This window comes from Undibacterium sp. Ji49W (assembly GCF_049340205.1).
In the GTDB taxonomy this organism is placed as follows: Bacteria; Pseudomonadota; Gammaproteobacteria; order Burkholderiales; family Burkholderiaceae_D; genus Undibacterium.
Map to the genome: position 1 here is coordinate 171,817 of NZ_JBMPOW010000006.1, position 57,671 is coordinate 229,487.

Annotated in this window: 40 protein-coding genes and 2 tRNA genes (1 of these 42 running past the window's edge); 27 read left to right on the plus strand and 15 right to left on the minus strand. The window is 50.6% G+C overall.

Going from position 1 to position 57,671, the window contains the following annotated elements; translation table 11 throughout:
• The first annotated feature begins 183 nt into the window (after nt 1-183).
• From ACO0LK_RS09490 to ACO0LK_RS09520, 7 genes are all read left to right on the plus strand, one after another.
• Nucleotides 184-471: a hypothetical protein gene (locus ACO0LK_RS09490; protein ID WP_422974395.1), complete on the plus strand. Its 288-nt coding sequence runs from the start codon at nt 184-186 to the stop codon at nt 469-471.
• A gap of 320 nt (nt 472-791) precedes the next feature.
• A tRNA-Tyr gene (locus ACO0LK_RS09495) sits at nt 792-875 on the plus strand.
• 82 nt (nt 876-957) lie between these two features.
• Nucleotides 958-1,194, plus strand: a complete 237-nt coding sequence (locus ACO0LK_RS09500; protein WP_422974397.1) for a hypothetical protein — start codon at nt 958-960, stop codon at nt 1,192-1,194.
• Nucleotides 1,195-1,261: 67 nt separating this feature from the next.
• Nucleotides 1,262-1,335: transfer RNA gene (locus ACO0LK_RS09505), tRNA-Cys, on the plus strand.
• A gap of 286 nt (nt 1,336-1,621) precedes the next feature.
• Entirely contained in the window at nt 1,622-2,185 is a 564-nt protein-coding gene (locus ACO0LK_RS09510) for an HNH endonuclease (RefSeq protein ID WP_422974399.1), read from the plus strand.
• A 193-nt stretch (nt 2,186-2,378) separates the two neighbouring features.
• Nucleotides 2,379-3,596: an NO-inducible flavohemoprotein gene (gene hmpA / locus ACO0LK_RS09515; RefSeq protein WP_422974401.1), complete on the plus strand. Its 1,218-nt coding sequence runs from the start codon at nt 2,379-2,381 to the stop codon at nt 3,594-3,596.
• A 142-nt stretch (nt 3,597-3,738) separates the two neighbouring features.
• Entirely contained in the window at nt 3,739-4,218 is a 480-nt protein-coding gene (locus tag ACO0LK_RS09520) for an Rrf2 family transcriptional regulator (protein ID WP_422974403.1), read from the plus strand.
• A 54-nt stretch (nt 4,219-4,272) separates the two neighbouring features.
• On the opposite strand, the gene ACO0LK_RS09525 is transcribed toward ACO0LK_RS09520, so the two are convergent.
• The 7 genes from ACO0LK_RS09525 to ACO0LK_RS09555 all read right to left on the minus strand — a co-directional run bounded on the left by ACO0LK_RS09525 (nt 4,273) and on the right by ACO0LK_RS09555 (nt 18,793).
• A complete protein-coding gene (locus tag ACO0LK_RS09525) occupies nt 4,273-4,980 on the minus strand; it encodes a GDSL-type esterase/lipase family protein (RefSeq protein ID WP_422974405.1) in 708 nt (235 codons plus the stop codon).
• A 39-nt stretch (nt 4,981-5,019) separates the two neighbouring features.
• Nucleotides 5,020-5,889 carry a rhamnogalacturonan acetylesterase gene (locus tag ACO0LK_RS09530; protein ID WP_422974407.1) on the minus strand — a complete coding sequence of 290 codons (870 nt, stop codon included), beginning with the start codon at nt 5,887-5,889 and terminating at the stop codon, nt 5,020-5,022.
• A 57-nt stretch (nt 5,890-5,946) separates the two neighbouring features.
• Nucleotides 5,947-7,269 (minus strand): rhamnogalacturonan acetylesterase, encoded by a 1,323-nt coding sequence (locus ACO0LK_RS09535; RefSeq protein WP_422974408.1) that lies wholly within the window; start codon nt 7,267-7,269, stop codon nt 5,947-5,949.
• Nucleotides 7,270-7,416: 147 nt separating this feature from the next.
• Nucleotides 7,417-9,855 (minus strand): TonB-dependent receptor domain-containing protein, encoded by a 2,439-nt coding sequence (locus ACO0LK_RS09540; RefSeq protein ID WP_422974410.1) that lies wholly within the window; start codon nt 9,853-9,855, stop codon nt 7,417-7,419.
• Between the two features lie 120 nt (nt 9,856-9,975).
• Entirely contained in the window at nt 9,976-12,741 is a 2,766-nt protein-coding gene (locus ACO0LK_RS09545) for a Tat pathway signal sequence domain protein (RefSeq protein WP_422974412.1), read from the minus strand.
• Nucleotides 12,742-12,842: 101 nt separating this feature from the next.
• Nucleotides 12,843-14,744 (minus strand): rhamnogalacturonan lyase, encoded by a 1,902-nt coding sequence (locus ACO0LK_RS09550; RefSeq protein ID WP_422974414.1) that lies wholly within the window; start codon nt 14,742-14,744, stop codon nt 12,843-12,845.
• Between the two features lie 23 nt (nt 14,745-14,767).
• Nucleotides 14,768-18,793, minus strand: a complete 4,026-nt coding sequence (locus ACO0LK_RS09555) for a beta-galactosidase (RefSeq protein ID WP_422974416.1) — start codon at nt 18,791-18,793, stop codon at nt 14,768-14,770.
• A gap of 508 nt (nt 18,794-19,301) precedes the next feature.
• Between ACO0LK_RS09555 and ACO0LK_RS09560 the strand changes: the two genes are divergently transcribed.
• The 13 genes from ACO0LK_RS09560 to ACO0LK_RS09620 all read left to right on the plus strand — a co-directional run bounded on the left by ACO0LK_RS09560 (nt 19,302) and on the right by ACO0LK_RS09620 (nt 38,108).
• Nucleotides 19,302-20,996, plus strand: coding sequence for a rhamnogalacturonidase (locus tag ACO0LK_RS09560; RefSeq protein ID WP_422974418.1), 1,695 nt, complete (start codon nt 19,302-19,304; stop codon nt 20,994-20,996).
• 125 nt (nt 20,997-21,121) lie between these two features.
• The gene (locus ACO0LK_RS09565; RefSeq protein WP_422974420.1) at nt 21,122-22,762 is read left to right on the plus strand and encodes an alpha-L-fucosidase; all 1,641 of its coding nucleotides are present in this window, start codon (nt 21,122-21,124) and stop codon (nt 22,760-22,762) included.
• Between the two features lie 157 nt (nt 22,763-22,919).
• Entirely contained in the window at nt 22,920-24,068 is a 1,149-nt protein-coding gene (gene dgoD / locus ACO0LK_RS09570) for a galactonate dehydratase (RefSeq protein ID WP_186946460.1), read from the plus strand.
• Nucleotides 24,069-24,076: 8 nt separating this feature from the next.
• Nucleotides 24,077-25,090 carry a 2-dehydro-3-deoxygalactonokinase gene (locus tag ACO0LK_RS09575; protein WP_422974422.1) on the plus strand — a complete coding sequence of 338 codons (1,014 nt, stop codon included), beginning with the start codon at nt 24,077-24,079 and terminating at the stop codon, nt 25,088-25,090.
• Between the two features lie 42 nt (nt 25,091-25,132).
• Nucleotides 25,133-25,789 (plus strand): 2-dehydro-3-deoxy-6-phosphogalactonate aldolase, encoded by a 657-nt coding sequence (locus tag ACO0LK_RS09580; RefSeq protein WP_422974424.1) that lies wholly within the window; start codon nt 25,133-25,135, stop codon nt 25,787-25,789.
• 224 nt (nt 25,790-26,013) lie between these two features.
• Nucleotides 26,014-27,051, plus strand: a complete 1,038-nt coding sequence (locus tag ACO0LK_RS09585) for an SMP-30/gluconolactonase/LRE family protein (protein ID WP_422974426.1) — start codon at nt 26,014-26,016, stop codon at nt 27,049-27,051.
• 2 nt (nt 27,052-27,053) lie between these two features.
• Nucleotides 27,054-28,064, plus strand: coding sequence for an arabinose ABC transporter substrate-binding protein (locus ACO0LK_RS09590; RefSeq protein ID WP_422974428.1), 1,011 nt, complete (start codon nt 27,054-27,056; stop codon nt 28,062-28,064).
• A 13-nt stretch (nt 28,065-28,077) separates the two neighbouring features.
• Entirely contained in the window at nt 28,078-29,595 is a 1,518-nt protein-coding gene (gene araG, locus ACO0LK_RS09595; RefSeq protein WP_422974430.1) for an L-arabinose ABC transporter ATP-binding protein AraG, read from the plus strand.
• 19 nt (nt 29,596-29,614) lie between these two features.
• The gene (gene araH / locus ACO0LK_RS09600) at nt 29,615-30,634 is read left to right on the plus strand and encodes an L-arabinose ABC transporter permease AraH (protein WP_422974432.1); all 1,020 of its coding nucleotides are present in this window, start codon (nt 29,615-29,617) and stop codon (nt 30,632-30,634) included.
• On the plus strand, nt 30,631-31,437 hold the full coding sequence (locus ACO0LK_RS09605) for an SDR family oxidoreductase (RefSeq protein ID WP_422974434.1): 807 nt from the start codon (nt 30,631-30,633) through the stop codon (nt 31,435-31,437). The genes araH and ACO0LK_RS09605 overlap by 4 nt, the downstream gene beginning before the upstream one ends.
• Before the next feature lie 31 nt (nt 31,438-31,468).
• Nucleotides 31,469-32,416, plus strand: a complete 948-nt coding sequence (locus ACO0LK_RS09610) for a LysR substrate-binding domain-containing protein (RefSeq protein WP_422974436.1) — start codon at nt 31,469-31,471, stop codon at nt 32,414-32,416.
• A gap of 406 nt (nt 32,417-32,822) precedes the next feature.
• A complete protein-coding gene (locus ACO0LK_RS09615; RefSeq protein ID WP_422974438.1) occupies nt 32,823-35,993 on the plus strand; it encodes a TonB-dependent receptor in 3,171 nt (1,056 codons plus the stop codon).
• Nucleotides 35,994-36,185: 192 nt separating this feature from the next.
• Nucleotides 36,186-38,108: a family 43 glycosylhydrolase gene (locus ACO0LK_RS09620; RefSeq protein WP_422974589.1), complete on the plus strand. Its 1,923-nt coding sequence runs from the start codon at nt 36,186-36,188 to the stop codon at nt 38,106-38,108.
• 87 nt (nt 38,109-38,195) lie between these two features.
• Here ACO0LK_RS09620 and ACO0LK_RS09625 read toward each other — a convergent pair whose 3' ends face one another.
• From ACO0LK_RS09625 to ACO0LK_RS09650, 6 genes are all read right to left on the minus strand, one after another.
• Nucleotides 38,196-39,584 (minus strand): FGGY-family carbohydrate kinase, encoded by a 1,389-nt coding sequence (locus ACO0LK_RS09625; protein ID WP_422974440.1) that lies wholly within the window; start codon nt 39,582-39,584, stop codon nt 38,196-38,198.
• Between the two features lie 25 nt (nt 39,585-39,609).
• Nucleotides 39,610-40,626: an ABC transporter permease gene (locus ACO0LK_RS09630; RefSeq protein WP_422974442.1), complete on the minus strand. Its 1,017-nt coding sequence runs from the start codon at nt 40,624-40,626 to the stop codon at nt 39,610-39,612.
• Complete coding sequence (locus ACO0LK_RS09635; RefSeq protein ID WP_422974444.1) at nt 40,623-41,642, minus strand: ABC transporter permease; 1,020 nt, start codon at nt 41,640-41,642, stop codon at nt 40,623-40,625. The genes ACO0LK_RS09630 and ACO0LK_RS09635 overlap by 4 nt, the downstream gene beginning before the upstream one ends.
• Nucleotides 41,639-43,216, minus strand: coding sequence for a sugar ABC transporter ATP-binding protein (locus ACO0LK_RS09640; RefSeq protein ID WP_422974446.1), 1,578 nt, complete (start codon nt 43,214-43,216; stop codon nt 41,639-41,641). The genes ACO0LK_RS09635 and ACO0LK_RS09640 overlap by 4 nt, the downstream gene beginning before the upstream one ends.
• A gap of 139 nt (nt 43,217-43,355) precedes the next feature.
• A complete protein-coding gene (rhaS, locus tag ACO0LK_RS09645) occupies nt 43,356-44,360 on the minus strand; it encodes a rhamnose ABC transporter substrate-binding protein (RefSeq protein WP_422974448.1) in 1,005 nt (334 codons plus the stop codon).
• Nucleotides 44,357-45,223, minus strand: coding sequence for a DeoR/GlpR family DNA-binding transcription regulator (locus ACO0LK_RS09650; protein WP_422974450.1), 867 nt, complete (start codon nt 45,221-45,223; stop codon nt 44,357-44,359). Before ACO0LK_RS09650 ends, rhaS begins: the two co-directional genes overlap by 4 nt.
• A 388-nt stretch (nt 45,224-45,611) precedes the next feature.
• On the opposite strand from ACO0LK_RS09650, the gene ACO0LK_RS09655 reads away from it, so the two are divergent.
• The 6 genes from ACO0LK_RS09655 to rhaM all read left to right on the plus strand — a co-directional run bounded on the left by ACO0LK_RS09655 (nt 45,612) and on the right by rhaM (nt 55,043).
• On the plus strand, nt 45,612-47,720 hold the full coding sequence (locus tag ACO0LK_RS09655; protein ID WP_422974452.1) for a bifunctional rhamnulose-1-phosphate aldolase/short-chain dehydrogenase: 2,109 nt from the start codon (nt 45,612-45,614) through the stop codon (nt 47,718-47,720).
• 67 nt (nt 47,721-47,787) lie between these two features.
• Nucleotides 47,788-49,083 (plus strand): L-rhamnose catabolism isomerase, encoded by a 1,296-nt coding sequence (gene rhaI, locus ACO0LK_RS09660; RefSeq protein ID WP_422974454.1) that lies wholly within the window; start codon nt 47,788-47,790, stop codon nt 49,081-49,083.
• A 168-nt stretch (nt 49,084-49,251) separates the two neighbouring features.
• A complete protein-coding gene (locus tag ACO0LK_RS09665) occupies nt 49,252-52,017 on the plus strand; it encodes a glycosyl hydrolase (protein ID WP_422974456.1) in 2,766 nt (921 codons plus the stop codon).
• Nucleotides 52,014-53,462: a glycoside hydrolase family 28 protein gene (locus tag ACO0LK_RS09670; RefSeq protein ID WP_422974458.1), complete on the plus strand. Its 1,449-nt coding sequence runs from the start codon at nt 52,014-52,016 to the stop codon at nt 53,460-53,462. The genes ACO0LK_RS09665 and ACO0LK_RS09670 overlap by 4 nt, the downstream gene beginning before the upstream one ends.
• Before the next feature lie 37 nt (nt 53,463-53,499).
• Nucleotides 53,500-54,711: a glycoside hydrolase family 88/105 protein gene (locus ACO0LK_RS09675; protein ID WP_422974460.1), complete on the plus strand. Its 1,212-nt coding sequence runs from the start codon at nt 53,500-53,502 to the stop codon at nt 54,709-54,711.
• A gap of 17 nt (nt 54,712-54,728) precedes the next feature.
• Nucleotides 54,729-55,043: an L-rhamnose mutarotase gene (rhaM, locus tag ACO0LK_RS09680; RefSeq protein ID WP_422974462.1), complete on the plus strand. Its 315-nt coding sequence runs from the start codon at nt 54,729-54,731 to the stop codon at nt 55,041-55,043.
• A gap of 73 nt (nt 55,044-55,116) precedes the next feature.
• Here rhaM and ACO0LK_RS09685 read toward each other — a convergent pair whose 3' ends face one another.
• The gene (locus ACO0LK_RS09685; RefSeq protein WP_422974464.1) at nt 55,117-56,037 is read right to left on the minus strand and encodes an alpha/beta hydrolase; all 921 of its coding nucleotides are present in this window, start codon (nt 56,035-56,037) and stop codon (nt 55,117-55,119) included.
• Between the two features lie 99 nt (nt 56,038-56,136).
• On the opposite strand from ACO0LK_RS09685, the gene ACO0LK_RS09690 reads away from it, so the two are divergent.
• Nucleotides 56,137-56,802: a 3-keto-disaccharide hydrolase gene (locus ACO0LK_RS09690; RefSeq protein WP_422974466.1), complete on the plus strand. Its 666-nt coding sequence runs from the start codon at nt 56,137-56,139 to the stop codon at nt 56,800-56,802.
• A 90-nt stretch (nt 56,803-56,892) separates the two neighbouring features.
• On the opposite strand, the gene ACO0LK_RS09695 is transcribed toward ACO0LK_RS09690, so the two are convergent.
• Nucleotides 56,893-57,671: the 3' portion of a hypothetical protein gene (locus ACO0LK_RS09695; RefSeq protein ID WP_422974468.1), read on the minus strand. It continues 637 nt past the right edge of the window; only the last 779 of its 1,416 coding nucleotides appear in the window; its start codon lies beyond the right edge, outside the window; its stop codon occupies nt 56,893-56,895.

Consider the following 57,671-nt stretch of genomic DNA (forward strand, 5'->3'; position numbering starts at 1 on the left):
GTATAAGGCCTGCATATTTGTGGTTGTAAATGCAACACATATGCGTAAAAATCGCCTTTTTTAAATATAAATCGTCATATAAAGAAGAAAATATTCATTAAAAGGCTTGCCTGTTGAAAAAACCTGTGGCAAGATTTAATCACTGAAACAAAAGGCATTTTTTAAAACTGAACGGAAATGATCGTGAAAACCACTTCTCAACCAACATCTTTATCAAACTTGCGCCTCGCAGCGCGGGCAGGGCTGTTGTTGAATGGGCTGGCCAGTTTGCTTCCTGCCAGTATGCGCAATGCCGCCAGTGTAGCCGGTGCGGTAAAAGCAGTTGCACAGATTACAGCGATAACTGATATCCAGGCTGCTACAGATGCTGGCTGCGCACTCCCAGTTTTTACGTGCTCTGGCGAACATGGCTATCAAGATTATGGCTACTACTGGACACGTATGATTGACATCCGAGGGGGTAACCCTTGACATTATGGAGGCAGGCAAAAGCCCGCTTCATGATACACAAGCTGAAAAGCCCGGATGCCTGAAAAGCACCGGGCTTTTTTCTTGATTTTTAAATGGTCTCAATTCACAGAGACCCAGCAATAGAACCCGCCGCATGGCGGTCGTGCCGGAAAACACCGGATAACACGGGATTCTTTAACAATTTGGGAAGATGTAATGATGAAATCTCTGTTCGTGATCCATGTAACAGGATCATGAACGGAGACGACATCTCAACGTGCGCATGGCATATCGCCGTGTTGCACAACTCAAGGATGACGCTATGTCATCCAGCAAAAAATGGATTGATATTCCGCTATGGACGCGGGGCTGTCTGTAAAACAGTTGCTTAGGCTGGCCAGGTTCGATTCCTGGGCGATCCACCATCAGTATTTCTTGTGCTTGCACCAAGGCGGAAAGATACTGAATTTGAAGAAAAAATAAAATAATAATAAAAGAAGAAAAAGTATGTTTACGATTTATTGGACCATCGTTTTTGATGGACAACGCATGGCCTGCTGCAAAGAATTTGGCCGAAATGAAATGACGCAGGCGCTGCACTTTGCAGAAGCCTTGCGCACAAAAAAGCGCAATGGCCTGGCGATATGTCATATCACCATGTCATCTGAAAACCCGGATTCTGTCGGCTTGGCTGGCGTGGCAGAAACAGATTCCAGCTATGCGTGGAAAAAGCGCAGGCTGTGATTCTGTCGATTCAATATGTGCATGATCAAATGCACCTCAAACGTGCGTTTGGTTAATGAAAATTTCTGCCTGGTTGCCTGAGAGGTCAAAAGGCGCAGTCTGCAAAACTGTTGTTCGCCGGTTCGAATCCGGCACCAGGCTCTTTATCAACACGCATTCCTGTAAAGGAAGCGATTTAAAACAAGCTCGACACATTCGTCGACGATCATTTATGCAGCGTATGGCAAATGAAAATACCTCACGATTTTTGTTTGTTGTCACCTTGGCTGGTGAGCGCTGCGCCATTTTGTATTTCACTACATTGCTAGCGAGGTGTGAGCAACGCTTGCCCGAAAAGCTTTATACGATGATTGCAATTAGTCGCTACAATGTAAGAGTCAGTCCCCGTCTTCCCAAATTGAAAACATCCCAAAGAAACAGGTGATGTATGCAACAAATACTGGTTTTAGACATAGCAGGAATACCATACGACTGGATCAGTCAGAATGATGCCGCGACCCATTATGCTGCCCAAAAGGTAGCGTGGGACATCGGCGATCAGGTGCTGATGCTGCGTGGGGGCTATAACAAGGATGGCGAACAGTCAAAAATCGTCGTTCGTCCCATCATTTCCATACGTAATAGTGAACGTATGTCGAAGAATAGCCGACATCAAATCCCGCTGAGCGATGGTAACCGTCTGTTATATGCGCGTGACAAGTATATCTGCGCCTATTGTGGTGAGAAATTTCTTTACCACGAACTGTCTCGTGATCACGTGCTGGCACGTTCGCGTGACGGTAAGGACGTGTGGGAAAACTGCGTTACCGCGTGCCGTATCTGCAACCAGAACAAGGGCAGTAAGCTGGTACATGACTTCAGGCCATTGATTTATGTACCGTATGCTCCCTGTCGTTTTGAACACTTCATTTTGAGTGGCAGGAACGTGATTGCTGATCAGCTGGATTATCTGACCGCCAAATTGCCACGCCATAGTCGTTTATTGCAGTGACGGGCGCGCCATAGCTGTAGTTGGCGTAGTTTTGCATAAGTCCTGATAGGAAAAATCCACTTAACATGTATTGTAAATACATGTTAAGTGGATTATGATGTTGACAGGGAATCTTGAAAGATGATTTCTTTGCGGTTTCGCATCATTTTTTTAACTTTAAATATGTATTTTAAATACATTTAATGAGGATTTTATGTTGGATACTTCCACTCGTGAGCTGGTTAAAGCCACCGTCCCGGTTCTGAAAGAACACGGTGTGACGCTGACGCGTCACTTTTACGCACGCATGTTTAAACACAATCCCGAGTTAAAACCGGTATTTAACCAGGGTAACCAGCAATCTGGCAGCCAGCAGCAGGCGCTGGCAATGGCTGTGCTGGCTTATGCAGAGCATATCGATAACCCCATGGTATTGATGCCAGTACTGACGCTGGTCGCAAACAAGCATGTCAGCGTTGGTATCCGGGCAGAGCACTATCCTATCGTAGGCAAGCATTTGCTGGCATCAATCAGGGAAGTGCTGGGCGATGCGGCCTCGGATGAGCTGATCGCAGCCTGGGCTGCCGCCTATGGGCAACTGGCTGATATATTGATTGCCCAGGAAGCTGCCATCTATACACAGGCCGCAGCTCTCCAAGGTGGCTGGACAGGCTGGCGCAGCTTTGTCATCAGCCAGAAAATTGCAGAAAGTGAAGAAATCACCTCTTTCTATTTGCGTCCGGCTGACGGTGGCAAAGTGCCGGCATATCGCCCGGGGCAATATGTGTCAGTCAAGGTGTTCGTGCCGGAACTGGGCATCATGCAACTGCGCCAGTACAGTCTGTCCGCGGCACCGGGCGGTGAATGCCTGCGTATTTCCGTCAAACTGGAAGCCGGAATGGAGAATAAGCCGGCCGGACTGGTCTCGAATGTATTGCATCGTGACCTGCATGAGGGAGCGATACTGGATTTGACACCACCCATGGGTGATTATGTTTTGCATGAAGACCGTGAGACGCCTGTGGTACTGATCAGCGCCGGTGTAGGGGTAACGCCCAAGATGGCCATGCTGGAGCATTTGATGCATAACAAGACGTCGCGACAAGTCCGCTTTTTGCATGCTTGCCGGCACGGTGGCGTACATGCATTCAAACATCATGTACGTGAACTGACCGAGTCGCATGCGCATGTAAAATCCATGATTTACTATGAGTCACCAAGGGCAAATGATCAGCCGTCAGTGGACTTTGATTACAGTGGCCGCCTGAACCTGCAAGCCGTTGCAACTGAGGTTATCTTGCCTGAAGCTGATTACTATGTCTGTGGGCCAATACCCTTCATGCAGGCGCAGATTACCAGCCTGCGCGCACTGGGTGTGACCGCCGACCGCATTCACAAGGAAGCGTTTGGCAGTGGGGGATTTGCGCAATAAGTACAATAACCGGAATTGACGCCATATCGCCATCCTGATTGCGTGGCGTCAGTTTTCATGGCGACATTACTTGAAGCTTAATTTTCAAGTACTTTGGCAACTGTATTATCATGCTTCACCTGACCTTGATTCCAGAATTTTTATGCAACTAACCCACTTTACCGACCTTGGCTTGCGCGTGTTGATGTACCTGAGCCATAAGGAAAGAGAAGAGCCCGTGACGATCACTGAAATTGCGACAAAATTTGCGATTTCACGTAATCATCTGGTCAAGGTGGTGCATTTCATGGCACAAAAAAACTGGATTATAACAACCAGAGGTAAAGGTGGTGGCATGGCGCTGGCAGGTCCGGCAAAAACTTACAGGCTTGGTACAACGATCAGGGAACTGGAAGGGGAGAGTGCGTTGATTGACTGTGCTACGCCGCCATGTGAGTTGCGTGGCAATTGCCAGCTAAAAACTATACTGGATCAGGCTTTGTCGGTCTTTTATGCGCATCTGGATACCCATACCCTGGAAGATGCGCTGGCTGGCAATACCCATGAGGCAATTGTCATGCTGCACAAATTGGGTTTTGTGGACCGCGCGCAAATCAGCCGGGGCGTACAAATCAAGGCATGATGGAGAATGCCAGGTGATGTCGTGCTTTATATGACATCACCTGAGTCATGCGTTTTATTTGGATAGTACGACAGGTAAAATTGCTTCCAGTTCGCTTGCCCATACTTCATAACCTTCTGCCGACAGATGCAGTTTGTCTTTGCTTAAACCTTTCCAGTTATCGCCCACAGCCGGAAATTTTTCTGCCAGGTTCAGGTAGAAAATGTTTTTCTGATCTGACAATGGTGCCAGCAGACCATTTACTGTCGCCATTTTTTCGGTGGCGCGGGCGTTCGGCAAAATACTCAGCAAGACGACTTTGATGCCAGAGAATTTTTTCTGGGTAGCGGTAATCACTGCCTTGACGCCATCGGCGATGTCTTCCGGCGTATCGTTCACATTATTGGTGCCTATCAGTATTACTGCCGCTTTCGGGCTGAAGGCGGATAAATCGATGTTTTCCAGCCGCCAGATGGTATGTTGTGTCTTGTCAGAGCCTAGTCCAAAGTCGATGGCGCGCTCTTCAAAATGTTGCTTCCATACTGGTGAACCTGCACCCCAGCGCCATTGCTCGGTAATGGAGTCACCGATGAAGATCAGGTCGGCAGGCCGGTTTTTTCTGAGCGTTATATAGTCATTGAAATAGGTCTGGTAATTGATTCTTGGGCTGTAATTCTGGTCACTGGCAAGCGTGGTTGCCTGTCTGGGTGGTACTGGCGCGGAACTGACCTGCGCATTACAGAAAGACGTGACCAGAAGGGCAGATAAAAGTAAACGTTTCATGATGTGTTTTCTAGTGAGTGAATTGCGTCAGAAAATGCTTTAGTCTGCCTGCGGCGAAATGACGCCAGCTTTGAGCGACAGATAATTGTTCAGCCCATTTTGGGATAAACCCTTGATGCCGGCCACGACAGATTCCGCATTGATCCTGGCACCGGCAATATTGGTGTGGGTACGTTGATCGCTGAACAGTGTGTCCACTTTTTCCTTGCCCAGGACATCATAAGTCTTGCCGGTGATGGCGGTGACATCAATCAGCGGGACTTGGGTTTCCCTGGCAACAGCATTTGCCAGCTTACGGTGTTCGGCAAAATCGTTGGCCCATTCTTTATGTGGCACTGGCGTGGCAAGAATGACAGAAATGCCTTTGGCTCTGGCATCCTGTATGTACTTCTTCAAATACCAGCCATAGCTGTGCACGACTTCAATACTGCCATCGGGCTTGGTGATGTTTTCAGTTTCTTCACCGGCGCTGCGTATGCTGCCACGAAACTTGCCTTTGATATCCAGCGGCCCTACATCATTATGCCCAAATTGCACCAGCACAAAATCGCCGGCTTTCATTTCGCCGAGTACTTTATCCCAGCGACCTTCCTGTATATAAGTACGACTGCTGCGGCCACCTATGGCACGGTTGATGACATTGATCTTGCTCAGATCAAAATAGGGCGCTATTTCATCGGCCCAGCCACGCATGGGGGCATCACTGCGGGCAGTGGAATCGCCGACGATGAAGAAAGAGGGCAGTTTCGGATCAATCGCTTGCTTGGCCGTTGCCTGCTTGCTTTCGTCTACCACCGGCCTGTCATCTTCCTTGGTAGCTTGCGCTGAAGCCAGACCCGCCACAGTAAAGAAGAGCAAAAACTGTACAGCCTTGCGCCAGGATAAGAAAAATGATTTGGTAATGATCATGAAAACCTCTGTGCAGACAATGTAGTAGCAAACATATCGATATGGTTCAACGTAGAATTAGCTGCCGTCAGGCTTTTTGATGCTGACCATGGCGGGGCTGGCCGGGATGGAGAATGACTCCAGCGCATCAGGTTTGGCCGGATCAAAACTGCCGACATCGGCGAGGATGGATTTTGCAAGTGGTAATTTGGCTTGCCGTACACCTTCCACAATGCACTTCGCCAGTTCATAAGCGCCATAGGCATTATGATGGGTGCCGTCGCCCGGTTTAAATGCCAGCAAGGATTTTTCTGGTCCCAACGCTTCATAAAAAACCTTGCTCATGGCATGCAGGTCAATCAGTGGCAAACCTTCTTCTCTGGCCACTTCACGTACCGCATCCGGATAGCCCTTGTGTGAATTGCTGATGGTCCCACCTTCAAACGTACGGCGTTGCACCTGGGTGACCAGTATCACTTGTGCTCGTTTTTCAGCCAGGGCAGCCGTGTATATTTTCAGATTATTCTTGTAGGTAGCTACATCCACTGCCTTCATGTCATTGTGCCCAAATTGTATGAACACATAATCGTAAGGCTTGACCAGGCTCAGTACTTTATCCAGCCGGCGTGCTGATTTGGACGAAGCCAGGGATTCGCCGGATTGCGCATAATTGGCGACACTGACATCCGATGAAAAGAAGCGTGGCAGCATCTGCCCCCAACTGGCGTAAGGTTCGCCAGGTTGATCGGTGACAGTAGAGTCGCCCAGTAAATACAGGGTAGGCAGATTGTCTATGCGCTCGATATCGATGGCATCCAGGCTAGGGCGTGGGCCATTGAATTCCAGCGTCAGTTTGTCGTCCCAGGTAAATTGCTCCTCGCCAGTTTCGCGTGGCTTCAGTTTGACTTCGCCACCACCAGCAATACCAGGGCGACGTACGTTGACGACGAAACTTCTTTCTATACGCTCACCTTTTTTTGTCTGAACTTTTTCCAGCATCAGGCGACGGGTTTCAGCCTTGACCGTGGTTTCAGACGCCTCATCGGCGTCACCCAGCGTGAGTTTGACGCGATAATTGCCTTCTGGCACAGCAACGGAAAACAGGAAGGGTTTGGTGCTGCTGACACCATTGCTTGTTGTCGTGACCTGGGCACTGTTTTCAAAACCATATCCAGCTTCTGCCGAATACACGGCATTCGCTTTCACGGCAGTGGACTTTGCCCCTGGTTTGGCACTGAAATCAAACGAATATGTCTGTGCATGGAGCGTATTGCTGAAGGCAATGCTAGCAAGGAAAACAAACAGGCTGAAAGTCGGCAATTTTTTCATGGAGATCAGATCAGGAAATGGATGTGGCAATAAAAATACCTGTAAATTATTCACGCATTTTAGGACAGCCATGTAGCAAAATGTGTCACTCAGGAAAACAATCAAAGCGGTGATTGACATCAAATCGACGTCAAATCGACATTAAATCGGTATCAAATGAAAACGACCTGGCGACAGGCATCGGCAGGCCGTAGATTGCTGTGTTGCCGCAAAGTTGTATCAGGATTGTCCGGGTGGAGGGCGGCGCATTTCCTGGCGGTTGTTCCCAGCGCCACTCGGCGTAACGCCACCAAAGCGATACGACAGACCTATATAGATCAGGCGGCCATCATAGCGCCGTGTATTGCGTTCTTTAAGTGTATCGGTATCGACGATGGTTTCCGTTTTGTTTGAATTAAATACGTCAGTGACGTTCAACACCAGATTCAGGCTAGGTGTAATCGTGTGGCGCAGGCTGAAATTGGCGGTGGAATTGGGTTGACGATAGCCTTCGCCTGACAGGGTTTTACCCTGGGCATTCAGGCTGACTTGTAACTGATCCTGTTCGGTCAACTGGTAATTGAAGCGCCCGCGCAAGCTTAAGGATGATGCCTTGCGCGTGATTTCCTGGCCACTTGTAGTCAGGATTTCCTGACCGACTGCATTCAAGATTCTTGGGCCGCTTGAAGTCAGGATTTTTTGTTCGATAAACAAGAGGTTGCCGCTGGTATTGATCGAAAGCTTGGGCGTTAGCTTGCCGCTGAGTGTGAACTCGATGCCGCTGGAATGATTGCCACCACCGTTTTCCAGCGTTGTTCGTACTACGGTGGGGCTAATGGGTATTTGGCGCTGCAAAATACTGTCGCTTTCTGTGCGATAGTAGCCACGGATATTCATATCCAGCCCGATGACCCTGGTTTCATAGGCCAGTTCAAAAGAATCTGTCTGTGCCGGTTTCAATTTGGGGTTGCCACTGGATTCATTGAAATCATCGCGATAGACGACGAAAGGATTGAGTTCATTGGCATTCGCGCGACGGATGCGGTGGGCATAGCTGAAACGTATGGTGGTATCGTCACTGGCCTTGTAACTGGCAAAGAAGCTGGGAATATAGTTAATGTAATGATTGGTCGCTTCTATGCCTTGCGTCAATTGCTGGATGTCGATATGCGTATACTCTGTTCTCAAACCTGCCAGTACGCCCCATTTTTCATTCAGGCGCAATTGGTACGAGCCGTACAGGGCAATATTGGCTTCATCAAGATTGTAGCTATTGGTTCGTAACGGATTCAGGGTGGCGACGTTACTGAATGGGTCAATATTAAAAAAACTGGTATCAAATTCGCTTTTATTGTTGGCTATTTTGTAGCCCATTTTCAACAGACCCTGATCGTCGGGACGTTCGTAGTCACCGGTAAAATCAACGATCTTGATGTTGTTAGCATTGTTTTGCTTGCTGTGTACATCGGGAAAAGAGGCGGGATTGATCGCATACACGTTGGAATAGGCATTGGAGCTGGCATTGTCCGACCCTGAAACGCGCAAGTCCACGCGCATGATTTCGCCGTTGATATCACCCTTGTGGTCATAGCGCCCACCCCAACTGTAGTTGGTGCTTTCGCCACCGCGCTGTGTAGAGCGCACATAGTCATTATTGATCTGGCCAAAGTTCAAGTAATGATCTGTCGATTTGTTGTCATTGTTGCGTCTGGCATAGGAAAAATTGGCAGCCAGCGTGTCCTTGGTGCCGACGTTGTACGTGATCGCAGCATTGATGCCAGAAGAATTATTCAGACCGGCTGAACTGGATGTCTGAGTGCTGTGCTGATCAGGATTAGTCAGGGCGCGGACCGCATCACCTACCGAATTTCTACCATCGTGGCGGAAGTTGACACCCCCCTGTATGCCAAACGGGCCTTCATGGTAACTGCCGGATACGGCGCTGTTGTAGCGACCTGCTGATCCGGCATTGGCATTGACTACACCGTAACCACCGGGCTGGCGATTACGTCGCATGACCAGGTTGAGAATAGGCCCGCCACCGCCTTCGTTGCCAAACTGCGCGCCGGGATTATTGATCACCTCTATCGACTCAATGTCGTGCGATGGCATGGCATTTAATGATGCGCCACGGTTGTCGCCCTGCATCATGGCGGACGGTTTGCCATCGATCAGGATTTGTACTTTGGTGCTGCCGCGCAGACTGACGGTGCCATCAGGGTCAACTGACACAGAAGGGATATTGTTGAGTGCATCGGCGGCGGTACCGTTGGTGCTGGCGACATCAGCTTTAACATCGTACACCTGACGGTCAATACGATTACTTGGGCGCTCACCCTGCACGGTCACAGAAGGTGGCTCGCCACTGCCGTTGGTCGGCGCATCAGATGCAGCAGGTTTTGTCTCGGCTTTGCCGACCGCACCTGTTTTGCTGTCGGTCTCTTCCGGCTTGGCTGGTACCGTGGGGTTAGTTACTTTGGCTGGCGTCGCTGCTGTGGTCGGCGTAATCGGTGTAACCGGAGCGACTGGCTTGTCCGGGGTTTGGGCGTAAGCAGTTTGCCCCATACAAAAAATATCCGTGATCAATGCACCCAATACCAGGTTGCGCGTGGTCTTGCCGCCATGCCGGACAAATTGCGTTACAGTTTTGCTGTGTATTTTTTTGCGGTGTGTTGTCATGATTTAGGTTTAGTTATACACCAATAGATGGAATTGCCAACACTATGACGCAAAAATGTCCGGGTGGTTCAACTTGCTTTGTATCAGTTTGTTGTCAAAAGATGGATGCGTCCCGTTTGTTTAATCATTGTCGGTGGCATCCATTTTCTTCAGGTCCGCCATCGAGGGAATATACTCACCGATGAGTGCCAGATTCTGTATTGCAGCCAGGCCCCACTGCGCTGTGTCATTGGTGCTGATCCATGGCACTTCATCGACGGGATTGAGGCTGTTCACCCCCTGAACGCGTGTGGTTTTCAGCAATGGGCCGGGTACGCCACGGTTACCAAAAAACTCGCGCCAGGCACGCTGTGCCAATGCGGGATTTTTGTTTTTCCAGGCGACGTAGGCAGTGAGTCTGGAATGGCCGTTACGCAAGGCATTGCCCGCACCATGTGGCATGCCCAGTGCATTGATCTGCTCCTGTTTGCCAGCATTGAAGAGTTCACAATACTGTAGCCATGCCTGTACAAACCTGGGTTCGTCGGTCAAGGTCACCAGTTCGGCAAAAATTTCTACCGCACCAAAGACAGCATTCAAATGGCTGGCTGATGCGCGGTTACCAAAGACATTGATCAGGTGGCTGGTATCGGCATCATAGGCAAAGCTATTGCCATTGAAGAAGCCGTGCGGCATGCCGGCAATGTCACGCATGCCGGTCAATATCTTGTCACGGTATCTGATGTCACCGCTGCGTTCCCATTCGGTCAGCCAGTTACCGGCGAGTGAACCCCAGTCGGTGCCGAAACCGGCATGTGCCTTGATATTGCTGACGTCTTCTCTAGGTTTTAGTTTGCGCGCCGGATCTGTGCTTTCCAGTTTTTTGTCGGCATCTATCAGTGAATGCATGATGTCGCCTATGCGTTCATCTGCTGTCAGGTAATAATAAAAGCGACGATAGACGGCGGCGCTGATGCGCAACTGCTTTGCACTGCAACCCCAGTGCTGAACATTGTGGCGTGAACCCAGACCGGCAAATTGACCCAGGTGATGCGTATCGACTTCGCTGGTGTGTCTGACCATGGCTTCGGCAAAACGGAAGATGTCTGCCCGTCCGGTGCGCAGGAAGGAATACCAGAGCCATAGGTCGGGCGATAGTTCAGAGTTATCCCAGGCAAAACCGCCGACGTCATAACGCCATTCATGCCGGTCCAGATCATAGGTATGACGGATGTCACCATAATCCCAGAAACCATACCAGTGGCGCTGTTCAAGCTGCTCCTTGTAAAAATTGAAGCGGAAATCGAGCTGCTCTTCAAGCGCTGCTTTTACCGGATGCGAGCGATCAGGCAAGCTCCACAGTCCGCCAAACACGCCAGTCGCCAGGAAATGACTGGGCTTTGCCACCAGTTGTGGCGGTGTCTGTACGGCATCAGCAAACTGCACCAACTTTTCCCTCGAAGGGGTGGCGGCGCATATCCATAAGGTGATCTCGCTGCTGCGGGCCACACCCATGGGGCTGCCAAATCCTTTTTCATAATCTTCGTAGGTGATCTCCAGGCCTTCGCGTTCCTGATCATGGGTTTCCATGCCCATGCCATCATGATAAAAACGCAGGTCCATGGCCGGGGCATCCGGGGACCACATCCAGACGGTGACCTGGGCGGTGTCGGTATGCGCCTGACGGATATCCAGTTGGGTAGGGTGGCGCTGCCAGAAATCGCGCAAGCCAAAAGCAACGCCGCCATTGATGCCACCTATATAGCCGGTGCCAGGTGACCTGTGTCCCCAGGCGGCTTCTATCCAGCCATAACCGGATTTGGTACGTTTGCGTATCTTGAAACCATCTGCCGATTGTTGTGACAGGGTGTAGTCACCCCATGCCGGTACCAGATGGATCAGGCGCTGTATCACATCAGGGAACTGTGACAGTGGTGGGCAGGCAAGTCCTGCCAGTTGGGCATTGCGTACGGCGGGGCCAGGGTCACGGCGCAGGCCGGTCATATTGCGCACACCTTCTGCCCACAAGCCGGCATTTTCACCGGCAAAGCGCACATGCCTGTCATGTAGCGCATCACGCATGGCGACATCGAAACGCAAACCTATGCCACGCAAGAAATCGCGTTGTTCGTCTCCATCATAAACAAAACTGTGCATGACGCGTATGGTATCCGCGCCTGCATAGAAATACAGCCTGACAACGAAAGGCAGCCAGGCCCGTTTGGCATCCTTGTGCATGCCTTCCACCTTCAGCACCACACGTACGGGGCCATGTTGTTCAAGGCTGACCTGGCTGATATTGCTGATGTAATTTTGCTGACGTGTAGCTCCACTTTCACCATCCGGCTGATCGTCGGTGATGACGACCAGGTGGCCATTGCGCATGATGTCTTTGCCATCACGTTGCACGCTGCGGATAAACTGTGCCCCATGAGTAGCGACATCACACAGCATCACGCCGGTATCTATCAGATACCCGTCTTTGCTTTGTTTGACGCTGACAATGTTTTCAAATGGCGGGGCAGTTTTTGCTACAGGTTTGACCTGCAATTCTGAACCCAGACTGACGCCGGCGGCTACCGCATGTGCAGTCCACTTCAAGGTACCATCGGGCCAGTATGCCAATGGCCAGCTTTGGGTAGGCAAGTCTTTGCCGTCCTGATTGATCAGTTGAAACTGCTGGCTTTTGCTGATCTTGCCGCGTGGCCAGGGTACGCCTACTGTAGTACCTGTCAATACTTGCGGGGTTTTGCCTTCAAGCCAGTTCAGACGTATGAATTCATCAGCTTTTACAGTCGCGCCTGTTTCACCCACAGACAGATTCTGCGCCTGCAGGGAAGGGATGTGACCGACAAGCGCAGTAGCTGCCGTTGTTTTGATGAAGCTGCGACGCGTTAATTTAAACATTGTTCGTTACTTTGCATGTCTGGTTATAGCAGTACTTACTTGCGGTACTTATTAGCGGTACTTGTTTTGCATTAATGATGATCATGAAGCTTCAGGAGATATCAAGGTGTATAAATAAGCTCTGGTTTGGTCAAAGTCATGCCATCACCCAGATAAAAACTCGGGTGAGGTGGCTGGTTGTAACCGGCATTTTGTCCTGCCACCTGCATTCTGTATTGTGGGTTGTGCATCAGGCTGGTGATGCGGTGCACTGTCGGTATGGTGCTGCTGAATACCAGCAGGGCAGTGCTGTCATTATTGCGCCAGACGACTTCTTCGCGCCAGTCACCAAACAAGTCAGCCGATAGAACAGGTGTGGATTTGGTGCCATTATTGGATGCTGCATTGTAGGTTGCACCATTCAGCAAACGCTCGAAGGCGAAGGCTTTGGGGTTCCATTTTTCTATCAGGGTACCGTCCAGCGATTCACGCAGTAACTCACCATCCCACCAGATAGCAAAGTTGACGCGTCGCGGGTGCTGGGGTGAAATTTCCACACCGCCAGCACTCATCAGGCCACCGACTGATCCCCAGCATTCTTCACCAGGGTAAGCCGGGTCTATGTCCATGCAGACACCACGGCCCACATCGGCACCTTGGCCATCTACGCTCCAGAGTATTTTGCCGGTAGCGGCATCATGCATTTCCAGGCCATGCGGGCCATAACAACTTGGTGTTTCATGCACCATATAAATTTGTTGCCCTGGGCGATTGGGGTCAAGCTTGCCTACATGCAGGGCATCACCGTGGCACAGGCCCGTGCTGTACAGCATTTTTCCGTTGCTGCCTACCGTGGCAGCGCCATAGATAAGGTCGTCCTTGCCATCGCCATCCACATCAGCGACCGACATCCAGTGTGCGCCCTGGTGATTGACCGGGCCACCTTCGATATCGCTGTCAAATGTCCAGCGGCTGGTGAGTTTTCCATCGCGCCAGTCCCAGGCTGCAATCACTGCGCGGGTATAGTAGCCGCGCGAAAAGACAGCGCTTGGACGTTCCCCATCCAGAAATGCCACCGTGCCAAGAAAGCGGTCCACCCGGTTGCCATAGGCATCCCCCCAGGCTGCGACATCACCACGTGCCGGGATATAGTTTGTGCTGGCCATGGCGGCACCCGTCATGCCGTTGAAAACAGTCAGGTATTCAGGGCCAGATAAAATATAGCCTTTATCGTTACGATAATCGGCAGCAGCATTGCCTATGACTTTACCTTTGCCATCTACGGTGCCATCAGCAGTTTTCATCATGACTTCTGCCTTGCCATCACCATCAAAGTCATACGCCAGGAAGGTGGTGTAATGTGCGCCAGCGCGTATATTCTTGCCCAGATCAATGCGCCACAACAGTTTTCCATCAAGCTTGTAGGCATCTACGTAGGTATTGCCGGTGTAGCCAGCCTGGGAATTATCCTTGGCGTTGGTGGGTTGCCATTTGACGATGAGTTCGTATTCACCATCGCCATCAAGGTCAGCGGCTGAGCCGTCGTTTAGCACGTAGCTATAGACAGATCCATTGGGTGTGACGCCATCAGCAGGTTTTTGTACCGGTATGGTTTTGTACAAATTACTCCACGTGCTTTTTGGGGCATCTGCCAGTAATTCGGCACCGTCTATGACCGGGCGTACGGTGTAGCTGCTGGCGGTTGTGCCTGCATCATCGGTGAAATTGGTTAAACGCTGGGGTACGCGGTTTAATTTGTCCTGCCCGCGATAAATGTTGAAACTGATATTGTCAGGATCGGTTCCCAGCAGACGCCAGCTGATGAAATTGCTTTTTCCGGTATTGATGGCGACGACACCGCGATCCAGCTTTTCCATCTGCTTGCCGCGCGGCGATGCGCTGGCAAGGCTGACGGCTTTCGCTTTAACGGCGGTGGTGGTCGCTTCGGCCTGCACCTGACTGCTGCAAACACCAGCCAGGCTGGCGAATACCAGAGCGCCGGTCAATACATGATGGATTTTCATGGGTGCAGATTTCCCGTTTGTCATCAGCGTTGCAGGTTGGAAGGGCTTGGTACCAGCTCCAGCGGCGCACCGCCACGGGCGGCGCGTATCTTGACCAATTCCAGTGCTTCCAGCGCATTCGCAGCCTTGCCGTCGGTACTGACTGCCAATGTAAGCGTATTTTCACCATTCGGATTCAATATGCCTGGTGGCAGGATGAATAGACGCTGGGGGCCTATATGCGAAATGAAATTCCCCATATTCCAGCCATTGACGAAAATCAGGACACGGTTTCTGCGGTCAGAACGTGGCTGGCTGGTATCGCCTATGGCCAGACCCAGTTGCACGTCATGATCTGCCGGCATATCCAGTGTGAAATTGGTACGTAACCAATACGTACCAGCTGCTGGTGGTGCTGCATCCGGACTGGCTTTTTCCCAGCCGCCGCTGTCTGGTTTGGAATCGGCCTTACTGCTGACCGGCAAATACCAACCTGCACGTTCACCATATAGACCGCCGTTATTCAAAGGCCCACGCACCAGATCGGCGATTTCTTCACCACCTTTATTGCCCTGGATTTTCCAGTTGATAGGTGTAGCAAATTTCTCTTTAATGTCATGCGTCAGCGACGCACTGATCAAGCCACGTGCGACTTTATGCTCGTCATCCGCCGCCAGATCCCAGTTGTGGGAATTATTTCTGACCATGACCGACAGTACATGTTCACCTGCATGCAATGCTTCGGCGGGTAGCTTGAAGTTGGCTGTGCCCCAGTTATCTGGCTTGGGTTTTCCGGTTGGCATTTCATTTTCACCGATGTAGACACCGTCCAGCCACAGTTGCATAAAGCCTGCGCCACCACCACCATAACTGATTTCCAATTGTTCAGGCATTGGTTTTCCGGCCAGAACCTTGAAATTGCCACGGTACCAGACATCGCCATGGTGAAAGCCATAATCACTCATGCTGAGTATGGGTTGGCCAGCAGGAGGTGTGGTCTTCACGGTTGCAGCCGTGGTGGTCAGGTCAGTCTTGCGCCATTTGCTGTCATCAAAGACTTTGGCAGCCTCTGGCGAATCCATGCGACGCATCCATGTCTGTTGCATCAGTTTTGGTAAAACAATGTCAGCAGGGCCAGCCAGGGGCTCAGTCGACAAACTGCCGTCGGCATTCCTGTTGCTGGTGATGGCGACAGTATTCCAGGTGATTTGTGTGACGGCTTTTGGTGCCCATATGTCCAGCTTACTGCTTTCGTGGGTGTCGCCACTCAGGTGCAGGGTGTTGCCTTGCACATTGGCCTGGCGCACCAGTGCTGGCGAACGCTCAAGGACCGGGCCATGTGCAGTTTCCTGGCGCCAGAAATTGCGACCGGTTTCATCGTCTGCCAGCAACAACAGTAAATCTGCTTTGCCACCACCACTGATGCGTACGCGTATCAAATTATTGTGTACGTAATTCAATCGCAGATCGCCTGTTTTCTGATCAAACACTGCATTGGCTGCACCTTCCAGTACTTCGACCTTTGGCGCTGATTGATAACGTAATACGGTTTCTCCATCCTCGCCCTTGCGGCCATACAGCAAGGCGATATCGCGCTCATCCTGCTGCAGGTGGGTCTGGGTGTCGGATGTGGTGTAGACCAGATGCTGGCGTTCCATTGCATAGTCAGATAGCAGCAGTTTGACGTTCTGGTCCTTGATGCGCAAAGTACCTGCCTGCGGGATCTGATAGCTGCCATCGCGCGTGGTGAGTTTGAAGCTGAATAATTCTTCCGTAGTTGAATCGGTCTTGGTATGGATGGCTAAAATCAGGTGCGAGCCATTTACCGGGCTGATATTGTGATACAGCCTGACCGCAGGATTGTAGGTGCTGATTGTCTCGCCTTTATCCATAGCGCTCAACACAGATTTGGCGGCTTCTACAAAATGTCCCATCTGCTTCAGTGTCAGGGCTTTTTCACGCAAGCCACGGCCTTCGTCGATGGCTGCTCCATAATCGTAGGACGTATATACAACCTGCGCAGGCAGCCAGCCCCAGGATGTGCCACCATACATCATGTAGACGGAATGGATGGAAATGCCATTGATCAAATTGGCACCGTAGAACGTGCGCACATAATTCGATCCGGTGCGTTGCGCGGTGCAGTCATAGGTGCCGACGCTGCCCCAGAAATCAAACCAGCCGCCGCCCATTTCTGCTGCAAAGCCTGGTGTATTTGGCGAGGCGAGGGCGCCAATCTTGACTGGCCCGGTTCCTGTATTGGCAGGAATTTCACCATACATGCCCCAGTTGGGCACGACATTCGGTTTGCCAATTTCTTTGGTATTGGTACAGCCACCACCGGGGTAACCGTCAAAACTGTACAAATCGGTGGGGCCAGGCACTGCATAGGGCGCGCTGGAATTGGGTGGCGTCCAGTTCGGCAGACGACCGGCAGAATTGTGGAACAGCGGTACACTGATGCCATCTGCCCTGGCTTTGTCTGCCAGATGCTGCATGTAGCGCTTATGCGTATCCGATGTATTGGATAACTCGTTTTCCAGCTGATAGGCAATGACAGTGCCACCACCAGTGGTGATTTGATGGCGTGCGATAATCGCGTCAATCTGGGTCAGCCATTCATCTGCAGACTGCATATATTCGGCCGCATCAGTACGGGCAATTGCTTTTTGCCTGGCCAGATAACCAGGAAAGCCACCCAGTGTCAGTTCAGCATTTACATAGGGGCCGGGGCGGGCAATGACATACATGCCTTCCTGTTCTGCCATTTCTATCGCCAGTTCTACATTACGTATGCTGGAAAAATCATATTGATTCGGGCGTGACGAGTGATAACCCCAGTCAAAGTAGATGGCTACCGTGTTGAGTCCGGTGGCTTTCATTTTCTGTATGACATCACGCCACAGTGAGGGATTGGGTAAGCGGAAAGGGTGAAATTCACCGGCCCAGATCATTTCCCTTTTGCCGTCTATCATCAGCGAGTGTTTATCCCAGGTGATCTTTTTCGCCGGTGATTTCGCGGCAATGGCTTGCTCCAGGACTTTGGTCGGTTCACTGATGACGGTGAAGTGGCGTACCGCACCCGATACGCCACCGAGTTCCTGCTTGGCTGTCCAGGTTTTGAAATTGTCCTTGCTGTCGGAATACCAGTAATGCTTGGTCGTATAGTCGTCAAAGTAAATGCGCCAGCCGCCATTTTTCAGCTTGACCAGGGCCTGACCTTCCGAAGGCTTGCCCCAGCCTGCCCAGTCACCCGCTTTTTCCACTTTCCATGGACCCGCAAGGGCAGGGGCTGTCGCCATTTCTATGTACTTGCTGGTTTCATTTTTAGTGAAAACCACATAGCGTGACCCATCCTTGACGGGGAAAGTATCAATATAATTATTTTGCAGACCTGCCATGGCCTGGGCTGGCGAGAAATTGGCATATGTTTTGTCCAGCGCATGCAGCACGTAGGCCCCAAACGGCCCCTTGGTTCCCTGCGTGGATATGGACACGACAATGTGGACAGTACCATCACTGTCGGTGAACCATTCAGGTGCCCAGACATTGCTGATTTTGGCATTCACATCCGGCAATTGCAGACGCACGTCACGTACATGCTGCCAATGGCGCAGGTCACTGCTTTTGGCAACGCCAAACGTATCGCCAGCCCAGCCGGTAGTGTAAATCACATAATAATAACCATCATCTGCATGCAAAATGGATGGGTCACGCAGCAGGCCTTGTGGCGGCGTATACGCTTCAGAAGCTAGCGGTGCAAAACTGGTGCCGTCGTAAGAAGTAAACAGGCTGAGCTTGTTTTGTGATGTAGAAGGAAAGGCTGACATCAGGAAGCTGGTGTCACCCTTGAGCGGAATCACTTTGGGGTTGGCATTTGGTGGGGCAACCGTACTATTGGTCTGTACTTTGTTGGTACTGGTCAGCCCGAAACTGTCCATCAGGGCATCGCCGGTCACAGGTGGGCTTTGTGGCGGATTTTGAGTTTGCGCTGTATTTTGTGGCTGAGCATGTACCGCGCTGCAAGTCAATACCAGCATGGTCAATCCGAATCGCACTACTGAGTTCATCATGTTCCTTCTGACGCATAGTCAAACAAAGAATTGGGAATGAGTAGATGAATGCCCACACTTGGCAATGAGCCATGGCCATCTGGCATAGAAGCTTGATTTGATAAGGCTTAGTGTGAGATGTCTCTATTTTTATGGCCGCATTACTATCTTGATTACTATCTTGAAATGCAGCTTATTATTTTGAGTATCAATTTCAGGAAGGGGCATGTCAACAAAACTGAGCAGGTTTGCTTCATGTAATCACGTTTCTGAGCAATGGCGGGATATTTGTATTTTCCTGTCAACCAATTGAATATAAGCAGTTAATTAACTGTTCTTCGCACGATTGGTTTTGCGCATTCAGGCGAAATCAGTCTCGCTTTGCTCAATATTAATCATCAAGTTGAACATTCTGACTGGACGTTCGTTTGTTTTTTAATGGTAACCTCGAATGATAATTTGCATGGATAAAAAGAAAAAATGCCATGAAAAGTCTATTTTAAAAAGATCAGCCGGAGACAAAAGATTGAATAAGCAGACATCATCGCCATTGCGACGCGGCTTTTTGCGCATGTTTGGTACGGGCGCTGTGGTCGCTACGCTACCCGTGTATGCACTGCCAGCAATGGCACAAAAAAAATCAGCTTCAAATGCGAATCTTGCAGGTAATTTCAATGTCAGGGCTTACGGTGCTGGCGGCGACGGTAAAAAGACAGATACCGATGCCATTAACCGTGCCATTGCCGCAGCGGCAGCAGCAGGTGGCGGAACAGTGTTTTTCCCTGCGGGTAAATACCTGAGTTTTTCCATTCGCCTGCAAAGCCATGTCAGCCTGCATCTGGATGCTGGCGCCACACTGATTGCGGCTGATCCGGCAAAGCATGGTGGCAGTTACGATGCAGCAGAACCGAATGAGTGGGATGCCTATCAGGATTTTGGCCATAGTCACTGGCATAACAGCCTGATCTGGGGTGAGAATCTGGAGCATGTTTCCATTCTGGGTACCGGTCTTATCTATGGTGCTGGCCTGACCCATGCCGGCCCGGGGCCACGTCGTGTACCCAAACCTGGCGACATGCCTTCCAGCCTGGGTGATAGTGATCCGCACGGCGAGCGTGGCAGTGGCAAGCCTTACGGTGCCGATATGATAGGCAAAGGCAACAAGGCGATTGCCTTGAAAAACTGTAAAAATGTCATTTTGCGCGACATCAGTATTTTTAATGGCGGTCACTTTGCCTTGCTGGCGACCGGCACCGACAATATGACCATAGATAACCTGAAAGTGGATACGGACAGGGATGGATTTGATATTGACTGTTGTCGCAATGTTCATATTTCCAATTGCAGTATCAATTCTCCGAATGATGATGCGATTTGCCTCAAGAGTTCGTTTGCGCTGGGATATAAACGCTTTACCGAAAACATCAGTATCACTAATTGCCAGGTGTCCGGTTTTGATCTGGGTACCTTCCTGGATGGCAGTTTTCAGCGCAAGCAGGAATTCGCGCCAGACAAGGAGGGTGTTGCTGGCCGCATCAAGCTGGGTACAGAGTCAAACGGTGGCTTTCGCAATATAACAATCTCCAACTGCGTGTTCGAGCGTTGTCGTGGCCTGGCCATCGAGAGTGTTGACGGTGCCGTCATTGAAGATATTACCGTCAGCAACCTGGCCATGCGTGATTTAACCAATCCGCCACTGTTCATTCGGCTGGGTAGTCGTTTGCGCGCACCTGATGGGGCAGTAACTGGTGCCATACGACGCATCAATATCAGCAATATCGTGGTGTCCGGTGCCGATTCGCGTTACGCATCCATTATCAGTGGCGTGCCTGGCTACCCGATAGAAGATGTGCGCATCAGCAATGTACATGTGCTGCATCAGGGTGGTGGCGACATCAGTAAAGTACCTGCCAATCCGCCGGAAAATGCTGGCAGTTATCCTGAACCGAGCATGTTTGGTCTGAGCCCTGCACATGGCTTGTTTGCGCGCCATGTCAAGAATCTGGACTTGCATCACGTGGATATCACCTGCAAGCAACCCGACAGCCGGCCGGCCTTTGTTTTGCATGACGTGAACCGCGCTTATTTTGGTCAGGTGAATTTTCCTCAGCAAGCAGGCACGCCAGGTTTCAGTCTACAGGATGTGAAAGAATTTTCAGTAAAAGACTGTAGTGGCCTGGCAGATACCCAGCGCAAACAGGTTGCACGAGAGAGTTTGTAAAACGAAAACGCTTAGCGGCAGTGGCAAGCATTGATCAGTGTCGGATTGACGATCAATGCTTGATCTTCATCCGATACTGGCAGCAGGCGATCCTTATCCATTGAGTCATTCCCTACCACTTTCCTATGCCCACTCATCGTGTTTTACGTCGTCAAAACAGGTTTTTGCTGATTTTTTCCTTGATGGTTACGGCAATATCTGCCTCGCCGGTATCGGCAAGAGTACCGGATCAATATGCATCCGGCGGCAATTCTCAGGGCTATGATATGGCACCGGAAACCAGGCTGGAAGTGGTGCAGGCAGCCGTTGCCGCACTGCCAGCCAGCAAGGTGCCAGGGCCGTTCCAGGCCAACTGGGATTCGCTAAAGAAAAATTATCAGGTGCCTGCCTGGTTCAATGAAGCGAAGTTTGGCATTTTTATGCACTGGGGGCTGTATTCTGTTCCGGCGCATCACAATGAGTGGTATGAAAAACATATGTATGGCGCTGACAGGCAATGGCATGTCACGCATTTTGGTGATCAGGAAAAATTTGGCTACAAGGATTTCATCCCCATGTTCAGGCAGGAGAAATTTGATCCTGACGAATGGGCAAGCCTGCTCAAAAAATCGGGTGCCAGGTTTGTTATTCCCAGTGCCCAGCACCATGATAATTTTGCTATGTGGGATAGCGCCGTCACGCGTTTCAATGCCAAACAGATGGGACCTGCCCGTGACCTGATCGGTGAACTGGCCAAATCTGTGCGTGCGCAGGGTTTGAAGTTCGGGGTTTCCAATCATGGGATAGAGAATTTTCAGTTCATTAATCCGCCTGCTGATCTGGTAGCCAGGCTGAAAGCGAAAAAAGCTGATCTGTATGATCCTGAATGGGCTGACTTTTATAACGTCGCAGACCGTAGTGACGAGGCATGCAAAAAATTTCTGGTGGACTGGTATCTGCGCAATGTGGAGCTGATAGATAAATATCAGCCAGACATGTTGTGGTTTGATAATGGTATTGACCAGCGTTATCTTGATCCGCTGAAATTGCAGATTGCAGCCTATTATTACAATCGCGCCAGTCAGTGGGGGAAAGAAGTTTCCCTGAGCACTAAAAAAGCAGCGTATTCGCCAAGCAATCAAAATACCGAGACGATCGCTTCCATCATCGATTTTGAAAAAATCGGAGAAAGATCGCCTTCCGGCATTCGTCCTGGTGCCTGGCAGGTAGATGAACCCATAGGCAGCACCTGGGGCTATACCGAAGGCATGAAGATCGCCAGCCCCGCCAGCATCATTGCCAAACTGGCCGACACAGTCAGTAAGAACGGTACCTTGCTGTTGAATATTTCGCCCAGGGCAGACGGCAGCATTCCGCTGGAGCAGCAAGACACCTTGCTTGGCATTGGCGAATGGCTTGCGGTGAATGGCGAGGCAATTTACGGCACGCATAGCTGGACCAGCTTTGGCACAGGTGGTGGCCGCAATGAGGCAGGCACTCATATCCGTTTCACCGTAAAAGAGGACAACCTGTATGCCATCATCATCGGTGCAAAACCTGGTGCAGAATTGTTGATTGCACCATTATCCACAACGACCGTGTCAGGAAAAATAAGCCAGACCAGCTTGCTGGGCTGGGCAGAAAATCTGGCATTCGTACGTGATCAGGCCGGTTTGAGGCTACAAATGCCGCAAAACCTGCCTGCATCGCCCGCCTATACACTGAAAATCACAGGTCTGAAGATGAATTCGTCATCCGCAACGCGTTCGGGTAATCCCACCTGGTAAGAAAAACGGATTCATCGAAAGCGGACGACCTTTGCTTTTCTTTGTATAGCCATGTTCGTCGCTATTCCAAATTCATATACTTTGGGCTAGTTAATTCATATTTCTTATCATGAGTGCCCATCTACACTCATGACTTCACTTGCCAAACCATTGCGTCATGAAAATAACAAAACTGACTACTTACCGTGTTCCTCCAAGGTGGATGTTGCTGAAGATAGAAACCGATGAGGGTATCGTCGGTTGGGGCGAGCCTGTCATTGAAGGACGGGCCCGCACTGTAGAAACAGCCGTACAGGAATTTGCACCTTACCTGATAGGGCAAGACCCGGCCCGCATCAACGACCTGTGGCAAGTCATGTACCGTGGTGGCTTTTATCGTGGTGGTGCCATCCTCATGAGCGCCATGGCGGGTATTGATCAGGCCTTGTGGGATATCAAAGGTAAAGCCCTGGGTGTACCGGTATATCAATTGCTGGGTGGCCTGGTGCGTGATCGCATGAAGACCTATAGCTGGGTGGGCGGTGACCGTCCTGCTGACGTGATCGCGGATATCCGCCGGCTGCGCGAAGCGGGCTTTGATACCTTCAAGATGAACGGTACGGAAGAATTCGGCATCATCGACAGTGCTGCCGCAGTTGATGCCGCAGTGGGTCGTATTGCCGAGATTCGTGAAGCATTTGGTAGCCAGATCGAATTCGGCATTGATTTTCATGGTCGTGTGGCTGCGCCCATGGCCAAGGTCTTGTTGCGTGCTCTGGAACCGTATCGCCCTCTGTTTGTTGAGGAGCCGGTGCTGGCAGAGCAGGCCGAATATTATCCGCGCCTGGCAGAAAGTACTTCAATACCACTGGCAGCAGGCGAACGCATGTATTCACGCTTTGAATTCAAACGCGTCTTCCAGGAGGGTGGCATTGCCATTGTTCAGCCTGACCTGTCCCATGCAGGCGGTATTTCTGAATGCCATAAAATTGCCGCGATGGCAGAAGCCTATGACATCGCTCTGGCGCCACATTGTCCGCTGGGGCCGATTGCCCTTGCCGCCTGCCTGCAACTGGATTTTGTCGCCCATAACGCCGTCTTGCAAGAGCAGAGCATGGGCATCCATTACAACAAGGATGCGGAGTTGCTTGATTACGTCATCAACCGCGAAGATTTGCGTATTACAGATGGCTATATTGCTGCCTTGCCGAAACCGGGCCTGGGCGTGGAAATTGATGAAGAGCGCGTAAAAGAAGCCAGCCTGCGTGCCCCTGACTGGCGTAATCCGTTGTGGCGTCATGCGGATGGCAGTGTTGCAGAATGGTAGGACTGAATATGGAACGCAGCAAGGACATCGCTCCCTTGAGTGGCAAGGAAGACGTGCGTCTGATCGGTATCGACTGGGGCAGTACAGGTTTGCGGATTTTTTTGATGAGCGAGAATGGACGGCTCATCGGCAATCGTGAAGCGGCCTCCGGCGTTTCCGTCATACAGGGTGGGAATGCGGGTTATATGCGCACCTTGCAGGAACTTGCCGGCGACTGGTTGACGACCTGGTCTGACGCGCCTTTGCTGGCATGTGGCATGGTGGGCAGCAAGCATGGCTGGCAAGAAGTGCCCTATGTGAATTGCCCGGCAGATGCACAGCATATTGCGCGTAACGCTGTTCGTGTTGATACCGGCAGTTTGCTGGCAGCACCCCACAGCCTGCACATTTTGCCCGGCTTGTTGTACCGGCCTGAAGGTGGGGCGCCTGATGTCATGCGTGGCGAAGAAACGCAAATCGTTGGTGCCCTGCAAGGGCAGTCCGACTGGGCCAGTCAATCATGCATAGTCATGCCGGGTACGCATTCCAAATGGGCCAGTATCGTCGATGGACAAGTGCATGCCTTTGCCACCCATATGACAGGTGAATTGTTTGCCGTGCTTAAACAGCATTCAGTGCTGGGCCGATTAATGCCAATAGCATCGGATGCTGCGACAGGCAAGACCGAAACTGAAGAAGTTTGCTTTACAGCGGGCCTGGATGCTGCACGCAAAATGCTGGGGCAGGGCCTTGGTCATCAACTGTTCAGTGTGCGTACCCTGGGTCTGATGGGCGATATGCCGCCTGCTGGCTTACCAGATTATTTGTCTGGCCTGCTGATTGGTAATGAAATATTGGCTGGTTTGCAATGGCGTTCGACACATGGTCTGGGTCATGCTCCCCTGATATTGATCGGTGAAGCGTCTCTGTGTGCTCGTTACGCACGGGCTTTGTCCTACCTGGGTGTCAAGCCCGATGCCGTGCTGGTCAATACTGCACCTGCTGGCTTGTGGCAACTGGCAAGTGTTGCCCGTCTGGTGTGATTCCCGTTCACCCCTGCATCTACCTTATCTGGAAAACAGTACATGACAACTTCCCCTATCAGTTTTGATCAGGCATTTACCGCTTTACCCCTGGTTGCCATTCTGCGTGGCATACGGCCGGAAGAAGTGCAGGCCATTGCCCTTGGCTTGTACGAAACCGGCTTTCGCATTATAGAAGTACCGTTGAATTCACCTTCTGCGCTTGAATCAATCAGCCTGCTCAGTCGCAGCCTGCCTGAAGATGCCTTGTGTGGTGCCGGTACGGTATTGAGCACCGATGCAGTAAGGCAGGTGCGTGATGCAGGTGGACGTCTGATTGTCATGCCGCATGCTGATACGCAAGTCATTAGTGAAGCCAAGGCACAGGGCCTGTACTGTGTGCCTGGCGTATGTTCACTGACGGAAGCATTTGCTGCTCTGCATGCCGGTGCTGATGCGGTCAAACTTTTCCCGGCTGAGTTGATCACGCCACCTATCGTGCGCGCCATGCGGGCGGTATTGCCATCCACTCTGCGTTTGCTGCCTGTTGGTGGCATTACCCCTGACAACATGCAAGCCTATCTGCAAGCTGGCGTCAGCGGCTTTGGTCTGGGCTCTGCACTGTACAAGCCCGGTATGGATGCGGCGGCAGTACAACAGCAGGCCCGCAGATTTGTTGCTGCGATCAGAGAGCAGTCCAAGGGTAATGCAGCTCTGTAAGCAAGTAGTTGATTATTTGTGAATATCTATTCCAATTGGATATAGATAATTCTTAAAATTGCATTTGTTCGGAATAGCTTCGCTTGCTATCTTATTGCTTAAGTTATTGGATAAGTTATTCAATAAGTTAGCGTGCAGTCTCTAGTGACAAGTCTGGCCAGGCCAGATATGGATGATGGATTTTAATTGCCCTTGTGTTCGATGGGCCTGTTTGCAGGAAGTCTATGTTAGTCAATCCGCTTTTTCAAAACGAGTCATTAGCCAGCGATAAGGCCAGCCTGCAACAAGCGGTGACTCATCATGCAACTCTGGGCGAAGGCCTCGGCTGGCATGGTGCGACAGGAAGCTGGTGGTGGACCGATATCGAGGCCGCGACTTTGCAAGCCTGGTCGCCGGGCAAGGCCGTGACTACCTATAAATTACCTGACCGGCTGGGTTCGTTTGCGCACTGCCAGTCAGGACGCATGCTGCTCGGCCTGGCGAAGCGACTGTGCTTTACCAGTCCGCCAAAAAATCCTGGGGCGACATCAGCCAACCCTGTAAGCGCAGGTGCAACAAGCACTACTGCGTTGCAATTACCTGTGCAGTCACTGGTGGCAGTTGATCCGGCAGAAACACGTACACGTGTCAATGACGGCCGTACTGACAGACGCGGTTATTTTGTGTTTGGCACCATGAATGAGGCGGCTGAAAAACGTCCCATCGCCAGCTTTTACCAGTTTTCCATGCAGTATGGTCTGCGCCGCCTGGCTTTGCCGGCAGTGGCAATTGCCAACAGCATTTGCTTCAGTCTTGACGGTAAGACCATGTACTTTACCGATACGCTGACGCGCCGTATCCAGCAATGCGATTATGATGCAGAGTCGGCAAGGGTAGATAATATCCGCCTGTTTGCCATACCCGATGACGACAGAGCCTATCCGGATGGTTCCGTGATAGACAGTCATGGTTGTCTGTGGAATGCCGAATGGGGTGCGGGCAGTGTCACGCAGTACGCGCCGGACGGGCGTCGTTTGCAAAGGCTGTCGGTTGGCACAAAAAATCCAACTTGCCCGGCTTTTGGCGGTGCCAATGGTGACCAGCTTATGGTGGCAAGTGCCCGCCAGGAAATGAGTGCTGAAGAACTGTTGCGCATGCCCGGTGCAGGCAGTCTGTTTCTATTGCAGATGGATGAACCGCTTGCCGTTCCCGATACCTTATTTGATGACAACGATGCTGGCGCAGTACTGCAGCCAGTCCCTAAAACAATAAAGAGACAATGATAATGAAAAACGCAATAAAAAAAGTCTGTTCGCAACTGATAGGTGCGACCCTGACTGCAGGTTTTCTTGGCCTGGCTGCGGTTTCGGCTGCACAGGCGGCTGACCCTGTAAAAATAGGTTTCCTCGTCAAGCAGGCGGAAGAACCATGGTTCCAGGATGAATGGCGCTACGCGGAACAGGCGGCCAAGGAAAAAGGGTTCACCCTGGTAAAAATTGGTGTGGCCAATGGTGAAAAAATGATGGCCGCCATCGATAATCTGGCAGCGCAAAAAGCCCAGGGCTTTGTGATATGCGCGCCGGATGTCAAGCTGGGTATGGCAGTTGAACGTGCTGCCAAACGAAATAACCTGAAAGTGATGTCGGTAGATGATCAGCTTGTCGATGGTAGTGGAAAACCGATCGCATCGATTCCACATATGGGTATCTCTGCCTATGAAATTGGCAAACAGGTTGGCCAGGGGCTGATAGAAGAAATGAAATCACGTGGCTGGAATATGACTGAAGTTGGTGCCATGCGCATGGCCTTTGACCAGTTGCCGACCGCACGTGAACGTACCCAGGGTGCCGTGGATGCATTGAAGGCCGCGGGTTTTCCGGTGGCAAATATTGTCGATGCAGCGCAGGCGAAAACTGATACCGAAAGTGCATTCAATGCCGCCAATATTGCGCTGACCAAGCAAACCAGATTCAAGCGCTGGGTTGTGTTCGGCATGAATGATGAAGCCGTCCTGGGAACCGTCCGCGCAGCAGAGGGCAGGGGGCTGCGCAATGATGCCGTGATAGGTATCGGCATAGGTGGCAGCAAAACTGCATTGAATGAATTTGCCAAACCCAGCCCTACCGGATTTTATGGCACGGTATTGATCAGCCCCAAGCGCCATGGCTATGAAACCTCGGTCAATATGTATAAATGGATTGCCGAGAGCAAGGTGCCAGCAGCCTTGACTCTGACTACCGGTGTATTGATGACACGTCGCAATCAGGCCGATGTCCGCGCCGAATTCGGACTTTAGGATATTACCTGCCATGTCGTCATCTCAGGTTCCATCTCTTCAGTTTGAAGAGGTCTGTAAATTCTTCCCGGGTGTGAAAGCACTCAACGGCGTCAGTTTTGAAGCACATGCCGGTACCGTTCACGGCCTGCTTGGTGAAAATGGTGCCGGTAAATCCACCCTGTTGAAAATACTGGGTGGGCAATATAAGCCTGACGGTGGACGCCTTTTGCTGAATGGGAATGTCTGCCATTTCACCTCCGCTGGCGATGCCATTGCAGCGGGGATAGCAGTCATTCACCAGGAACTGCAATATGTTCCCGAATTAACCGTAGCAGAAAATCTGTTATTGGGGCGTCTTCCTCAAAAGCTGGGCTTTGTGAACAGAAACGAAGCGCGGCGCATGGTTAGCCAACGTTTGCAGCAGATGGGTGTGGATTTGAATCCGGACGCCAGGTTATGTGACTTGTCGATTGCCCAGCGCCAGATGGCAGAAATATGCAAAGCCTTGTTGCAGGATGCGCAAGTCATTGCTTTCGATGAGCCGACCAGCAGCCTGTCGTATCGTGAAAGTGAAATTCTGTTCCGCCTGATACGTGACCTGCGAGCGGCTGGGCGTACCATTATCTACATATCGCACAGGCTGGAAGAATTGTATGCGCTGTGTGATGCCTGCACGATTTTCCGTGATGGTCGCAAGATCGTCACTCATCCCGTCATGGCCGATGTGCCGCGTGACGTGCTGATCAATGACATGGTCGGGCGGGAACTCAGCGATATCTATGATTACCGCCCAAGGGCAATTCAGTCTGAAAGACTGGTGGTCCGGCAATTGAAGGGGGATGCACTTCCCACTGGCCAGGATTTCAGCGTACGCGGTGGCGAAGTATTGGGGTTTTTTGGTCTGGTTGGTGCCGGTCGTAGCGAGTTGATGCGACTCTTGTATGGTGTTGATAAACGTGGTGGTGGTTCCAGTGTCGTACTGGATGGCGCTGCAGTTTCTAATAATGGGCCTGCCGCTGCGATTGAAGCAGGCATTGTCCTGTGCCCGGAAGACCGCAAAGAGCAGGGTATTCTGGCACAGGCATCGGTGGCCGAAAATATCAACATCAGTTGTCGTCGTCATGGATTATTAGGTGGTTTGTTTTTAAGGCATAAACGCGAAGCAGAACTGGCTGATCGCTTTATCCAGAGATTAAAAATCAAGACTCCGAACCGTGAACAGGAAATTCGTTTGCTGTCCGGTGGCAATCAGCAAAAAGTTATTCTGGCACGCTGGCTGGCTGAACCCGGCATGAAAGTATTGATACTGGATGAACCCACACGTGGCATTGATGTCGGTGCCAAAAACGAAATCTATCGCATCATTCATGAAGTTGCAGAGCGCGGTTGCTGTGTCATTGTCGTATCCAGCGAATTGCCTGAAGTCTTGGGCATCTGTGATCGCATCATCGTCATGCGCGAAGGGCAGATCAGCGGTCAGCTTGAACGTGCGCAGGCAAACGAAACAGCAGTGCTTGGTCTGGCTTTGCCGGATATGCAAACCACATAATTTTTTTCAGGAATCATTCATGTCCTCTCTCAGTCCTGCACAGGCAGATAATGAACCAGCAGTCCAGCAGCCAACACTCAAGCAAAGTACAGGTATGAAAACTACACAACACTGGTTACAGGAACAGAGCATGCCTCTGGCGTACGCCTTACTCTTCGTGGTGTTGTCATTCACGGTAGAGAACTTTTTCTCGACTACCAATATCGTCGGGCTGATGCTTTCGGTCGCGCAAATTGGTATGGTCGCCTGCACCATGATGATGTGCCTGGCATCGCGTGACTTTGATTTGTCGGTCGGGTCTACCATTGCATTCTCTGGTGTATTAGGCGCAATTATCCTGGAACGTACACAAAGCATCACACTGGCAGTCGGTGGCGGCTTGCTGGCCGGTGCCATGATCGGTGCAGGCAACGGCGTGCTGATTGCTTATTTGCGTGTGAATGCCCTGATCGCGACACTGGCCACCATGCTGATGGTGCGTGGTCTTGCTTTTATCGTCTCCAAAGGGCAGGCAGTAGGTATTTCCAATGAGACTTTCATCAGTTTTGGTGATGGACGCCTGTTTGGCTTGCCTTATCCTGTGTTGGTAGTGGCCGCTTGTTTTCTGGTATTTGGCGTGCTGCTGAATCATACAGTTTTTGGTCGTAATACGCTGGCGATAGGTGGCAATCCGGATGCAGCGCGTCTGGCCGGTATACGGGTAGAACGTTTGCGCATATGGATCTTCCTTTTGCAGGGACTGGTGACTGCATTGGCTGGTCTGATCCTGGCTTCGCGCATCACGAGTGGTCAGCCAAATTCTGCACAAGGCTTTGAACTGGATGTTATTTCTGCCTGTGTACTTGGTGGCGTATCCCTGCAAGGTGGCAAGGCCAGAATATCCGGTGTGCTGGTTGGTGTATTGATCATGGGGACAGTGGAAAATGTCATGAACCTGCTGGATGTTGACGCTTTTTACCAATATCTGATGCGTGGTTTTATCTTGCTGGCTGCCGTGCTGCTGGATCAGTTGAAAAGCCATGCGACACGTAAATCATGATTGATCAAGCTCCGCAAATGAATACTGCCGGAACTGGCAGGCTACAGGGTAAAGTCGCGATAGTTACAGGCTCTACAATGGGCATAGGTGCTGCGATTGCACGTTTGTTCTTGCAGCAAGGTGCGCTGGTTGTTTTGAATAGCCACAAACATGATGAAGCAGCGGCGCGCATCATCGCAGAACTCGGTAGTGAAAACTGCTTTTTCATTCAGGGTGACGTAGCCGATGCAGCAGCAATGCGGTCCGTGGTGGAGCAGACCCTGGCAAGATTCGGGAAAGTGGATGTACTGGTCAACAATGCCGGCATGAATGTGTTTGCAGACCCTTTGCAAATGAGTGATGAAGAGTGGCAGCGTTGTTTTTCTGTCGATCTTGAAGGTGCATGGAATACTACCCGCGCTGTCTTGCCAGCCATGCTGGCACAGGGTGCTGGCAGCATCATCAATATTGCATCGGTACACGGCCATAAAATCATACCTGGCTGCTTCCCTTATCCGGTGGCAAAACATGCATTGATAGGGCTGACACGCTCACTGGGCATAGAATATGCCGCACGCGGAATACGTGTGAATTCGATTTCACCCGGGTTGATCATGACCGAGGCAATACAGTCCTGGTTTGCCAGTTGCCCTGACCCCGTGGCAGAACAACAACGGCAGGCTGATATTTTGCCATGTCGCCGTATAGGTGAGCCGCAAGAAGTCGCCTATACTGCGGTATTCCTTGCCAGTGATGAAGCACGTTTTATTAATGCCACCGACATCTTGATTGATGGAGGTCGATCACAGCTATACCATGATTAACACCTGACCACTATTCCATATCGCTGATGCCATGAGCAACTCCAGCCCTGATCGTTTTGTTCGTACACATTTAAAAACACGACACCTGGTGTTGCTGGTCGAACTGGGCCGGCATGGTTCCATTTTTCATGCTGCTGAAGCAGCACATCTGACCCAGCCAGCAGCGTCAAAGTTATTGACCGAGCTTGAATATGCGCTGGGTGTGCAATTGTTTGAACGCTTGCCACGGGGGATAGCACCTACCTGGTATGGCGAGATCATGATACGGCGTGCTGGTGCCGCATTGGCAGAAATGGATGCGGCACATCAAGAAGTCATGGAACTCCTGTCCGGTTTAAGTGGTTGCGTATCGATTGGTGCCGTGATGACGCCGTCTACCAACCTGATTCCACAAGCGGTAACCTTGCTAAAATCACGTCATGCGCGTTTGCATGTGGCGATACAGGTTGATACCAGCAAGATACTGATACAACGTTTGCGCGCCGGTGAACTGGATATGGTCATAGGACGTATTCTGGACACAGAATCCGCTGCGGAATTGAATTTCGAACCGCTGACCGATGAGCCGCATAGCCTGATTGCTCGCAGCACACATCCACTTGCACAACGCAAAAAATTAACACTGGAAGATCTGGCGCAGGAAGCCTGGATACTGCCCCCAGGGGGCAGTATTTTGCGCGATCGTCTGACCGCTTTATTTTTATCTCATGGGCTTGATCAGCCGACAGAAACGGTTGAAACCCTGTCGCTGCCGGTGATCACCAGCTTGTTGATGGCCAGTGACATGATCGTCGCCTTGCCAGAAGACCTGATCAAGACTTATCTTGATTCAAATCTGCTCACTGTGCTCCCATATGATCTTGGATTGCGCATGGATGCCTATGGAATTGTCACCAGAAAGCAACATCGTCTCTCGCCGGGTGCGCAAGCCATGCTCGATGTTTTACGCGAGTTGGCACTGCAACGCGCGAATAAATAATTTCTCTCTGCGCTTCACCCAGTACACAACATCTCTCTCTTCGCTTGCTATGCGGAAACTAAGCTGGGTATAGTTTTGCGGGCGGTGTGATGAAAAATTAAGCGAATTTATCTTCACCTCAGCATCTGTTTTTATTTTCAATAAAACATGTTGCAGCGCATGAAAATACATAAAAATTCAAAAAACGTATTTGCTTATTTCTATATTTTCTCGTCTGAAACGATCAATTTTCTGCTTAAAAACCAATCACTTTCTTGATTCTTTTTTTCAAGTTGCCAATCGGAATTCATCATCACTTAGAATCGATTTCATTGAATGTGCTTGTTTTAACGACAGACCAAAATCGATGGTCGGAACACAGCCAATAACACAGCCAATACATGGCCGACAACCGGAGGAGATAATCGTGTTAGATAACCGCAGCAAGAAAGTATTTTTCAATCCTAAACTCAAAGGTACAGCATTGGCTGTACTGTCTGTCATGGCTGCCAATTCGGGCATGGCACAAGAAACAAAAAAGCCAGCCGATACCAAGGAACAGGCAGATCAGGTCGTTGTCGTTTCTGGAACACGTAAATCGGTTGCTTCAGCCATTGACAGAAAATTGCGTGCAGACACTGTTGCCGATTCCATCGTTGCTGAAGACATTGGTCAGTTCCCTGATAAAAACGTCGGTGAAGCATTGTCGCGTGTGACGGGTGTGCAGCTCGAACGTTCCTTTGGTGAAGGTACCAGTGTTTCCATCCGTGGTGTTGAACCGGATTTGAACCGTATCGAAGTTAACGGTGTATCCGTCTTGAGTACGACCGGTGGAGCCGGTCGTGGTGCCGATCTGCGTGAATTACCTGCCGAACTGATTTCTTCGATTGACGTCATCAAAGGCGTGACTGCCAATATGACTGAAGGCGGTATTGGTGGTTCGGTGCAAATCACCACACGCAAGCCACTCGATTTCAAGAAAATGACTATCGTTGGCAGTATCGCTGGTGAGCAGGCACCGCAACGCGGTGGTGTACAACCACGCGCCAACTTTTTCATCACTGACAAATTCCTGGACGGCCGACTTGGCCTGATGGCGAACATTATTTACGACAAGGTATTAACCCGCGGTGACTTTTCGCGAAATACCTCGTGGCGTTATTTGCGTGACTGGGATTTTTCTGCTGACAAAACTGTTCCCAGCATAGACCCGGTCCTGGCAGGCGTAACGACCAAAGCAAATTGCTCCAACCTGAGTGCTCCGGCGAATGCGACGCAAACTGCGGCAGCGGCAACAACTGCGCTACAGGCTAGCTGCGTATCTCAATGGAATGATTATTCACCACAGATTGCCCGTTACGGTATCTGGGAACGTGATCATGAAAGAACATCGGCTGAGTTGACAGCGCAATACAAATTCACTGACCGACTGAATGCCTGGGCCAGTTATCAAACCAACATTCAGAACCAACGACTGCGTGATTACAATTACGGCACAGACTTTGGCGCGACATCACGCTTGTCCAGTACTGGCACTTTGCCTACCTATAATGCGACCACTGCTGTACCAACTGGTGGTTCATGCACACCGATTTCTACAACGACCACTCCAGCGGGCATGGTTGTGGAGAATCATATCGTTACCCAGTATGTATTGGGCAACTGCCTGGTACCGGGTAGCGCAGCTTCACCAAATGGCGGTCAGGGTGCTTTCAGTACATCGTTGCGCGATTATGCATTAAAGATTGATTCAAAGTACACGACAGCCGGTTTCAACTATAAAGGTGAAAAACTGGATATTGATGGTTTGATTTCTTCGGCAAAATCGACTTACAGCAGCGATTCGAACAATCTGATATTGACACAAAATGCACCAGGGCTACAGGTAAATCTTGATTCCTCAGGATTGCCGCATTTTACTTTCCCTTCTGGCTACAACCCTTCGAATCCTAATTCGTATATATCAGCTCAGTTGCAGTATCGTCCGTCAGAAACGATCAACAAGGAAGACCAACTCAAGCTTGATTTTAAATACAAGCTGAATATGGATTTCCTGTCGCGTATCTGGTTTGGTGTGCAGGCACAGCGAGCAAAATCCAGCCAGTACAATGGTGGCGGTTATCTGGCAAGCGCAGGAAACGATTTGGTAAGCACTGCAGACGACGTGTATGTACAAACCGCAAACATCAATCAGACATATAGCTACGACCCGCTGAATACAACCAACACGGTACGTGCGACAGTTGGCCCTACAAATCTGGCTGATCTCAATGCGTGGACCAAGTCGATTAATGGTTCTGCCATGGCTGCTTTGGCACAGTCTGCATTCTCGACTTCGACAGGAACTTTTTTCAAGGGCTATAGTGGCGCAGGAAATGTACCTGCAAATTGGGTTGCCCCATCATTTTCAGTCGTTCCTGGTAATTTTGACTTGACACATTTCAATCATGATTACCTGTATAACGCACCTGGTAGTGATGGCAAAATGTATCCGCAGATACCTGCCTATGTCGTAGACGAAAAAGTTAAATCTACTTACTTGCGTGCGGACTTTGATACTGAATTGTTCGGCAGAGATATCTTCGGTAATATCGGTGTTCGTTATACACAAACACGTGACGTTTCTCAAGGTTTGTTCAAACAACAGATCAACGTTGAAAAAACACCTGGCTCCACGACGTTCAACACAGTTATTCTGTCTAACTCTGTTACCAGCATAGATAATACATATTCAAATGTATTGCCTAGCTTTAATGCAGGTGCATGGCTGATACCAAATCAATTCCTGGTGCGTGTCGGCTGGGGCAAGGTCATGGCGCGTCCTAGAATTCTGGATATCGTCCCCAATGCAACATGTACAAAAAATAGTGGCGCTGCCCAGTTTGGTGGCGACGGTACGGATGATTGCACGGCCGGCAATCCTTCTCTGAAACCGTTCCAGGCAACCAATACCGATCTGAGTCTGGAATATTATCCAAATGCGGATAGCCAACTCAGCCTTGCCTTGTTCCGTAAAAACATCACGGTTGGTAACAGTGTATCGACCAACGTAAAAAATGTGGATCTGTTCAAAGACGGTACATTGTGGGACGTTAAAATGCCGATCAACTATCCAGGTGCTGTGACACGTGGTGTTGAGTTGGCAGGCAGAACAGCGTTGACTTTCTTGCCAGGCTTCCTCAGTGGTTTTGGTGTTGACGCCAACTATACCCGCATGACTTTCACATATGCACCAGGTACAGAACGTTTGAATCCGCTGGATAACTCCATCCTGCCTTACGCCGGTTTGTCTAAAAATGCTTACAATCTGGGCCTGTGGTATGACAAGGACAAGTTCAATGCACGTCTTGCCTATCACTATCGTGACCGCTATTACACAGGTACCAATGACGTGTCTGGAAATCCTAACTTTATCGAGAAAACTGGTTATCTGGATGCTAAATTCCAATATCGTTACAACCAGTTCGTTACGTTCTCCTTCGAAGGGAAAAATCTGACTGATCAGGCGAATATTACTGATGCTGGTGACATTTCTCGTCCAAATGAACTGGCATGGTCCGGTCGTCGTTACTTTGTTGGTGTATCAATCAAGAATTAATTTGTAGGGCGTTTTGGAAAGCGCAGTAGTTCATGCCAGCCATTCTTGACCAGATGGCTGGTTTTTTTTCATCATGAAAAATTAAAACGAGCTGCATATTCCGAACTGTATATTCGCTTCTCTTTTACTTATCTCATGACCACATTTTTTAAACATCGAACAAGCATTTTTTCACTGCTATGCGTGATCATGATGTCTGCCTGTGGCTCGCTGGCAGCGCAACCGCTTTTCAATAATCCACTTGTGAAAAATCGGGCAGATCCGCAAATGTTTTTGCATACGGATGGCTACTATTATTTCACCGCTACCGTGCCGGAGTATGATCGCATTGAATTGCGACGTGCCTCCGGTATTAATGATCTTGGCGCAGCAGATGCCAAAGTGATCTGGCGCAAACATGCAAGTGGCCCCATGAGTCATCATATCTGGGCACCGGAATTGCATTTTATCCAGGGTAAATGGTATGTGTACTTTACAGCCGGCAGGGCTGACGCCATTTGGGATATTCGTTTGTATGTACTGGAGAACGCTTCCACCAATCCGCTGGAAGGGGAATGGGTAGAGCGTGGGCAGTTAAAAACTGGCCGCGAATCTTTCTCACTGGATGCGACCACCTTTGCGCTTGGCGGGCAGCGATATCTGGTGTGGACCCAGCGCGACCCGGCACCGGACAAAAAAAATACCAATATTTATCTGGCGAAAATGGATACGCCTTTGTCTATTACCGGGCCGGTCGTTTTGCTGTCCCGTCCTGACTATAGCTGGGAAAAAATTAAGTATGAAGTCAATGAAGCGCCTGCCGTATTGATCAGGAATGGCCGCGTTTTCATTACCTATTCAGCCAGTGCGACAGATGAAAATTACAGCATGGGTTTATTGACCGCACCCGCAGATGCTGATCTGCTTGATTCCAGGGTGTGGCAAAAGTCTGCTCAGCCAGTGTTCAAGACGAGTGTGGCAAATGCCCAGTATGGGCCTGGACATAATTCATTCACGACCACCACCGATGGTAAAACAGATGTGTTGGTATATCACGCGCGTGACTATCGCGAAATCAAGGGCGATTCCCTGTATGACCCTAACCGGCACACCCGGGCACAGGTATTTTACTGGCGTGACGATGGTACTCCTGATTTCGGCGCACCCGGCGCACCCACCATCAACCTGGGAAAGCAGGCAGCCAAACCTCTGTTTCGTGACCCGGTGATGGATGGTGCCGCCGATCCTGTTCTAGTACGCAATGCCAAACTGGGAAAATGGTGGATGTTTTATACCAATCGCAGGGCCAATGCTTCCGAAGCACGCGGTGTCACATGGGTGCATGGCACACGCATAGGTATCGCTGAATCGGATGATGAAGGAGCAAACTGGCATTACATTGGCGAAGCCGACATAGAATTGCCGCCGCAAATGGGTGGTGCAGAAGCTACCCATTGGGCACCGGACATTATCCGTGCGAATGATGGCAGCTACCACATGTATCTGACGGTGGTACCTGGCATTTTTGAAGACTGGAAACATCCTCGTTACATGGTACATCTGACCAGTCAGGATCTGCGGCACTGGCGTAATGCCAAAGTCTTGCAACTGGCGTCTGAGCGTGTGATCGACGCTACCGTATTGCGCTTGCCGCAGGGCGGGTACCGCATGTGGTACAACAATGAAGTGGATAAAAAATCGATTTACTATGCTGATAGCCCGGATCTGGAAAACTGGACAAACAAAGGCAAAGCAGTCGGTGATCAGGGTGGCGAAGGCCCCAAAGTCTTTCGCTGGAAAGATCAGTGGTGGATGATTACTGATGTATGGCGTGGCCTGGCTGTCTATCGTTCTGATGACCTGTTAAACTGGAAACGTCAGCTGGGTAATCTGCTCGAGGTGCCCGGACATGGTGAGGACGATGAAGTAATCGGTGGACATCCTGATGTCGTTGTCAACGGTGACAGGGCGTTTTTATTTTACTTTACTCATCCTGGCAAGCGTGGTCCGGATCAGAAAAAAGATGGCAGGGAACAAAGGCGTAGTTCCTTGCAGGTAGTTGAATTATTGCATACGGAGCAGGGCTTGCTGGCCGATCGTGATGCACCTGCTTACGTACGTTTGCCGGCAAAGTAATCAGCAAATAAAATGGGAGCAACTTGTGTGCTCCCATTTGTTCTCATTTGTTTCCATTGTTGCAGTTTCTGTCTGCATCCATTATTTTTATCTGGCCCTCACCAGATTCAGCCACTTATCTCTGTAGGCTGACCAGCCCTTCGGTTCCAGCTCACTGACAACGGCCGAGGACTCGCTCGTTTTTGGTAACTGCTCCCAGTGATGCAACATCCAGGCTCCATATGTCGTGCCGCTGGTATCATTTGACAGCTTGATGTTTTGCTGTGGTCGCAGGCTTGCCAGCAAAGAGGCGAAGTAGGGGTTGTTGGTAAAACTTCCTTCGACGATGATATCGCCTTCCGAACTCAGTTTATTGAGGCAGTAGTCCGTCATCAGCACGCAATACAGGGTGGCGAGTGCATATCGTTCCTGCATATTGTCAGGTGCCTGACCCTCTATCCTGGCAAGTTGCCCGGAAAACGGACCACCTGATTCTGCGAAGCAGGGTAGGGCGAAAGTTTCCTGTCTGATCAGTTTATCGATATCGGATGGGGTGCAGGTTACGGGTGTCTGGCCTGCCAGAGTGGCAAATTCCCGCCCGCCCATAAACCGCATGCATGAAACGGCTTCACCCAGAATATTGGTGTTGGCCAGCATGTCGGCATCTTCATCCAGGCAAGCTTGCGATGCCCCCAGGGCTGCTGCAATCATCCAGGTGCCGGTGGACAGTACTGTGCATTTTTTATTCGTGCCTGCATTGTGCAGATGGCGCAGCAGGGAAGCATTGCTGTCATGGATACCGCATACGATCTGGCAGGTTTCAGGCAGACCGGTTTCCATTGCCAATGTAGGGCGTATTTTCCCCAACCTGGTCCAGGCTTTTTGCATGGGTGGGAATAGCGGCGTCCAAGCCTTTTGTTCTGTAAGGGACGAATATTGCTGCCGGTTCGTATCCCACAGATCAGTATGGCAGCCCAGAGAACTGACTTCCGTTGCAGCGATGCCAGACAGGCGCCAGGCCCAATATTGCGGATACATCAGGATATGTGATGCACGTGCAAAATCAGAGGGGTAAGTACTTTCCAGCCAGGCCAGTTGGCGAGCCAGGTTTAGTCCGGCCGGCAAATCGGGGGAATAGCTTTGCTGGTAAGGCGGGCGCAACGGACGGTATTTGCTGTTTTCCTGTTCCGGCAAGTCAGACTCATAATCCAGAACAGGCAATACCAGACCCTTGTCATTTACCAGTGCAGCAGTCGCACCATGGGTCACGGGTATAATCGCGGTCACTGTGGCAATACGCGAAAACTCACTAAAAACACGCAACATCCACGCCCAGATTCTGTCAGTATCATGATGCGGGTAGATGCCATCCTGAACGATATTGTTGGGGCAACGCTGCTCAGCCAAAGTATTTGCCTGTGCATCCAGTAAGCTGAGTTTTACATTGGTTTTGCCTATGTCCAATACGATACTGGCGTTCGTTTGCAGTGTTTTCATGGATTCTGTTTTACTGCCTTGCATATTATTTTCTTTGTTTTTTACGATTCAACAGGCGTGGCAGGGCGATGGTAATCAACAGCAAAATGCCGACTACAATAGTCATGATGATGCCGGGTATATTCGCCAATGCCATACCGTAATTGACTACACCCAGTGTCAGTACAGCCAGGAACACGCCGACAATGGTACCGGCTCCGCCAGCGATACTGACCCCACCCAGGATAACCATGGTGATGATTTCCAGTTCCCATCCTGTCGCAATATTCGGGCGTGTGCTGCCTATGCGACCGGTTAGCAAAAACGCTGCCAGCCCGGCCATTGCACCAGTCAGGGTAAATAACATGAAACGGTACTTGTCTACGGATACACCTGAAAATCTGGCTGCAACCGGGTTATTGCCTATGGCGTAAATTTTGCGCCCCCAGCTTGTCGCATGCAGAATGATGGCGAACACAACAACAAAGAACAGCAAGATGACAAACTGCCTGGGGATGAAATCAAAAAAGTAACCTTGGCCCCAATCAATCAGCAATTGTGGATAAGCCGTGAATGCCTGGTCACCCAGCACCACGCTGGCCAGCCCGCGAAACAGGGACACACTGCCTATGGTCACTACAATGGACGGCAGGGCAAAGCGCGTGACCAGTAAACCGTTCAGACTGCCGCAGGCTGCCCCTGTAAAAACGGCAATAAACAGCAGGCTGTACGCTGGCAAACCATGTGAATTGGCAAGACCCATAGCAACAGAGCAAAGCGCCAGGATGCCGGAAACAGAAATATCAATCTCGCGACAGATAATCAGCAAGGCCATGGGCAGGGCAATCAGCGCCTTTTCACTGAAGTTGAAGGTGCCGTCTGCCAGGTTATGCAAGTCAAAGAAATTGGGCAATAGCAGGCTATTGATGATGAATGCTGCGACGAACAGCAAAGCCAGTAAGGTTTCCCAATGGGAGAAGAATTTCTTGAACTGGAATTCTTCCTTGTCGCGTATGGTATAGCGTGAGCTGTTGCTTGGTGATGTCATGGTGGTCGTGTTCACGTACTACTCCTGATTGCATTTTTTTGCAGCAGTTGCAAAGGCAAAATCTGACGGCTGCCTTTCTTATTGCTGCGCGCATTGATCATGACTGCAGTCAGAATGACTACACCAGTCAATGCACTTTGCCAGAATGGGGAAATTTTCACGACTGGCAGCGCATTATTGATCACCGCCAAAAATAATGAACCTAATACCGCGCCAGATACCGTGCCGGCGCCACCTGCAATATTGATGCCGCCAATAACGCAGGCTGCAATGACGGTAAACTCGAAGCCATAGGCAATTTCCGTATAGGCCACTGCATAACGTGCCACCCACAGATAGCCGCACAAGCCGGCCATCAGGCCTGACAATCCATATGTCCAGAACAGGCGGCGTGGGGTAGGGATGCCGATATAGTTGGCCGCGGTTGGCTGGTTACCGATGGCATATAAATCCCTGCCAAAATGCGTATAGCGGGCCAGATACCACATCAGAATAACCACAATGGAAGCAATCCAGACCAGATGCGTAATCCCCAGTAACTGGCTAAGCGGGAACGCAATGAAAGCGGCAGGCATCTGATGTGACGATACCCAGGCACCACCAGACAATACAAAGACCAGGCCACGGTAAACGCTCATCGTACCCAGTGTGACAACGATAGGCGGCAAGCCCAGGTAACCGATCAGATAGCCATTGATCAGCCCCAGTCCCAGGCCTATGGCCATCGCCACCAGCACAATCAGCAACAGCGGCAAATCAGGAAATTTAGATGCCAGCAAGGCCGACATCATGCCCGATAGCGCCAGATTGGAAGCAACAGACAAATCAATACCACGTGTGATGATGACAAACATCTGCGTCACTGCCAGCATGACCAGCAAAGTACTGTCAGTCAACAGATTGGACAGACTGGACATGCCAAGGAAGATGGGCGCACGTACGCCAACCAATCCGATCAGCAAGACGATCATCAATCCCAGCAATACTTCCCTTTGCTGCAGGTACTTCAGCAAATACTTCAAACGGTTCATGCTATTTCCTCTGCCATTTCCACTACAATTGCGTCGCTGCCAGATGCTGCTGCGACAACGCTCTCTGGCGTGGCATGGGCTCTGTCAAATACTTTTTTGATATGTCCCTGATGCATGACAATGACGCGGTCAGACATGCCTAAGACTTCAGGCAATTCGGATGACACCAGGATGACTGAAAGGCCAGTTGATACCAGTTCACTGATGAAGCGATGCACGGCAGCTTTGGAGCCGATATCTATTCCCTTGGTAGGTTCATCCAGAATGATGACCTTGGGTTTGGTTGCCAGCCATTTGCCAAGCACCACTTTTTGTTGGTTGCCGCCTGACAGCTCGGCGATCAGTTGCGTCAGGTGACTGGCTTTCAGTTCCAGCTGTTCACTGTAATGCCTGGAAATTGCGGCTTCTTCATTGCGACGCGTCCCCAGCAAGAACCCGATTCTGTCCAGTATGGGCAGGGTGATGTTCTGTTGCACAGACATGGTCAGATGGCCGCCCTGGTGTTGCCGGTCTTCCGGTACATAGGCGATGCCATGAGCAATGGCATCTTTGGCGGACTTGATGTCCAGGACCTTGCCAGCCAGGCTGACACTGCCACGCACATTGCTGCTCAGCCCGAACAGAGCCTGCATGACTTCTGAACGACCGGCACCAACCAGGCCATAGAAACCCAGTATTTCACCCTGACGCAGGGAGAAATTGATATTGTCGAATTCGGTAGGATGGCAAAAATCTTTCACTTCCAGCAGGGTTTCGCCTATCTCTACCTCCTGTTTGGGGAAGATCTGATGGATGGAGCGTCCCACCATCAGAGATACCAGATCCGGTTCGGAAATGTCGGCCAATGCACCTTCGGCGACAAAATGCCCATCGCGCAATACCGTGTAGCGGTCTGCTACGGCATAAATTTCATCAAACTTGTGCGAGATGAAAATCACGGCAGTGCCGGCAGCGCGCAATTGTCTGATGATACGATACAGTTCCTGGATTTCTCGCTGGGACAGGGAGGCCGTTGGTTCATCCATGATGACCACGCGCGCATCTTGTGACAAGGCACGTGCAATTTCTACAAAATGGCGTTGTGCCACGCTCAGGTCTTTGACCTTGGCGCGTACTGGCAATGAAACCTCAAGCCGGGTAAACAGGCGTTCTGCCTGGGCTTCCATCAATGGCCAGTTCACACGTGCCGGAAAACCGTGCATGGGTTGCCGGCCTATGAAAATATTTTCGGCAACCGTCAGTTCATCAAACATGACAGTTTCCTGATGTACTGCGGTGACGCCCGCCAGCATGGCCTGTTGTGGCGTGGCAAAGCGGACCTCTTTGCCTGCGATATGAATGCTGCCACTATCGGGTTGGTAAATGCCAGTCAGAGTTTTTACCAGCGTGGATTTGCCTGCTCCGTTTTCACCTATCAAGGCCATGACTTCGCCAGCACGGACATTCAGAGCAACTTCATGCAATGCAATGATGCCCTGGAAGCGTTTGCAGATACCAGTCAGTGTCAGGATGGGTGGTGCCAGCGAACCGTCGGGCGCGATAGGAAACGGATTGTGCTCGTTCGTCATTAACATAAGGCAAGGAGATAATGGAAAGGAAAACTCAGCCGTCCGTCTGTCTGTAACCAAGAAACGAATCTGAGGCAGACAGCTGATTTTCAGTTTGCAGTTGACCTGACGCAGTCGCTCAGGTCAACGTTCGTAGGCGTCTTATTTAAAATATCTTGGAGAACTGCTCCACATTATCTTTGTTGTAAGTGAAAGGTGGAGCCATCGCCGCTTCACCATTGGTATCAATTGCAATCGTACCCATACGGCCTATGGCAAAACTACCACCTGCTTTGGCATTCGGGTTGCCTTTGACAAATTCATTGGCAATATAGGTCGCTGCATAACCAAGGTCGATAGGATTCCAGATCGCAAATTCCTTGACGGCTCCGCTTTTAACATGTCCAGCCATTTCTGATGGCAAGCCAAGGCCGGTAACGAATACCTTGCCGACCAGATGTTCATCCACCACCGCCTTGCTGGCGGCATTGATGCCGACTGTAGAAGGCGAGATGATCACTTTCAGATTGGGATTGCTGCGCAGCAGGCCTATTGCTTCACGATAACTCTTGTCGGACTGATCGTCGCCGTAGACGGTCGCTACCAGTTTCAGACCGGCAAATTCAGGTTTCTCCAAATCCTTCTTCATGACATTGATCCAGATATTCTGGTTGGTTGCCTGGGCAGATGCCGACAATATGGCGATTTCACCCTTGCCACCGATGGCATCAGATGCCATTTGCAATTGCTTGAGACCGATCAAATCTGCATTTGACGGGTTCAACTGCATCAATCTGCCTTCCGGCGCAATGCCGCTATCGAAGGAAATGACCTTAATGCCGCGCTGCATGGCTTTTTTGGTGATAGGAACCAGCGCATTGGCATCATTGGCAGAAATGGCAATAGCATTGACTTTCTGGCTGATCAGAGAATTGATGATTTCAATCTGTCCTTCAGCGCTAGGGGTAGTTGGCCCGGTATAAATGATTTCCACATTGCCGATTTGCTTGGCGGCTTCCTTTGCGCCTTCATGTGCTGCATCAAAAAAGCCATTGCCCAGGTTTTTAACGACGATGGCGATCTTGACCTTATCTGATTTTTGCTCGCAACCTTGCAGTGCACCCAGCATGCTCAGTGCTATCGCTGCGAGTAATACCTTTCTTCTTTTCATTCCACGGTCTCCGGTTGGAACATGCTTGCTGACTCCATGTCATAAGCCTGATTAAATTTTGTTGTCGGGTACTTTACCGGCATTGTTTCTGGTGCAACGGTAATGACTTTGACGCCAGATTGCTCAAGCAACTGCACGGCAGAATCAGAAGCATTGTTATCAGTGATCAGGCAGGAAACACGATTGAGTCCGCAGAGTATCAAACCGGCTTTCTTGGCGAATTTTGAGCTATCTGCCAGTACGATCAACTCTTCGGCCTGGCTGATCAGGCGTTTTTCTGCCTGTATCAGGAGGGGGTCCACTTCCATCAAACCCAGCAAGGACAGTCCATATACGCTCATGAACATCTTGCCTGCATAGTGATGCTGGGTGATGTCGTTATCGAATGGGCTGAGGATGACATTTTGTTCACGGTAGACGCGACCACCGGGAACAATGATTTCATTTTCGCTCGAGACCAGCAGGCGCTCGGCCATCATGAACGAATTCGTCAGGATTTTTAGCTGTTTGTCGACCAGGAATTCAGCCATCATGAAGGTGGTGGTGCCACCGTTGATGATGATGGTTTCGCCATCGCTGCACATATTGCTGGCATAACGCGCAATAGCCCGTTTACGATCAGCGTAGCATTTGATATTGTTTTGAAAGGTTTCGCTGGTCAGTGCTATAGAGCGCTTTTTCTGTTGCAGATTTTCTGCGCCGCCACGAGTGCGGGTTAGCAGATTACGTGCAGCAAGCCAACTTATATCGCGCCGGACGGTTGCCGGGGATGCGCTAAGCCACTCAACCAACTGTTGGACGCTTGCTGAATTATGCTCGACGAGCAGCTTCAGCAAACGTTTACGACGTTTGTGATTCACCATTTTTGTCTCCATCTGTAGCCGTCTGTTGTCTTTATCGAGGCTTACTACCAGTCATTGCTTTGTAATAATTTGCTGGCATATAACGAGACTAATCACTTAAAAATCGGACGTCAATCAAAAACTGATCAATCAGGTGATTATTTCCCCTGATTGCAATCTGCTCCCTGGAAATTCAATCATCATGCTGACTATTCTAATTTCAATCAGCGTCTTGATTGCTTCTGTATTGACACTCAATGCTGGCTGTTTTCTACTGACTGCCACTGCCGTACCGGGCAAAAATGCAGTGCAATCACAAACTGCTCAATAGTTCCGGTAACCTCTCAGGAGACCAAGAGGTGGGGCTAAGGAATTTGTCATAAAAATATTAATCAATCACGGAGAGTGTATGACCTCAACGATTCAAACCGAGCAGAAAAAAGCTATCACTTCAATTTGGGACGACGCGTATGCAGCAGGCTTGTCTGAGCCAGAGTTATTGCTGTATCGCTCGAATCTGCTCGGCTCTGATATGCGCATTACCAACTTTGGCGGTGGCAATACCTCGGCCAAGGTGATGATGCCGGATTACCTGACTGGCGAGCAGGTAGAAGTATTGTGGGTAAAAGGTTCTGGTGGTGATCTGGGAAGCATCAAGATGGATGGCTTCTCGACCCTGTACATGGACAAATTGCATTCCTTGAAAGGTCGCTATCGCGGTCTGGCACTGGAAGATGAAATGGTGGCTTATTTGCCACACTGTACGTTCAACCTGAACCCACGCGCTGCCAGTATCGATACGCCACTGCATGCGTATATCAATCGCAAGCATGTTGATCACATGCACCCTGATTCAGTCATCGCTATTGCGGCCTGCGCCAATAGCAAGGATTTGACGCAAAAAATATTCGAAGGCGAGCTGGGCTGGTTGCCGTGGCAGCGTCCTGGCTATGACCTGGGCCTGAAACTGGAAGCAGTTTCTCAAGCCCAACCAAATCTGAAAGGCATCATCCTTGAAGGCCATGGCTTGTTCACCTGGGGTGATACTGCCAAATCTTGCTATGAAACTACACTGGCAATCATCCAGCGTGCTGAATCATGGCTGGAAGAAAATAGCCGCAAGCCAGCATTTGGCGGTGCTAAATACAGCGCCTTGCCAGCCGCAGAGCGTGCCAGCCTGGTAGCCCGTTTAATGCCTGTATTGCGTGGCAAAATCAGTAAAACAGAATTCAAACTCGGTCACTTTGATGACAGCACTACAGTACTGGATTTTGTGTGCAGCAAAGACTTGCAGGCACTGGCAGCGCTGGGTACATCTTGCCCTGACCACTTCCTGCGCACCAAGATTCGCCCGTTTGTGATTGATTTTGATCCTTCTAATCCTAACTTTGATCAACTTTTGAGTGGTTTGGATGAGGGCCTGAATCAATATCGCGCAGACTATGTTGCGTATTATGAACGTTGCAAACACGATAACAGCCCGGCAGTACGCGATGCCAACCCGATTATTTACTTGATACCTGGTATCGGTATGTTGTCATTTGCGAAAGATAAGGCAACTGCGCGTATCGCTGGCGAATTTTATGTGAATGCCATCAATGTAATGCGCGGTGCGAATGGTGTTGACAGTTATGTAGGTTTGCCAGAGCAGGAAGCCTTTGATATCGAATACTGGTTGCTGGAAGAAGCCAAACTGCAACGCATGCCCAAGCCGAAAAGTCTGGCTGGCCGCATTGCACTGGTGACTGGTGCTGCCGGTGGCATCGGTCAGGCAGTGGCACGTCAGTTGTTGCAAGAGGGCGCTTGTGTCATGTTGACAGATATCGATGGCGAGGCATTGAGCCAGGCACATCAGGTCTTGTCCAAAGTGGCAGGCAAAGATAATGTGGCGACCATCAGCGCCAACATCACCCGTGAAAGCGATGTCGAAGCCATACTGAGCGAAACTTCCCTGCGATTTGGTGGTATCGATTTGCTGATCTCGAATGCCGGTATTGCATCTTCAGCCCCGCTGGATGAAACGACGTTGGAAATCTGGGAACGTAATCAGGATATTCTGGTCAAGGGTTACTTCCTGGTCAGCCGCAGTGCATTCCGTATCATGAAGCAGCAGCAAATCGGTGGCAGCATGGTGTTTGTGGCCAGCAAAAATGGTCTGGTTGCTTCCGCTGGTGCGTCTGCATATTGCACGGCAAAAGCGGCTGAAATCCACCTGGCACGCTGTATCGCCCTCGAAGGTGCGGCCCACGGCATACGCGTCAATGTCGTCAATCCAGATGCCGTGATCCGCGGTTCCCGTATCTGGGATGGCAAATGGAAAGAAGAGCGTGCTGTCTCGAATAAAATCGATGCAGATGATATCGAAGAATTCTATCGTCAGCGTAGCATGCTGAAACTCAGCGTATTGCCGGAAGATATCGCAGAAGCAGTGTACTTCCTGGCAAGCGACAAGTCTGCCAAGAGCACAGGTAACATCATCAACGTAGATGCAGGCAATGCTGCTGCATTCACGCGCTAAAATATAAAAAGTAGATTGACCTGAATCAAATATCTGATTCAGGTCAGCAATGAGACGGAGACATGAGATGGATAAAGTAATTGACCACGGCCAAGTGGCAGAACACAACGCCAAACTGCAAAATAATCTGGATGCCGATTATGCTGCCCTGGGCAGCATCCTGGCCAGACGGGGACAGGATATCGAACAACTGACAGCCAAAGCCCAGACCTTTGCCGTAGCCTTGCCAAGCTGGGGTGTTGGTACCGGTGGTACCCGCTTTGCACGCTTCCCAGGCAAGGGCGAGCCACGCGATGTCATGGAAAAACTGGAAGACTGCGCTGTCATCCATCAACTGACACAGGCTACACCTACTGTATCTCTGCATTTCCCCTGGGATAAAAGCAGTGATCCGGCAGCCATGCGTGAATTTGCCAGCAAACATGGCCTGGGATTTGATACTGTCAATTCAAATACTTTCCAGGATCAGGCCAATCAGGAACAGACCTATAAATTTGGTAGCCTGACAGCCAATGCCAAAGCCGTGCGTGAGCAGGCGGTAGCACATAATATCGAATGCATAGAATTGGGTCGTGCACTGGGTTCCAAAGGCTTGACCGTATGGGTAGGCGATGGAGCCAACTTCCCGGGGCAGCATAATTTGCGTGGTGCGCTTGAGCGTTATCTCGGCAGTATGCGCGACATCTACAAGGCCCTGCCTTCAGACTGGCTGATGTACATCGAGCACAAGCTGTTTGAGCCAGCGTTCTACGCCACCACGATTGCCGACTGGGGCACCAGCTATGCCTGCGCTAATGAGTTAGGCCCTAAAGCAAAATGCCTGGTTGATCTTGGTCACCATGCGCCAAATACCAACATAGAAATGATCGTTGCCCGCCTTGCGCAATTTGGCAAATTGGGTGGCTTCCATTTCAATGACAGCAAGTATGGTGATGACGATCTGGATTCCGGCAGTATCAATCCTTTCCAGCTGTTCCTGATCTTCAATGAACTGGCCGATGTAGCACAGCGTGACGGTGATGCCTTTAAACCATCCTACATGCTGGATCAGTCACATAATGTGACCGATCCTATAGAAAGTCTGATGTCCAGTGCTATCGAAGTACAACGTTCGTTTGTACAGTCTGCATTGGTAGACCGCAAGGCATTGAGCGCATATCAGGAAAACAATGACGTGCTGCTGGCAGCACAAACATTGAAACAGGCTTTCCGCACTGATGTCAGTCCTATCCTGGCCATGGCACGCGCCCGTTCTGGTGCGGCTATTGATCCGGTTGCCTGCTATCGTGCAACTGGCTATCGTGAAAAACAGGCTACACTCCGTCCACCAAAGGCTGGTGCCAGCGGTAGCGGTATAGTCTGATTCAACTCCCTCTGAAGCATATTTGCTGTTGCGCATTCTTGCGTAATGGTGATCTGCTTCAGGGGGATTTTTTCATAGCCATGTCTCCGGATGGAATAGACTTAGCAATAAGCTGATGTCCATTCAGGATAGGCGCCTGTTCTCTATTTGTCTGGATTATCATTTTCTATGACCAAGTCTACCTTGCCTGCATTTGCGCTTAACAAATTGCGCACCTGCGTCCTGCTTTCTCTTGCCATGCTATGTGCCGCACCAACAATGGCACAAGCCAGGGCAGCGACGAACTCTCCATCTGTGAAAGAAGTCGTCAAAGCCTTTGCCACACCGCCCGATGATGCACGTCCCATGGTGCGCTGGTGGTGGTTTGGACCATCGGTGGAAAAGAAGCAGCTGGAACGCGAAATACTGGACATGAAGGCAGGCGGTTTTGGTGGTTTTGAGATTCAGGCCGTCTACCCCATGGAACTGGATGATGCGGCCAAAGGTACACACAATTATCCGTATTTGTCGAAGCAATTTCTTGAACACGTCAGTTTTGCCAATGACAAGGCACGTGCCAACAAACTCAGGGTTGATATTACCCTGGGCAGCGGCTGGCCATACGGCGGTCCACATGTCACTGTAGGTGATGCTGCTGGTCGTTTGCGGGTAGCTGTGATTGAGCTGCCAGCCGGTAATGAGAGTTTTGCCTTACCGGCTATCATGAATGGTGAAAAATTATTGGCCAGTTTCGTGGCCGATGGTACGCCCAAACAGTTGGATAGCAGCAAATTGCAATTATTTGAACCCCAGCTACTGGCAAGTAAAAGTGGCCGTGCAGGCGTCAAGGCTGCCGCCGCTGACCGCGTAGTGGTGTGCTATATCGCCAGCCGTACCGGTCAGCAGGTTAAACGTGCAGCTTTAGGGGCAGAAGGTTTTGTACTTGATCATCTGAGCCGCAATGCCATTGATCATCACCTAAAAACCGTGGCTGAACCACTGTTGAAAGCCTTTGGAAAAAATCCACCATACGCCGTATTTTCTGACAGCCTGGAAGCCTATGGTACCGACTGGACAGATGATTTCCTGGCCGAATTTCAGCGTCGTCGTGGCTACGACCTGAAACCACATCTGCCAAAAATTGAATATGGCATTGGTGCTGACGCCGCTGCCATACGACGTGACTGGGCATTGACGCAGACCGAACTGGCGAACGAACGTTATCTGGTGCCAGTGAATCAATGGGCAAAAGCCCATGGTACCCGCTTCCGTTCACAAACCTATGGTGAACCGGCTGTGACCATGTCGAGTAATAAACTGGTTGATTTGCCAGAAGGCGAGGGCTATCAGTTCCGCCAGTTTTCATTTACACGCTGGGCAACTTCCGCTGGTCACCTGTATGGCCGCCCCGTCATTTCTGCTGAAACCTGGACCTGGCTGCATTCACCAGCTTTCAGCGCGACACCGCTGGATATGAAAGTCGAAGCTGACCGCATGCTGTTGCAGGGCGTTAATCAGTTCGTTGGCCATGGCTGGCCCTATACACCACCGGGAACGCTGGAACCTGGCTATGCATTCTATGCCGCGGCGGTATTTAACACCCATCTGCCATGGTGGAATGTCATGCCTGACGTCAATGGCTATCTTCAAAGAATGAGTTATCTGATGCGTCAGGGGAAACCGGCAAATCAGGTTGCCGTATTCCTGCCTACCGATGACGTGTACGCGACCCTGTCTTTGGGCAAGGTGTCTGTATCGGCAGAAATGGGTAAATATGTGACGCCAGAACTCAGTGCGCAGGTACTTGATGCCGGGCATAACATTGATTATGTGGATGCCGAATCCGTCATGGAGCTGGGCATCAATTATCCCGTTCTGATTTTGCCGCATGTGACCCGGCTGTCACCGGCAGTCATTGCCAAATTGAATGATTATGTGCGTGCTGGTGGCAAAATCATTGCGGTTGGCAACAAACCATCACTGGCACCAGGCTACCTGAATGCAGCGCGCATCAGTGCAGAAGTGCAGACTGCCTCAGATACCCTGTTTGCCAATCAGGACAAGGTCAGCCTGGTCAGCAGCGATAGCGCCGTGGGCGCCGCTTTGAAGGCTGCAGTTCCCGCAGACATGGAGTTGAGTGCTGAAAAAGAAAACATAGGCTTCATCCGTCGACAACTGACTGATTCTGATGTCTATTTCATCGCCAATACCAGCAATCGTGATGTGACCGCGAATGCCGCCTTCCGCAGCAAATACAAAACAGCTTACTGGTGGAATCCGTATGACGGCAAGATCAGCAATGCCGATGTCAAGCCGACTCTGCGTCTGGCACCTTATGAATCACGGGTGCTGGTACTGACCGATACACCGCAGAATGCAGCACAGGAACCAAAACTGGCAGATGCCACCACCGTTGTTGATTTAAGTCGTGACTGGAAAGTGCAATTCAGCGAAAAACCACAGGTGGTCAACATGTCCAGCCTGCGTTCATGGACTGAAGATGAGGCAACGCGCTATTTTTCTGGTATCGCAAGCTATACCAAAGACCTGGAATTGAGCGCGGCACAATTAAAGGACAGCAGGCTGACGCTGGATTTCGGTCCGGGGACGCCATTAGAGGCCACACCCAAAGTACCAAGCGGCATGCGTGCCATGCTTGACAGCCCGGTACGGGAAGCTGCGGTCGTTTTCGTCAATGGTCAGCGTGCCGGTTCGGTATGGAAACCACCGTATCAACTGGATATCAGCAAATTACTGCGTGCCGGTAATAACCGTCTTGAGATACAGGTCGCCAACCTGGGATTGAATGCGCTGGCCGGCCATGCCTTGCCAGATTATCGCCTGTTATCTGCCAAGTATGGGCAGCGATTCGTCCCTCAGGACACGCATCTGATACAGGCTCAACCTGCCGGTATTCTTGGACCAGTTAAATTGATAGGCGCGAAGTTGCAATGAAATTGTTAGCCCGGCGCTGGTTGCGCCATACTGAAATGGTATTTGTCTTGCCTGTGCTTTTGCATCTGGCAGTCGCTGCGGCTTTGATGTCCGTATTGATATTGACGTCGTTTACCGCAGCGGCAAAAGAAATCAGTGCAAGTACCTACGGTGCCACCGGCGATGGCAAGACGCTCAATACCAGCGCTATACAGAGCGCCATTGATGCTGCTGCAACAGAGGGTGGCACGCTGACTTTTCCGGCGGGCACCTACCTGACCGGTGCCCTGTTCCTTAAAACCGGCGTGACGCTGCGCCTGGATAAGGGCGTGACCTTGCTGGGTTCACAAAACATACAGGATTATCCTGTCATGCCTACCCGGGTTGCCGGCATAGAGATGAGCTGGCCAGCAGCGCTGATCAATGTGTACGAACAAAACAAGGTTGCCATTACTGGTGAAGGTGTGATTGACGGTGACGGCAAGGTATTCTGGGAAAGTTACTGGAACCTGCGCAAGGCCTATGAACCACGTGGTCTGAGATGGGCATCGGACTATGATGCTGGTCGCCCTCGCTTGTTACAAATCTATAAGGCATCCGATGTGCGTGTGGGCGATGGCTTGCTGTTGCGTCGCTCAGGTTTCTGGACTTTGCATATCTGTTACTCAAATAAAGTGGTCGTAGATCGTCTCACCATTCGCAATAACGAAGGTGGACATGGCCCATCCACTGACGGCATAGACATCGATTCATCCAAAGACATTCTGGTCCAGCACGCAGATATCGCAGTCAATGATGATGCGATCGTCTTGAAGGCCGGGCGGGATTCGGACGGCCTGCGGGTTAATCGCCCAACGGAAGATGTGGTCATACGCGATATCACTGTCCGGGAAGCAGTTGCCGGATTGAGTTTTGGTAGTGAGACTTCAGGCGGATTTCGTCGTATTGAAGCATATCGCTTTACGGTAATGAAAGATGTGCCGGTAGGCATACTGTTCAAATCAGCGCATACACGCGGTGGTTTTGGCGAAGACCTGAATATCCATGATTTTGTCATGAATGACGTACCAGTGGTATTGCGCGTGATCATGAACTGGAACCCGCAATACAGCTATGCAAAAATTCCTGATGATGTGAAAGATATCCCAGCTTACTGGAAAGTACTGGTCACGCCCGTACCAGAAAAAGACGGTATATCCAGACTGCGTCGTGTCAATATTTCCGGCATCAAGGCGCGTGGCGCAAAAACCGCCTTTGAAATTGAAGGATACGCGCAAGCACCGCTAGAGGATTTTAAGCTCAGCAAGCTTGATATTGAAGCAAACACTGGGGGCTTTATCCGTTACGTAAAACGTTGGAAAATGTCGGATTCCAGGCTGGTTTTTGAGGATGGCAAACCGGTAAATATTTCCGCAGATTCTGAGGTGTCCGGGCTGAGCGTCAATGGTTCCGCACCTGCAAAATAAAAATTAAGTAAACAACAATAAAATGAAGGAGAGCACTTTGAAATTTCAAAAAAAATACCTGATGCTTGCCAGCCTGGGCTTTGTCGGCAGCATGTTGCCAGCCCTGGCCTGGACGCAGAACTATCCGCTTCCTACGCCAGCCATGCAGGCGATCATCGACAAGGATACTTCGCGTCATTTTGGTGATGCACCTGCTGATGGCGGCCCTCTGGCAACCGATCTGTCCGCAGAGCTGGAACCAGCAGCGATAGAAAAAGTCTTGCGCAAGGTAGCGGATTGGCAACTGGCCCGTTCGCAGGCGCACTTTGGGCGTATCTGGACATCCAGCGTGATGTACACCGGTTTCATGGCAGCGTCAGAAGCCACAAATGACAGCAAATACAAAGACGCCATGCTTGCCATGAGCCAGCAACATCAATGGCAACTGGCGAAACGCCTGCCGAATGCGGATGACCAGAGTGTGGCGCAGACTTATCTGGATTTGTATTTTCTCAACAAGCAGCCTGAATTCATCGCCCCAACTAAAGGCGACCTCGATACCCTGATTGACCTGAAGACTCTTAAACCAGGCGATGACCGGCTGCCATGGTGGTGGTGTGACGCCTTGTTCATGGCACCGCCGGTATGGGCGAAAATGTATGTGGCAACAGGTGAGCGCAAATACCTTGATTATGTCCATACCCAATGGAAAAATACTTACGATCTGCTATACGACAAACAAGAGCACCTGTATGCCCGCGATGTCACCTATATCAATAAGACTGAACCCAATGGCAAGAAGATTTTCTGGTCACGCGGCGAAGGCTGGGTCATGGGTGGTATAGCCAGGACACTGGACTACATCCCCAAAGATGATCCGCAACGTCCATTCTACATACAGCAGTTACGTGAAATGTCAGCCCGAATAGCGCAGTTACAGGATGAAAACGGCCTGTGGCATGCCGGTTTGCTGGACCCTGCTACGTATCCCTTGCCTGAAATTTCTGGCTCAGCCCTGTTTGTATATGGTATGGCTTATGGCATCAATCGCGGCATTCTTGACCCCAAAGAATACCAGCCAGTAATCGCCAAGGCATGGAAGGGTATCCTGAAGCACGTCTATGCAGATGGCAGGTTGGGTGGCATACAGCAGACCGGTGCCGAACCAGCCTTTTACAGGCCAGCATCCAGCTTTGATTATGGTGTCGGTGGCTTCATGCTGGCCGCTGCCGAATTGAAGAAGATGGTCACAGTCAAACCAGCGAAATAACAGCAGGAGAGCCAGCCATGATAACGCGTGCTTTCCGGATGAAACTAAAGCCAGGCAATGTAGAGGAATATCACCGCCGCCACGACAATTTATGGCCAGATCTGGCAGATGCATTGCGCGCTGCCGGTATCTATGATTATTCCATTTTTCTGGATGAAGAGACTTTGCATCTGTTTGGCGTACTCAAATTGCATCCTGATCACCAGATCGATGATTTGCCCAAACATCCAGTCATGCAACGCTGGTGGGACTACATGGCCGACCTGATGGAAGTCGAGGCGGATAACCGTCCCAAACAATTGGCATTGAAATCTGTGTTTTATTTCGAGTAAATAAAAAATCGCCAGCCCATAATCTGATATGGGCTGACGATTTTGATATGTGTTTTACAGTTTATTTTACTGCTTATTTCCCTTGTGACTGGCTGTCGGCTTGCAGTATTTTTCTATCCCTCAACCACTCTTCGGCACGATGCGGCCAATCGGATGCATTGCCGTTACCAAGTCGCATAGCCATGCCATGTGTGCCGCGTTCAAACAAGAGCATTTCCGCTGGTACACCAGCTTTGGTCAGAGCTTGATAAAACAGGATACTGTTTTCGACCGGGACAGTTTTATCATTCTGGGTATGGATCAACAGAGTAGGTGGCGTCGTGCTGCTCACCTGTTTTTCCAGCGACATCAACTGCATTGATTCTGCACTGGGCGATGCGCCCAGCAAGGCTTTGCGTGATCCGGCATGTACCGACGGGTCTTGCATGGTAATCACAGGATACATCAGTATCATGAAGTCAGGGCGTGCATTGACACCGTCAAGCGCAGCACCGGTGCGGCCCAGGGGGTGATCAAACAGGGTGCCGGCACTGGCTGCCAGATGGCCGCCCGCCGAACTTCCCATTACACCGATGCGATTGGGATCTATACCATATTGCGCTGCGCTGGAACGCACCAGACGAATGGCACGCAAGACATCCTGTAAAGGGGCAGGGTGGCCAAATTCAGCCAGGCGGGATTTAAGCACAAAGCTGCTGACACCCAGGGTACTGAGCCAGTGTGCGTATTGCTCGCCTTCACGCAGGGTAGACAGACGTACATAGCCGCCGCCGGGACAAATGATCACGACGCTGCCATTTTTTCTGTCGGCAGCAGCAGGATAAAAAGTCAGGTTCGGTTCGCTGACATTCGAAGTGCGGCCATCAATCACCTGTTCTGGCCCTATGTTTTTCGCGCCCGGTACGCCTTCTGGCCACAAGCTGATGGCACTGGATTGTGCATGAGAAGAAATGGCCGACAAGGCCAGTAACAAAGTAAAAAAAAGTCGTTTCATGGCAGTAAATGAAGTATGTTATAAAAAAATCCGGCTATCCTGTGTAAAGCGGTTTTGTATCAATACAAAAAATATCGATTCCATTTGAGAAAGAACATCATGCGTCAACTTTCCCGTTTTTTGAAGTCTTTTCAATTATCAGTATTGCCTGTGGCATCTTTTCTGTCTGTTATGGTCATTCCTGTTGCCAATGCGGATGAATTGTTCAATGGCCGCGATTTCAAGGGGTGGGAAATCCAAACTACACCGGCAAGCAAGATTGAAGAAGTCTTCAGTATTACAGCGGATGGTGTGATTGCTTCTGCTGGCAAACCTTCAGGTTACATTGCTACGACGGAAAGCTATAAAAATTTTACGCTACATGCAGAATGGCGCTGGACAGCTGCCCCTGGCAATGGTGGCGTGTTGATACACATCAGTTCTGGCCCCAAAGACAAGGTCTGGCCACTGAGCCTGCAAATCCAGACCAAGTACAAAAATGTTGGCGACCTGCTGCCCATGGCCGGTGCCAGCTTTGCCGAACCCCTGACGACGGCCGAGGGCGCGTATCCTCCCATCAAGGCAAAACTGGCTGATAGTGAAAAGCCTGTCGGTGAATGGAATAGCTGCGACATTCTTGCCAGGGATGGATCGGTTGAAGTCAAAATTAATGGCATAGTACAAAACAAAATCAGCAAATCCAGTCCAGATTCTGGTCACATCGGCTTTCAGCTTGAAGGCACCGCCTATGAACTGCGTAATGTGCGCATTCAAAAACTCGATTGATGATCGATTGATGGCCGAGTGATACAGGATTAATACACGCTTAATGCCCACAAGCCAGGCCATGCTCGCCACATGACCTGGACAGCTTGGTCAATTGGATACAGGAATAATGCAGATATTCAGTGTACGGTTGTCTGCAGACAGCATGGCCGACTGGATTTCTATCTTCTTGCCATCCGGGCTGAATGTAGGGTGAGGGTGATCAGCGGCTGTATCCTTGTGTCCGGTGCTGAGCAGGCTCATCTTGCCGCTTAACCGGTCTATCAGATAGATGCTGCGGCTGAAATCATCGCCGACCGCCCAGCGTCCATCGCTTGATCCATGCACATGCCATAAGCCGCTGCCTGATGGTGTTTGCCCTGCAATACGCATTTCACGTGTACGCAAATTCACAATGGCAAGGCCACTGGGTTTTTCGCGTGTGCCTGCATTGCCCCAACCCGGATCTTGTCCTGGATTGGCACCTTCAACGGCAGTGCCCTTGTTGGCAATATTAGCTGTTCCGCCTATAGTGCGGTGACCCATAATCGCCATCGCCACTTCATCTTTTGAAATGACTGCTTCGTGGGTCACCCATTCATAGTCGGCTTCAGGATACAGCGGGCGCAAGCCACTGCCGTCTGCCATCACCACCCAGGTGCGTTGAGGTGATTTGCCGCCAGTTTCCCAGCAAAAAATGATTTCACCCGGATTCCATAGATTCGCCTGAATATGGCCGATCTGGAAAGGGACTGAAATGACGTGGCGGATTTCACCCGTCTTCACATGCATTTTTGCAATGCCGCCGGGGCCGGCACCCATGTGTCTGGGGCCGAAGCTTTTCTCTATGCGTGCATTTTTTGCCAGGTATTTTGCCGCCTCCTGCGATG

Bases quoted from the DNA above. Each gene is read 5' to 3' on its own strand.
- ACO0LK_RS09500 (WP_422974397.1), top strand. From the start codon at position 958: ATGTTTACGATTTATTGGACCATCGTTTTTGATGGACAACGCATGGCC.
- ACO0LK_RS09510 (WP_422974399.1), top strand. From the start codon at position 1,622: ATGCAACAAATACTGGTTTTAGACATAGCAGGAATACCATACGACTGG.
- hmpA (WP_422974401.1), top strand. From the start codon at position 2,379: ATGTTGGATACTTCCACTCGTGAGCTGGTTAAAGCCACCGTCCCGGTT.
- ACO0LK_RS09520 (WP_422974403.1), top strand. From the start codon at position 3,739: ATGCAACTAACCCACTTTACCGACCTTGGCTTGCGCGTGTTGATGTAC.
- ACO0LK_RS09525 (WP_422974405.1), bottom strand. From the start codon at position 4,980: ATGAAACGTTTACTTTTATCTGCCCTTCTGGTCACGTCTTTCTGTAAT.
- ACO0LK_RS09530 (WP_422974407.1), bottom strand. From the start codon at position 5,889: ATGATCATTACCAAATCATTTTTCTTATCCTGGCGCAAGGCTGTACAG.
- ACO0LK_RS09535 (WP_422974408.1), bottom strand. From the start codon at position 7,269: ATGGCTGTCCTAAAATGCGTGAATAATTTACAGGTATTTTTATTGCCA.
- ACO0LK_RS09540 (WP_422974410.1), bottom strand. From the start codon at position 9,855: ATGACAACACACCGCAAAAAAATACACAGCAAAACTGTAACGCAATTT.
- ACO0LK_RS09545 (WP_422974412.1), bottom strand. From the start codon at position 12,741: ATGTTTAAATTAACGCGTCGCAGCTTCATCAAAACAACGGCAGCTACT.
- ACO0LK_RS09550 (WP_422974414.1), bottom strand. From the start codon at position 14,744: ATGAAAATCCATCATGTATTGACCGGCGCTCTGGTATTCGCCAGCCTG.
- ACO0LK_RS09555 (WP_422974416.1), bottom strand. From the start codon at position 18,793: ATGAACTCAGTAGTGCGATTCGGATTGACCATGCTGGTATTGACTTGC.
- ACO0LK_RS09565 (WP_422974420.1), top strand. From the start codon at position 21,122: ATGCCCACTCATCGTGTTTTACGTCGTCAAAACAGGTTTTTGCTGATT.
- dgoD (WP_186946460.1), top strand. From the start codon at position 22,920: ATGAAAATAACAAAACTGACTACTTACCGTGTTCCTCCAAGGTGGATG.
- ACO0LK_RS09575 (WP_422974422.1), top strand. From the start codon at position 24,077: ATGGAACGCAGCAAGGACATCGCTCCCTTGAGTGGCAAGGAAGACGTG.
- ACO0LK_RS09580 (WP_422974424.1), top strand. From the start codon at position 25,133: ATGACAACTTCCCCTATCAGTTTTGATCAGGCATTTACCGCTTTACCC.
- ACO0LK_RS09585 (WP_422974426.1), top strand. From the start codon at position 26,014: ATGTTAGTCAATCCGCTTTTTCAAAACGAGTCATTAGCCAGCGATAAG.
- ACO0LK_RS09590 (WP_422974428.1), top strand. From the start codon at position 27,054: ATGAAAAACGCAATAAAAAAAGTCTGTTCGCAACTGATAGGTGCGACC.
- araG (WP_422974430.1), top strand. From the start codon at position 28,078: ATGTCGTCATCTCAGGTTCCATCTCTTCAGTTTGAAGAGGTCTGTAAA.
- araH (WP_422974432.1), top strand. From the start codon at position 29,615: ATGTCCTCTCTCAGTCCTGCACAGGCAGATAATGAACCAGCAGTCCAG.
- ACO0LK_RS09605 (WP_422974434.1), top strand. From the start codon at position 30,631: ATGATTGATCAAGCTCCGCAAATGAATACTGCCGGAACTGGCAGGCTA.
- ACO0LK_RS09610 (WP_422974436.1), top strand. From the start codon at position 31,469: ATGAGCAACTCCAGCCCTGATCGTTTTGTTCGTACACATTTAAAAACA.
- ACO0LK_RS09620 (WP_422974589.1), top strand. From the start codon at position 36,186: ATGTCTGCCTGTGGCTCGCTGGCAGCGCAACCGCTTTTCAATAATCCA.
- ACO0LK_RS09625 (WP_422974440.1), bottom strand. From the start codon at position 39,584: ATGAAAACACTGCAAACGAACGCCAGTATCGTATTGGACATAGGCAAA.
- ACO0LK_RS09635 (WP_422974444.1), bottom strand. From the start codon at position 41,642: ATGAACCGTTTGAAGTATTTGCTGAAGTACCTGCAGCAAAGGGAAGTA.
- ACO0LK_RS09640 (WP_422974446.1), bottom strand. From the start codon at position 43,216: ATGTTAATGACGAACGAGCACAATCCGTTTCCTATCGCGCCCGACGGT.
- rhaS (WP_422974448.1), bottom strand. From the start codon at position 44,360: ATGAAAAGAAGAAAGGTATTACTCGCAGCGATAGCACTGAGCATGCTG.
- ACO0LK_RS09650 (WP_422974450.1), bottom strand. From the start codon at position 45,223: ATGGTGAATCACAAACGTCGTAAACGTTTGCTGAAGCTGCTCGTCGAG.
- ACO0LK_RS09655 (WP_422974452.1), top strand. From the start codon at position 45,612: ATGACCTCAACGATTCAAACCGAGCAGAAAAAAGCTATCACTTCAATT.
- rhaI (WP_422974454.1), top strand. From the start codon at position 47,788: ATGGATAAAGTAATTGACCACGGCCAAGTGGCAGAACACAACGCCAAA.
- ACO0LK_RS09665 (WP_422974456.1), top strand. From the start codon at position 49,252: ATGACCAAGTCTACCTTGCCTGCATTTGCGCTTAACAAATTGCGCACC.
- ACO0LK_RS09670 (WP_422974458.1), top strand. From the start codon at position 52,014: ATGAAATTGTTAGCCCGGCGCTGGTTGCGCCATACTGAAATGGTATTT.
- rhaM (WP_422974462.1), top strand. From the start codon at position 54,729: ATGATAACGCGTGCTTTCCGGATGAAACTAAAGCCAGGCAATGTAGAG.
- ACO0LK_RS09685 (WP_422974464.1), bottom strand. From the start codon at position 56,037: ATGAAACGACTTTTTTTTACTTTGTTACTGGCCTTGTCGGCCATTTCT.
- ACO0LK_RS09690 (WP_422974466.1), top strand. From the start codon at position 56,137: ATGCGTCAACTTTCCCGTTTTTTGAAGTCTTTTCAATTATCAGTATTG.